At 61.5% G+C, this 54,069-nt stretch carries 63 protein-coding genes, 1 pseudogene and 1 riboswitch (1 of these 65 only partly in view); of the genes and pseudogenes, 42 read left to right on the top strand and 22 right to left on the bottom strand.

Annotated elements, in window-relative coordinates; translation table 11 throughout:
* Positions 1–455, top strand: the 3' end of a protein-coding gene (locus ASG19_RS08085; protein WP_062457809.1) for an amidase. 907 nt of this gene lie to the left of the window's left edge; the window shows 455 of its 1,362 coding nt (coding positions 908–1,362); its start codon lies beyond the left edge, outside the window; its stop codon occupies positions 453–455.
* 24 nt (positions 456–479) lie between these two features.
* On the opposite strand, the gene ASG19_RS08080 is transcribed toward ASG19_RS08085, so the two are convergent.
* Positions 480–1,493: a zinc-binding alcohol dehydrogenase family protein gene (locus tag ASG19_RS08080; RefSeq protein WP_062455121.1), complete on the bottom strand. Its 1,014-nt coding sequence runs from the start codon at positions 1,491–1,493 to the stop codon at positions 480–482.
* 106 nt (positions 1,494–1,599) lie between these two features.
* Here ASG19_RS08080 and ASG19_RS08075 point away from each other — a divergent pair, with 106 nt between their 5' ends.
* The 8 genes from ASG19_RS08075 to ASG19_RS08040 all read left to right on the top strand — a co-directional run bounded on the left by ASG19_RS08075 (position 1,600) and on the right by ASG19_RS08040 (position 7,058).
* On the top strand, positions 1,600–1,989 hold the full coding sequence (locus ASG19_RS08075) for a helix-turn-helix domain-containing protein (protein ID WP_062455119.1): 390 nt from the start codon (positions 1,600–1,602) through the stop codon (positions 1,987–1,989).
* Positions 1,990–2,102: 113 nt separating this feature from the next.
* A complete protein-coding gene (locus ASG19_RS08070) occupies positions 2,103–2,810 on the top strand; it encodes a hypothetical protein (RefSeq protein ID WP_062455117.1) in 708 nt (235 codons plus the stop codon).
* Positions 2,811–2,942: 132 nt separating this feature from the next.
* Positions 2,943–3,704, top strand: a complete 762-nt coding sequence (locus ASG19_RS08065) for a glycosyltransferase family 2 protein (RefSeq protein ID WP_062455115.1) — start codon at positions 2,943–2,945, stop codon at positions 3,702–3,704.
* Positions 3,701–4,357, top strand: a complete 657-nt coding sequence (locus ASG19_RS08060; protein WP_062455113.1) for a hypothetical protein — start codon at positions 3,701–3,703, stop codon at positions 4,355–4,357. Before ASG19_RS08065 ends, ASG19_RS08060 begins: the two co-directional genes overlap by 4 nt.
* Before the next feature lie 25 nt (positions 4,358–4,382).
* Complete coding sequence (locus ASG19_RS08055; RefSeq protein ID WP_244476121.1) at positions 4,383–5,042, top strand: HAD family phosphatase; 660 nt, start codon at positions 4,383–4,385, stop codon at positions 5,040–5,042.
* Complete coding sequence (locus tag ASG19_RS08050; RefSeq protein WP_062455111.1) at positions 5,039–5,746, top strand: glycosyltransferase family 2 protein; 708 nt, start codon at positions 5,039–5,041, stop codon at positions 5,744–5,746. Before ASG19_RS08055 ends, ASG19_RS08050 begins: the two co-directional genes overlap by 4 nt.
* A 9-nt stretch (positions 5,747–5,755) precedes the next feature.
* Positions 5,756–6,085: a hypothetical protein gene (locus ASG19_RS08045; RefSeq protein WP_062455109.1), complete on the top strand. Its 330-nt coding sequence runs from the start codon at positions 5,756–5,758 to the stop codon at positions 6,083–6,085.
* Between the two features lie 205 nt (positions 6,086–6,290).
* Positions 6,291–7,058, top strand: coding sequence for a hypothetical protein (locus ASG19_RS08040; protein ID WP_062455107.1), 768 nt, complete (start codon positions 6,291–6,293; stop codon positions 7,056–7,058).
* A 57-nt stretch (positions 7,059–7,115) separates the two neighbouring features.
* On the opposite strand, the gene ASG19_RS08035 is transcribed toward ASG19_RS08040, so the two are convergent.
* From ASG19_RS08035 to ASG19_RS08025, 3 genes are all read right to left on the bottom strand, one after another.
* Entirely contained in the window at positions 7,116–7,742 is a 627-nt protein-coding gene (locus tag ASG19_RS08035; protein WP_156466455.1) for a nuclear transport factor 2 family protein, read from the bottom strand.
* Positions 7,743–7,852: 110 nt separating this feature from the next.
* Positions 7,853–8,680, bottom strand: coding sequence for a bifunctional 5,10-methylenetetrahydrofolate dehydrogenase/5,10-methenyltetrahydrofolate cyclohydrolase (locus ASG19_RS08030; protein ID WP_062455105.1), 828 nt, complete (start codon positions 8,678–8,680; stop codon positions 7,853–7,855).
* 9 nt (positions 8,681–8,689) lie between these two features.
* On the bottom strand, positions 8,690–9,454 hold the full coding sequence (locus ASG19_RS08025) for an IclR family transcriptional regulator (protein ID WP_062455103.1): 765 nt from the start codon (positions 9,452–9,454) through the stop codon (positions 8,690–8,692).
* Between the two features lie 131 nt (positions 9,455–9,585).
* Between ASG19_RS08025 and ASG19_RS08020 the strand changes: the two genes are divergently transcribed.
* The 8 genes from ASG19_RS08020 to ASG19_RS07985 are packed head-to-tail and all read left to right on the top strand — an operon-like array spanning position 9,586 to position 17,454.
* A complete protein-coding gene (locus ASG19_RS08020) occupies positions 9,586–10,386 on the top strand; it encodes a creatininase family protein (RefSeq protein ID WP_062455102.1) in 801 nt (266 codons plus the stop codon).
* On the top strand, positions 10,383–11,678 hold the full coding sequence (locus tag ASG19_RS08015) for an amidohydrolase family protein (protein ID WP_062455100.1): 1,296 nt from the start codon (positions 10,383–10,385) through the stop codon (positions 11,676–11,678). The genes ASG19_RS08020 and ASG19_RS08015 overlap by 4 nt, the downstream gene beginning before the upstream one ends.
* Entirely contained in the window at positions 11,675–13,066 is a 1,392-nt protein-coding gene (locus ASG19_RS08010) for an FAD-binding oxidoreductase (RefSeq protein WP_062455098.1), read from the top strand. Before ASG19_RS08015 ends, ASG19_RS08010 begins: the two co-directional genes overlap by 4 nt.
* A gap of 16 nt (positions 13,067–13,082) precedes the next feature.
* Positions 13,083–13,664, top strand: a complete 582-nt coding sequence (locus ASG19_RS08005) for an NAD(P)H-dependent oxidoreductase (protein WP_062455096.1) — start codon at positions 13,083–13,085, stop codon at positions 13,662–13,664.
* 21 nt (positions 13,665–13,685) lie between these two features.
* Positions 13,686–14,486: an ABC transporter ATP-binding protein gene (locus ASG19_RS08000; protein WP_200933890.1), complete on the top strand. Its 801-nt coding sequence runs from the start codon at positions 13,686–13,688 to the stop codon at positions 14,484–14,486.
* Between the two features lie 5 nt (positions 14,487–14,491).
* Positions 14,492–15,376, top strand: coding sequence for an ABC transporter permease subunit (locus tag ASG19_RS07995; protein WP_062455094.1), 885 nt, complete (start codon positions 14,492–14,494; stop codon positions 15,374–15,376).
* 45 nt (positions 15,377–15,421) lie between these two features.
* Entirely contained in the window at positions 15,422–16,591 is a 1,170-nt protein-coding gene (locus tag ASG19_RS07990) for a hypothetical protein (RefSeq protein ID WP_200933889.1), read from the top strand.
* 2 nt (positions 16,592–16,593) lie between these two features.
* Positions 16,594–17,454, top strand: coding sequence for a bifunctional 5,10-methylenetetrahydrofolate dehydrogenase/5,10-methenyltetrahydrofolate cyclohydrolase (locus ASG19_RS07985; protein ID WP_200933888.1), 861 nt, complete (start codon positions 16,594–16,596; stop codon positions 17,452–17,454).
* Between the two features lie 6 nt (positions 17,455–17,460).
* Here the strand turns inward: ASG19_RS07985 and ASG19_RS07980 are convergent, their stop codons facing one another.
* From ASG19_RS07980 to ASG19_RS07970, 3 genes are all read right to left on the bottom strand, one after another.
* Complete coding sequence (locus tag ASG19_RS07980; protein ID WP_062455090.1) at positions 17,461–18,246, bottom strand: ABC transporter ATP-binding protein; 786 nt, start codon at positions 18,244–18,246, stop codon at positions 17,461–17,463.
* The gene (locus ASG19_RS07975; RefSeq protein ID WP_156466492.1) at positions 18,243–19,259 is read right to left on the bottom strand and encodes an iron ABC transporter permease; all 1,017 of its coding nucleotides are present in this window, start codon (positions 19,257–19,259) and stop codon (positions 18,243–18,245) included. The genes ASG19_RS07980 and ASG19_RS07975 overlap by 4 nt, the downstream gene beginning before the upstream one ends.
* Positions 19,260–19,355: 96 nt before the next feature.
* Entirely contained in the window at positions 19,356–20,363 is a 1,008-nt protein-coding gene (locus ASG19_RS07970) for an ABC transporter substrate-binding protein (RefSeq protein ID WP_062457797.1), read from the bottom strand.
* 129 nt (positions 20,364–20,492) lie between these two features.
* Positions 20,493–20,688: riboswitch (cobalamin riboswitch) on the bottom strand.
* 293 nt (positions 20,689–20,981) lie between these two features.
* Between ASG19_RS07970 and ftsZ the strand changes: the two genes are divergently transcribed.
* On the top strand, positions 20,982–21,977 hold the full coding sequence (gene ftsZ, locus ASG19_RS07965) for a cell division protein FtsZ (RefSeq protein WP_062455086.1): 996 nt from the start codon (positions 20,982–20,984) through the stop codon (positions 21,975–21,977).
* 75 nt (positions 21,978–22,052) lie between these two features.
* On the opposite strand, the gene ASG19_RS07960 is transcribed toward ftsZ, so the two are convergent.
* Positions 22,053–24,614, bottom strand: coding sequence for an FAD-dependent oxidoreductase (locus ASG19_RS07960; RefSeq protein ID WP_062455085.1), 2,562 nt, complete (start codon positions 24,612–24,614; stop codon positions 22,053–22,055).
* 174 nt (positions 24,615–24,788) lie between these two features.
* Between ASG19_RS07960 and ASG19_RS07955 the strand changes: the two genes are divergently transcribed.
* On the top strand, positions 24,789–25,193 hold the full coding sequence (locus ASG19_RS07955) for a hypothetical protein (protein WP_156466454.1): 405 nt from the start codon (positions 24,789–24,791) through the stop codon (positions 25,191–25,193).
* Positions 25,194–25,255: 62 nt separating this feature from the next.
* Positions 25,256–25,732 (top strand): DUF3597 domain-containing protein, encoded by a 477-nt coding sequence (locus tag ASG19_RS07950; protein ID WP_062455081.1) that lies wholly within the window; start codon positions 25,256–25,258, stop codon positions 25,730–25,732.
* A gap of 123 nt (positions 25,733–25,855) precedes the next feature.
* Here the strand turns inward: ASG19_RS07950 and ASG19_RS23855 are convergent, their stop codons facing one another.
* Positions 25,856–26,233, bottom strand: coding sequence for a hypothetical protein (locus ASG19_RS23855; RefSeq protein WP_156466453.1), 378 nt, complete (start codon positions 26,231–26,233; stop codon positions 25,856–25,858).
* Positions 26,234–26,287: 54 nt separating this feature from the next.
* On the opposite strand from ASG19_RS23855, the gene ASG19_RS07940 reads away from it, so the two are divergent.
* Positions 26,288–27,700 carry an FAD/NAD(P)-binding protein gene (locus ASG19_RS07940; RefSeq protein WP_062455077.1) on the top strand — a complete coding sequence of 471 codons (1,413 nt, stop codon included), beginning with the start codon at positions 26,288–26,290 and terminating at the stop codon, positions 27,698–27,700.
* A gap of 51 nt (positions 27,701–27,751) precedes the next feature.
* Here the strand turns inward: ASG19_RS07940 and ASG19_RS07935 are convergent, their stop codons facing one another.
* Positions 27,752–28,060 (bottom strand): hypothetical protein, encoded by a 309-nt coding sequence (locus ASG19_RS07935; RefSeq protein WP_062455075.1) that lies wholly within the window; start codon positions 28,058–28,060, stop codon positions 27,752–27,754.
* Positions 28,061–28,215: 155 nt separating this feature from the next.
* Here ASG19_RS07935 and dinB point away from each other — a divergent pair, with 155 nt between their 5' ends.
* The 5 genes from dinB (at position 28,216) to ASG19_RS07910 (ending at position 31,349) form a co-directional block, all read left to right on the top strand.
* Positions 28,216–29,310 (top strand): DNA polymerase IV, encoded by a 1,095-nt coding sequence (gene dinB / locus ASG19_RS07930; protein WP_062455073.1) that lies wholly within the window; start codon positions 28,216–28,218, stop codon positions 29,308–29,310.
* 39 nt (positions 29,311–29,349) lie between these two features.
* Positions 29,350–30,099 (top strand): DNA polymerase III subunit epsilon, encoded by a 750-nt coding sequence (locus ASG19_RS07925; RefSeq protein ID WP_062455071.1) that lies wholly within the window; start codon positions 29,350–29,352, stop codon positions 30,097–30,099.
* Positions 30,100–30,127: 28 nt separating this feature from the next.
* Complete coding sequence (locus ASG19_RS07920; protein ID WP_062455068.1) at positions 30,128–30,445, top strand: hypothetical protein; 318 nt, start codon at positions 30,128–30,130, stop codon at positions 30,443–30,445.
* 73 nt (positions 30,446–30,518) lie between these two features.
* Complete coding sequence (locus tag ASG19_RS07915) at positions 30,519–31,100, top strand: 2'-5' RNA ligase family protein (protein WP_082476257.1); 582 nt, start codon at positions 30,519–30,521, stop codon at positions 31,098–31,100.
* Positions 31,101–31,106: 6 nt separating this feature from the next.
* Complete coding sequence (locus ASG19_RS07910) at positions 31,107–31,349, top strand: hypothetical protein (RefSeq protein ID WP_062455066.1); 243 nt, start codon at positions 31,107–31,109, stop codon at positions 31,347–31,349.
* 63 nt (positions 31,350–31,412) lie between these two features.
* Here the strand turns inward: ASG19_RS07910 and ASG19_RS07905 are convergent, their stop codons facing one another.
* Positions 31,413–31,895, bottom strand: a complete 483-nt coding sequence (locus ASG19_RS07905; RefSeq protein ID WP_062455064.1) for a pyridoxamine 5'-phosphate oxidase family protein — start codon at positions 31,893–31,895, stop codon at positions 31,413–31,415.
* A 216-nt stretch (positions 31,896–32,111) separates the two neighbouring features.
* On the opposite strand from ASG19_RS07905, the gene ASG19_RS07900 reads away from it, so the two are divergent.
* The gene (locus ASG19_RS07900; protein WP_062455061.1) at positions 32,112–32,330 is read left to right on the top strand and encodes a hypothetical protein; all 219 of its coding nucleotides are present in this window, start codon (positions 32,112–32,114) and stop codon (positions 32,328–32,330) included.
* A gap of 82 nt (positions 32,331–32,412) precedes the next feature.
* Complete coding sequence (locus ASG19_RS07895) at positions 32,413–33,129, top strand: SDR family oxidoreductase (protein ID WP_244476120.1); 717 nt, start codon at positions 32,413–32,415, stop codon at positions 33,127–33,129.
* Positions 33,130–33,139: 10 nt separating this feature from the next.
* Here the strand turns inward: ASG19_RS07895 and ASG19_RS07890 are convergent, their stop codons facing one another.
* Entirely contained in the window at positions 33,140–33,979 is an 840-nt protein-coding gene (locus tag ASG19_RS07890) for a helix-turn-helix transcriptional regulator (protein ID WP_062455057.1), read from the bottom strand.
* Between the two features lie 98 nt (positions 33,980–34,077).
* On the opposite strand from ASG19_RS07890, the gene ASG19_RS07885 reads away from it, so the two are divergent.
* Positions 34,078–34,962: an SDR family oxidoreductase gene (locus tag ASG19_RS07885; RefSeq protein ID WP_062455055.1), complete on the top strand. Its 885-nt coding sequence runs from the start codon at positions 34,078–34,080 to the stop codon at positions 34,960–34,962.
* A 29-nt stretch (positions 34,963–34,991) separates the two neighbouring features.
* On the opposite strand, the gene ASG19_RS07880 is transcribed toward ASG19_RS07885, so the two are convergent.
* The 3 genes from ASG19_RS07880 to ASG19_RS07870 all read right to left on the bottom strand — a co-directional run bounded on the left by ASG19_RS07880 (position 34,992) and on the right by ASG19_RS07870 (position 38,264).
* Positions 34,992–36,248 carry an arsenic transporter gene (locus ASG19_RS07880; RefSeq protein WP_062457794.1) on the bottom strand — a complete coding sequence of 419 codons (1,257 nt, stop codon included), beginning with the start codon at positions 36,246–36,248 and terminating at the stop codon, positions 34,992–34,994.
* A 20-nt stretch (positions 36,249–36,268) separates the two neighbouring features.
* Complete coding sequence (locus tag ASG19_RS07875) at positions 36,269–37,528, bottom strand: MFS transporter (RefSeq protein ID WP_062455053.1); 1,260 nt, start codon at positions 37,526–37,528, stop codon at positions 36,269–36,271.
* Between the two features lie 157 nt (positions 37,529–37,685).
* On the bottom strand, positions 37,686–38,264 hold the full coding sequence (locus tag ASG19_RS07870; RefSeq protein WP_062455052.1) for a hypothetical protein: 579 nt from the start codon (positions 38,262–38,264) through the stop codon (positions 37,686–37,688).
* A 136-nt stretch (positions 38,265–38,400) separates the two neighbouring features.
* On the opposite strand from ASG19_RS07870, the gene ASG19_RS07865 reads away from it, so the two are divergent.
* Positions 38,401–39,063, top strand: a complete 663-nt coding sequence (locus ASG19_RS07865) for a response regulator transcription factor (protein ID WP_062455050.1) — start codon at positions 38,401–38,403, stop codon at positions 39,061–39,063.
* On the top strand, positions 39,060–40,442 hold the full coding sequence (locus tag ASG19_RS07860; protein ID WP_062455047.1) for a HAMP domain-containing sensor histidine kinase: 1,383 nt from the start codon (positions 39,060–39,062) through the stop codon (positions 40,440–40,442). Before ASG19_RS07865 ends, ASG19_RS07860 begins: the two co-directional genes overlap by 4 nt.
* 120 nt (positions 40,443–40,562) lie before the next feature.
* Here ASG19_RS07860 and ASG19_RS07855 read toward each other — a convergent pair whose 3' ends face one another.
* The 3 genes from ASG19_RS07855 to ASG19_RS07845 all read right to left on the bottom strand — a co-directional run bounded on the left by ASG19_RS07855 (position 40,563) and on the right by ASG19_RS07845 (position 42,848).
* Positions 40,563–41,090, bottom strand: a complete 528-nt coding sequence (locus ASG19_RS07855; protein WP_062455045.1) for a DUF4142 domain-containing protein — start codon at positions 41,088–41,090, stop codon at positions 40,563–40,565.
* Positions 41,091–41,101: 11 nt separating this feature from the next.
* On the bottom strand, positions 41,102–42,154 hold the full coding sequence (locus ASG19_RS07850; protein WP_200933887.1) for an alpha/beta hydrolase: 1,053 nt from the start codon (positions 42,152–42,154) through the stop codon (positions 41,102–41,104).
* 262 nt (positions 42,155–42,416) lie between these two features.
* Positions 42,417–42,848 carry an organic hydroperoxide resistance protein gene (locus ASG19_RS07845; RefSeq protein WP_062455043.1) on the bottom strand — a complete coding sequence of 144 codons (432 nt, stop codon included), beginning with the start codon at positions 42,846–42,848 and terminating at the stop codon, positions 42,417–42,419.
* 127 nt (positions 42,849–42,975) lie between these two features.
* On the opposite strand from ASG19_RS07845, the gene ASG19_RS07840 reads away from it, so the two are divergent.
* Together ASG19_RS07840 and ASG19_RS07835 are read left to right on the top strand one after the other, a co-directional pair.
* Entirely contained in the window at positions 42,976–43,437 is a 462-nt protein-coding gene (locus tag ASG19_RS07840; RefSeq protein ID WP_082476256.1) for a MarR family transcriptional regulator, read from the top strand.
* 113 nt (positions 43,438–43,550) lie between these two features.
* Positions 43,551–44,360: a formate/nitrite transporter family protein gene (locus ASG19_RS07835; RefSeq protein ID WP_062455038.1), complete on the top strand. Its 810-nt coding sequence runs from the start codon at positions 43,551–43,553 to the stop codon at positions 44,358–44,360.
* A 7-nt stretch (positions 44,361–44,367) separates the two neighbouring features.
* Here the strand turns inward: ASG19_RS07835 and ASG19_RS07830 are convergent, their stop codons facing one another.
* Positions 44,368–45,408, bottom strand: a complete 1,041-nt coding sequence (locus tag ASG19_RS07830; RefSeq protein ID WP_062455036.1) for a phosphatidylglycerol lysyltransferase domain-containing protein — start codon at positions 45,406–45,408, stop codon at positions 44,368–44,370.
* Positions 45,409–45,550: 142 nt separating this feature from the next.
* Between ASG19_RS07830 and ASG19_RS07825 the strand changes: the two genes are divergently transcribed.
* The 7 genes from ASG19_RS07825 to ASG19_RS07795 all read left to right on the top strand — a co-directional run bounded on the left by ASG19_RS07825 (position 45,551) and on the right by ASG19_RS07795 (position 51,212).
* The gene (locus ASG19_RS07825; RefSeq protein WP_062455034.1) at positions 45,551–46,711 is read left to right on the top strand and encodes an NAD(P)/FAD-dependent oxidoreductase; all 1,161 of its coding nucleotides are present in this window, start codon (positions 45,551–45,553) and stop codon (positions 46,709–46,711) included.
* 117 nt (positions 46,712–46,828) lie between these two features.
* Positions 46,829–47,011 (top strand): hypothetical protein, encoded by a 183-nt coding sequence (locus ASG19_RS07820; protein ID WP_062455032.1) that lies wholly within the window; start codon positions 46,829–46,831, stop codon positions 47,009–47,011.
* A 15-nt stretch (positions 47,012–47,026) separates the two neighbouring features.
* Entirely contained in the window at positions 47,027–47,551 is a 525-nt protein-coding gene (locus ASG19_RS07815; RefSeq protein ID WP_062455031.1) for a GXWXG domain-containing protein, read from the top strand.
* A gap of 111 nt (positions 47,552–47,662) precedes the next feature.
* On the top strand, positions 47,663–48,064 hold the full coding sequence (locus tag ASG19_RS07810; RefSeq protein ID WP_062455028.1) for a DUF2177 family protein: 402 nt from the start codon (positions 47,663–47,665) through the stop codon (positions 48,062–48,064).
* 270 nt (positions 48,065–48,334) lie between these two features.
* On the top strand, positions 48,335–49,708 hold the full coding sequence (locus ASG19_RS07805; RefSeq protein WP_162238002.1) for a PAS domain-containing protein: 1,374 nt from the start codon (positions 48,335–48,337) through the stop codon (positions 49,706–49,708).
* On the top strand, positions 49,708–50,079 hold the full coding sequence (locus tag ASG19_RS07800) for a response regulator (RefSeq protein WP_062455024.1): 372 nt from the start codon (positions 49,708–49,710) through the stop codon (positions 50,077–50,079). The genes ASG19_RS07805 and ASG19_RS07800 overlap by 1 nt, the downstream gene beginning before the upstream one ends.
* 41 nt (positions 50,080–50,120) lie before the next feature.
* The gene (locus ASG19_RS07795) at positions 50,121–51,212 is read left to right on the top strand and encodes a sensor histidine kinase (protein WP_244476119.1); all 1,092 of its coding nucleotides are present in this window, start codon (positions 50,121–50,123) and stop codon (positions 51,210–51,212) included.
* A gap of 50 nt (positions 51,213–51,262) precedes the next feature.
* On the opposite strand, the gene ASG19_RS07790 is transcribed toward ASG19_RS07795, so the two are convergent.
* Positions 51,263–51,679 (bottom strand): nuclear transport factor 2 family protein, encoded by a 417-nt coding sequence (locus ASG19_RS07790; protein WP_062455021.1) that lies wholly within the window; start codon positions 51,677–51,679, stop codon positions 51,263–51,265.
* Positions 51,680–51,868: 189 nt separating this feature from the next.
* On the opposite strand from ASG19_RS07790, the gene ASG19_RS07785 reads away from it, so the two are divergent.
* Positions 51,869–52,246 (top strand): GFA family protein, encoded by a 378-nt coding sequence (locus ASG19_RS07785; RefSeq protein WP_062457783.1) that lies wholly within the window; start codon positions 51,869–51,871, stop codon positions 52,244–52,246.
* A gap of 27 nt (positions 52,247–52,273) precedes the next feature.
* Here the strand turns inward: ASG19_RS07785 and ASG19_RS07780 are convergent, their stop codons facing one another.
* The gene (locus ASG19_RS07780) at positions 52,274–53,071 is read right to left on the bottom strand and encodes a dienelactone hydrolase family protein (protein ID WP_244476118.1); all 798 of its coding nucleotides are present in this window, start codon (positions 53,069–53,071) and stop codon (positions 52,274–52,276) included.
* A gap of 264 nt (positions 53,072–53,335) precedes the next feature.
* Positions 53,336–53,512, bottom strand: coding sequence for a hypothetical protein (locus ASG19_RS24195; protein ID WP_174196266.1), 177 nt, complete (start codon positions 53,510–53,512; stop codon positions 53,336–53,338).
* Between the two features lie 334 nt (positions 53,513–53,846).
* Here ASG19_RS24195 and ASG19_RS07775 point away from each other — a divergent pair.
* A pseudogene (locus ASG19_RS07775) lies at positions 53,847–54,069 on the top strand (hypothetical protein); the annotation flags it as partial.

Below are 54,069 nucleotides of genomic sequence, written 5' to 3'. Positions count from 1 at the left end.
ACGGACCGATGGTGACCGCGGAAGCCTTTGCGCTCCATCGAGAACGACTGGCGGGTGCGGATGCTGGCGGAATGGACCCGCGCGTCGTTGCCCGCACCAGGCTTGGCGAAAAGACCACGACCGCCGACTATCTCGCAATCATCGATGCTCGCGCCCGGATGACGGCAGAGACCGAGGCCCTGATCGCCGGTCGCCTCGTCGCCTTCCCCTCCGTCGCCCATGTGGCACCAGCCATTGCGCCATTGAAGGCCGACGACGAGGCGTTTTTCGCGGCCAACGGCAGGACGCTCCGCAATACCGGCTACGGCAATTTCCTCGACTGGTGCGGCGTGTCGATCCCCTGCGGAACCGGCGAAGCCGGCATGCCGGTCGGATTCCTCCTGTCGGCGGTCGCTCACGACGACGAGAAGCTTCTGACCGCTGCCATGGGCCTGGAAGAGGTGATCCGGGGCTGACCCCGGATCATTGTTTCGCAGGCCTCAGAACCCTTCGAGCACGATCTTGCCGCGGGCCTTGCCGCTTTCCAGCGTGGCATGCGCCTTCTTCAGGTTTTCCGCATTGATCGGGCTCATCACGTCGGTGACGGTGGTGCGGATCCGGCCGGCATCGATCAGTGCGGCGACTTCGTTCAGAAGCTCTCCCTGCTCGTCCATGTCGGCCGTTTCATAGATCGACCGGGTGAACATCAGCTCCCAATGCACGGAAAGAGCCTTGCGCTTGAAACCGGTGATATCGAAGGTTTCCGGATCGTCGATCAGCCCGAACCGACCCTGCGGCGCGATCAGTTCGATGATCTCCTTCGTATGACGTGGCGTTTCGGTCGTCGAGAAAACGAAACCGGGCGCGCCGATCCCGAGCGCCTTCACCTGTTCGGCGATCGGCTTGGAATGATCGATCACGTGATGGGCGCCCAGTTCCTTGACCCAGGCCTGGGTTTCCGGCCGTGACGCCGTCGCAATCACGGTGAGGTCGGTCAGCGCCCGGACAAGCTGGATGGCGATCGATCCGACACCGCCGGCACCACCGATGATGACGATCGCATTGGCTGCACCCGCAACCGGCTTTTCGATATCGAGCCGGTCGAACAGCATTTCCCAGGCGGTAATCGCCGTCAGCGGCAGGGCGGCCGCCTGAGCATTCGAGATCGACTTCGGCTTGTGGCCGACGATCCGCTCATCGACCAGATGAAACTCGCTGTTGGCGCCCTGCCGGATCAGCGAACCCGAATAGAACACTTCGTCGCCCGGCTTGAAGGCGAACACGTCATCGCCGACTTCGACCACCTCGCCCGCCACATCCCAGCCCAGCACCTTCCACTGGCCGTCTTCAGCCGAGACGTTCTTGCGGATCTTGTAATCGACCGGATTGACCGAAATCGCTTTCACCGCAACGAGAATATCCCGCCCCGTCGCCTTTGGCCGGTCCAGTTCGACATTTTCAAGCGCGTCGTCCCGATCAAGCGATCCGGCAGTTCTGTAGGCTATGGCTTTCATGGCGTTCTCCTTTGCTTGCAGAATTGATGTAGGCTTCATATGGCGCTATAATCATCCAAAGCCAATACGCACAAAAACAGCCTATAGTGTCAAAAAGGATACCGTGATGGCCAAGGCCCACCATACCAGGTTCGACTGCAGCCCCGGCTGCTCGGTGGAAGCGGCGATCGGCCTGATCGACGGCAAGTGGAAGTCCGTCATCCTGTTTCATCTGTTGGACGGCACGCTGCGCTTCAACGAAATCCGCCGCCAGATTCCCGCCGTGACCCAGCGCATGCTGACCAACCAGCTACGCGAGCTGGAGGCGGACGGGTTGATCACTCGCAAGGTCTATGCCCAGGTGCCGCCCAAGGTGGAATACAGCCTCTCGCCGCTCGGCCTCACCATCAAACCGATCCTGACCGCGTTAAAGGCCTGGGGCGACGAGAATATCGGGCTCTACGGCAAGCCGAAACAGACCGCGACCGATGTGCAGGCGGCGTCGATTCCGGCCTGAAAGAGGGCCTGACCTGCTCCGCACCAGCTACGGGGACTATCGCAGAGAGACAGGATCGGCGGGGGCAAGACGTTGATCAGCGACTGCGATAATCGTTTCCATAGGGGGCAACGTTGAGACTTTCCGTACTGATCCGGGGCAACAATTACATCGAGAAGGACCGTTTCGGCCTGCCGATGGATGCGCGCAAGAACATCGACTCGATCATCGAGAACATTGTCGCGCCGGTGCGTGAAAGCAATCCCGATGCGAAAATCTACCTCGCCACCTATGACAGCCCGGCCCTGGCCGAGCTTCAGGATAAGCTTGGACCGTGCGAGCTGATCAAGCTGGATGCGCAGGGCAGCTCGCAGATCGAGACCTACAAGGAAGGCCTCAAGCACGTGTTCGCCCAAGACGAATACGATGCGCTCGCCGTGATCCGCTTCGACCTGCAGTTCAGGAAGAAGATCACGGACTGGAATGTCGATATCAGCCGCGACAGCATCTACTTTCCTTTCAAGGAATACAAATCCTACTGGCGTGACCACTGGCGCGTCGGCGACGCCGTGCATGTGATCGGCAAGAGCGCGATTTCACATTTCTACAATGCCATGATCATGAACCAGCTTTCGGGTCGCGCTCACCTGCATCTGATGTACTATTTCCTGCGCACCATGCACGCAAATCTGCGCTTCATCGAAGACGGCTACTTCGATTCCAACACGCTGTTTGCCAATCCGGAATGCGACAACCCGCTCTACAAGATCTTCAACCGGCCGCGACTGACCACGCCGTCGCCGTCGATGGGCATGCAGCTCGGCGAAATCCAGGCCGAATAGGCGTTTCGACCTTGCCCGCGGTCGGGCGCGGACGCTGGAAATTGACCTGTTTGACAGCTTGGCACCAGCTTCAAGCCTTAAGGTTTCAGGCACTAGATCAACTGCAAACTTTTATTTTGGATACCGCCGCAGATGCTCAATATCGTCGTGCCGATGGCAGGTCATGGAAGCCGCTTTGCAAAAGCCGGCTACACGCTTCCAAAACCACTTCTGCCCGTGCATGACGTCGCGATGATCCGCCTCGTGATCGAGAACCTAAAGCCTTATGTCGAGCATCACTTCATCTTCATCTGCCAGGCATCGCATGTGAGGGACTACGGTCTCGACGCGCATCTGCGCCAGTGGGCGCCGGGTTGCGATATCTATCTGGTCGAAACCGTCACCGAGGGCGCCGCCTGCACCGTGCTTCTGGCGCGCGACGCCATCGACAACGGCAACCCGATGATGATCGCCAACTGCGATCAGTATGTCGATGTCGACATCAACGCCTACCTTGCCGCCGCAGAGGGTCTCGATGGCCTGATCATGACCATGTCCGCCGACGATCCGAAGTGGAGCTTCGTCTCCTTCGGCGACAACGGCTATATCGACAACGTCGTGGAAAAACAGGTGATCTCCAACCACGCCACCGTCGGCATCTACAATTTCCGCAAGGGATCGGACTTCGTTGCCCATGCGGACCGGATGATCGAGCGCGATTTCCGCGTCAACGGCGAGTTCTATGTGGCGCCCGTCTACAATTTCATGATCGAGGACGGCATGAAGATCGGCGCCTATTCGATCGGCTCCGTCGACAAGGGCATGTACGGCCTTGGCGTTCCCGACGACCTCGAAAGCTTCCGCAAGCTGCCGCTGTCGCTGACAGTCACCCAGTCGATCAAGGCGTCAGCATGATCCAGATCCTCAGCCATCGGGGATATTGGAAATCTCCCGAGGAAAAGAACACGGTCGAGGCCTTCGTCCGGTCGTTCTCGCTCGGCTACGGCACCGAGACCGATGTGCGCGACTGCCTCGTTGGCGGCAAGCCGCGGCTGGTCATCTCGCACGACATTCCGAACGGTACCGAAATCTCCTTCGCTTATCTTCTGAGCCTCGCCAGACAGCACGGGTCTCCGACGCTTGCACTTAATATCAAGGCCGACGGGCTGCATGATATGCTGGCCGAGGTGCTGACCGCCGAAGGCTACGACAACTATTTCCTGTTCGACAGCTCGGTTCCGGACCTGATCCAGGGCGTGAAGCGCGGCATGACCTCGTTTACCCGACTGAGCGAATACGAGCGAGTGCCTTCGCTATACAGCGAGCCCGGCATCACCGGCGTCTGGCTGGACAATTTCCTGCCCGGCCGCTGGTATGAAGCGCCGCTGGTTGAAAAGCTGCTGGATGACGGCAAGCTGGTCGCGCTGGTCGCGCCAGACCTGCATCGCCGCCACGACGAATACGAACCTTTCCTGCACTGGCTGGTCTCGTCCGGCCTGCGCGATCGCGAAGGGCTGATGATCTGCACCGATTTTCCCGAGAAAGCCAAGGAACTGCTGCGCGTATAGCGCAAAGTCCGGCGCACGAGGTTTGATGACGATGATTAAGGCTGTAATTTTCGACATGGATGGCGTGCTGATCGATGCCCGCGAATGGCATTACGAAGCGCTCAACCGCGCGCTGGAACTGTTCGGCTTCACCATTCCGCTGCACGAGCACCTGACCACGTTCGACGGCCTGCCGACCCGCACCAAGCTTCAGATGCTGACCTCCACCCGCGGCCTTCCGGAATCCCTGCACGGCTTCGTCAACGAGATGAAGCAGCGCTATACGACCGAGCTGATCCACACAAAATGCAAGCCGGTATTTCGCCAGCAATATGCGCTCGCGCGCCTGCGTGGCGAAGGCTACCGTCTCGGCGTCGCCTCGAACTCCATCCGCAGCACCGTCAACCTGATGATGGCAAAGGCCGGCCTCGAGGACTACCTGGAGTTCCAGCTCAGCAACGAAGACGTGAGCGTCGGCAAGCCCAGCCCGGAAATCTACCTGAAGGCCATCGGCATCCTTGGCCTCTCACCCGAAGAATGCCTGATCGTCGAGGACAACGACCACGGAATCCGGGCAGCGCGCGCTTCCGGTGCCCATGTCATGGTCGTCAATGATGTGTCCGAGGTGAACTATCAGTCGATCTGCAAGTCTATCGACAAGCTGCAGGCATCGTTCGAGCTTCCGGCATTGCAGGTGGTCGCATGAACATCCTGATCCTGATGGCGGGCGAGCCCCGCATCCTTTCCGCAGACAGCTTCCCGACGCCGCTGGTCGAGGTGGACGGCATGCCGCTGGTGCAGCGCCTGCTCGAACAATGCGCGCGGATCACCGGCCACCGGGTGATCATCGCGATGCAGGAAAAGGAACTGCGCCGCTACCATCTCGACGACGTCGTCCGCCTGATCGATCCGACCGCCGAGATCGTTGCCGTCAAGGACAAGACCCAGGGTGCGGCCTGCACCGCACTGCTTGCCGCCGGCAGCATCGACAATGACACCCCGCTTCTGATCCTCAACGGCGACGAATTCCTGACCGTTCCGATGGAAACCATCATCGCCGATTTCAGCCGGCGCCAGCTCGATGGCGGCACCGTCACCTTCCGGTCGGTCCACCCGCGCTATTCGTTCGTCCGGCTCGACGAGCGCCAGATGGTGGTCGAGGCGGCCGAAAAGCACCCGATCAGCGACAATGCGACGGCGGGCTTTTACTACTTCCGCAAAGGGTCCGATTTCGTCAAGGCAGCCAAGGCCGCGATCCGCAAGGACGCCCGGCACAACGACATGTTCTATGTCTGTCCGGTCTATAACGAGCTCGTTCTCGAGGACAAGAAGATCGGCGTCTACCCGATCGACGCGAAGGACTATCATCCGATCAAATCGGACCGCCAGCTGAGCGAACTGTCGATCTGAGAGGGCAAGATGAGCGAAACCTCCTATAATCTCGACGACATGATCGGCGGCTGGTTCGTCGGCGATTTCGATCCGAGCGTCGTCAAGACCGACGCGTTCGAAGTGGGCGTCAAGAGCTACAAGGCGGGCGATCGCGATGCCCGCCACTACCACAAGATCGCCCGGGAAATCACGCTCGTCGTCTCCGGCCGTGTCCGCATGCTGGACAGGGAATGGGGCGAAGGCAGCCTGATCGTCATCGAGCCCGGCACGGTCAACGCGTTCGAAGCGCTGACGGACGCGACGCTGACGGTGGTGAAGATACCGAGCGCGAAGAACGACAAGTATCTCGTCGACTGACGTAGAACCCCCACCTCTCAGCAAACGAAATCAGTGGGTTAAGGCAACCTATTGAACGGATCCATGCGCGCCGGGCCGGGATACTGCTTGCAAAGCCTTGACGGACGGCTCTGCGTTCGCGACGATCTCCATCCCGCTAAACCACAGCGAAACGCTGGCACGAGCCCTCAAAGCTCAGCCGCAAATCATTCGATCGGAGACATTCATGGCCGAACTCTCAACCCAGGCGTTCAATCCCGAGACGCTGGCCGAGAGCCTGATCACGCTGCGCAAGGAAGGCCGCAAGGCGCCGTCCGCAAGCTTTGCCCTGCCCCAGGATCTGAGCGCCGGCATGGCGGCACAGAACGCCGTGGCACAGAGGATCGGCGCCAGCGCGAAGATGATCAAAGTCGCGATGTCGACGGACAAGCAGCCGGTGATCGCGCCGCTGTTCCCTTACGTGGAGACGACCAGCGAAGCGAAGCTTCCATATTCCCCCGGCACACGATTTGAAGTCGAGATCGCCGTCAAGCTCGGCGCGGATCTGCCGGTAAGATCCGAAGCCTATACAAGGGCGGAAGTGCTGGACGCGGTGGCGGATGCCTATCTCGGCTCGGAACTGCTTGTCACCGCAGTCGAGGAAGGTGGCAGCGTCTCCTTCCCTCTCTACCTCGCCGACCGCATCGGCAATGGCGGCTTTGCGCTCGGCCCGAAGGTCCCGAAGACGCTGATCGACACGGTTGGCGGGCTTGTCCTCAAGGTCACCCACGACAGCAGCCCGGTCTATGACGGACCAGTGGCCCATCCGGTCGGAGACGTGCTCGCCTGGCTGGTCGCCTATGCCAATGACGCCACACGCCCGGCCACATCCCTCACCTCAGGCACGGCGGTCACGACAGGCGCGCTTTCGGGCGCAATGCCGCTGCCGGGCGCCGGACGCGTCGTCGTGGAACTCGAAGGCGGCTATCAGATGAGCGTCCTGCTCTCGGCCTAACCGGAAATCGGCAGCACGCGACCCCAAGGCTCGCGTGCTGCCTTCACGACGTGAGGATTACGGGCAGGTGTTGACCGGTGCTGCCTTGACGATCGGGAAGCAGCCCTTCCACTGTTCGGTGCGGGCCGGCCATGGCGTCAGCGTCTTCGGGCTTTCCTCGAGCTGAAGCACGCCGAGCGCCTGCAGATCCTTCACCCTTCCGTCGAGATATTCCTTGATCACCGAAATCTTGCCGTCCTTCACATGCGCGATCCAGACATCGTTGACGACCTGACGGTTGCCGCGCTGAAACGTGCGGAACTGCAGCTCGACCGCGATGCGGCCGGTCGTCGTATCGATAAAGAACGCGTCCTCCGGAAGGTAGATGCTCGTATCCTTGGCCGCCTTGCAGAAGGCGTCGAGGTCGGCCAGCATCTTGTCGCGACCGGTGATGCTGCTGGTCGGGTAGGAGAACGCCACGTCCTCCGTAACGGCATTCGTCATCAGTTCGCGATTGCAGGACGCCCAGGCGGAGGCGAGGTCGAAGACCAGGTTCTCCATGGCGGCACGCGCGGGATCGGTGGACGGCGTGCCCGCGAAGGTGACACCGGGACGGATGTCCGCGGCTTGAGCCGAGCCGACGGAGGCGACGAAGAGAGCGGCGGAGAGAGTTTTGAGCACGAAGCTGCGAAGATGGAAGGTCATTACGAGTTCCCCGGTTTGTTCGTTTATCGAACTTGTGTTCGGATATGAGTAGAAAAGCGCAAATTCTGGTGCAGTGCAATATCACCGTGTCGAGATCTTGCTGATTTCCATCAAGACGATCCGAGCGCCGCATCTGCGACATTGCGCATCAGGCAGGCCGTGGTGACCGGACCGACGCCATCCGGCACATGCGTCACCGTGACGTTGCGCCCAGCAACCGCGTCGAGATCGACATCGCCGACAAGTCCGCCCGGACCGCGATTGATCGAGACATCGAGAACGATCGCACCATCGCGAAGATGCTCCGACCCGATCAGCCCGGCAACGCCCGCGGCGGTGACGACGATATCGGCGCGTCGGGTATGAGCCGCCAGATCCCGTGTCGCCGCATGCGCAATCGTGACGGTCGCCTCCGCGTCAAGCAGCATATTTGCGAGAGGTCGACCGACGATCCGCGATGCTCCGACCAGCACGATCTCGCGTCCCCTGAGCGAACCGGCCAGCGCCTCCGCCATCAGGAAACAAGCCTTCGCCGTCGCCGGCGGGCGGGTCACGACGCCAAGCGCTAGATCACCGGCATTGAGGGGATGCAGCCCGTCCACGTCCTTGTCCGGCCCGATTAGAAGCGCGGCGGTGCGCGAATCCATGCCCGCCGGCAACGGATAGAGCGTAGCGACCGCGTCGATCTCGTCCCGAACAGCTAGTTCCTCCAGCCGCGCCATGAGCTTGCCGCCGTCTGATGGATAGGCTTCGAGCTGCAGCTCTATGCCGACTTCCTGCGCGCTGGCCTGCTGGCGACGCGCATAAGCGGCCATGCCAGGGTTGCCATCATCGAGCAGCACGACGCAGCGAACCGTCCGACCACTTGCCGAAATGCGCCGCCGTGTTTCGGCATTGATCCCGGCTGCAATTTCGAATCCGGTGACGATCTCAAGCATTTGACTTCCCTAGAGTGTGGAGGCTATCTGCCCGGCGCAGATTTTCAGCCTTGCCGCCATCTCCGCCAGCGCCGCCTCATCATACTGTCCATGCTCGAAGATGATCGACACGGCACCGACGACCTCGCCGATGCCGGGATGAAACACGGGGGCGGCCAGCGATGCGACGCCGCTGACATATTCGCTGTCGGTCAGCGCATAGCCGCGCTCGCGGATCTGTTTCAGGGCGTCCTCCAGACGATCCCGGTGGGTCTCGGTCTGGTCGGTATGGGCAGAGTAGGCGGCACTGTCGAGGATCGCATCCAGCCGGACGGTATCGAGGAATGCGAGGATCGCCCGCCCCGAAGCCGTCGGCAGCAACGGCACCCGCGTGCCTGTCGTGACCCGGTTGAGCGTGAATTTCGACGGTAGGAAAGCATGGGCGACATAAACGGCATCCGTCTCGTCCAGCATCGCATAAGACACGGACTCGCCGACTTCCTGCGCCGCATTGCGCAGCACCGGCTGGATGATCTGCGGAATGCCCCGGCCCTCGATAAAACCCTGGCTCAGCCGCAGCACATGGGGGGTCAGCTCATAGCGGCCGCGATCGCAGGCGAGATAGCCAAGCTGCTCCAGCGTCCGCACCAGCCGCCGTGCAACGGCGCGGTTGAGCTGGACCTTGTCGGCAATCTCGCTGATCGTGATGGCGCGATCCTTTGCGTCGAAGGCAAGCAGGACGGCCAGCCCCTTGGCGAAGGTCAGCGAGACTTCCTTATCGTTTTCATCCAGCACCGGCGCTCCTTCCAGATCAGAGCGCCAGCCCCGATCTGCCTATCTTTTCCGCACCGCAACATTTTTCACCTTGACGAACCGGCGACTTCCGTTACGATTTAGCGAACAATTGCTCGATAAGCGAACAGACCATGTCGTTTCAGTTTTGGCAAGACCTCAGGACCACCGATTTCGCAGCCATCGACAAAGGTCGCGCTGTCGCGGTCCTGCCTGTCGGCGCAACGGAGCAGCACGGCCCGCACCTGCCGCTGGCCACTGACAGCATCCTTGCCGAACGCATGGCGATCGAGGCGGCACAGCGTGTCGAGAATGCAGCCGTCTACATACTTCCGACCATCGCTTACGCCAAATCCGACGAGCACCTGTCCTTTCCCGGAACGCTGACGCTCGATGCCGCAACGCTTCTGGCAACCCTCACCCAGATCGGCCACAGCGTTGCCCGCGCCGGCTTCCGCAAGCTGGTGTTTCTGAATGCCCATGGCGGCAACGTTCCGGTTCTCCAGATCGCCGCGAGAAGCCTCCGGCTGGAAACGGAGCTGTTCGTGGTGTCGGCAGGATGGATCTCGATGGGCTTTCCGCCGGGCCTCGTCTCGGCGCTCGAACAGCGCGACGGCATCCATGGCGGACTGGTCGAAACCGCGGCCATGCTGCATTTCCGGCCGGATCTGGTCGACATGAACGAAGCCCGCAATTTCGTGCCGGCCTCGGCAGCCGTCGCCGAGAACAACGACGTCCTTCGCCTGCTCGGCCCGATCAGCGTCGGCTGGGTCGCGGAGGATCTGCACCCGGCAGGAGTCGCCGGCGATGCCGCATCCGCAACGCCTGAGATCGGCGCCGCCATCGTTGCCCATGCGGCAACCCGTTACGCTAAACTTCTGGACGAGGTCGCAGCGCATCCGGGCATGGCTGCCATCGGGACGCAACCGATATGAGCGCCGTTCTGCCGCCCTTCGGCGTCGCCCCGCTCACCATCCGCAATCTTCGCGCACCCGCAGCGCTGGTCGATGGCCTTCCCCATCACGCAGCAGACAGCCGCAGCGGCCTCGTCACCTTCGACGTCACGATCCGCGACGGTCGTTTCCATGCGCCAACCTCAAGCGAGCGCGAGTGGGATGCGCAGGGACGCCTCGCTTTGCCCGGCTTCATCGACATGCACGTCCATCTCGACAAGGCTTTCACTTCCGAGCGAACCGGCTTTTCCGACAACGGCCTTGCCTCGGCGGTCGAGCTGGCGATGGCCGACGCGCCCAACCGGACGGTGGAGGATATCGTGGCGCGCATGGACCGCGCACTCGTGAGGACCGAACAGCATGGCACGGTCGCGTTACGCACCCATCTCGATACGTTCGAGGAACCCGACACCAGCCCCGCCTGGATCGCCTTTGGCGAAATCCAGTCCGCCTGGAAGCACCGGCTGACCCTGCAGGCTGTGGCCCTGATGGCATTGTTTCGGGTGGAGCACGACGATTTCGATCGACGCTGCGCGCAAATCGCGAAGCGCGACGGCGTGCTCGGCGCCTTTATCGGACCGGGCAGCGCCACGCCGGAGCGGATCGACAGGCTGTTTCTGGCAGCCGCAAGACACGGGCTCGACCTCGATCTTCACGTGGACGAAACGACGGACGCATCCGCTGACGGCCTTTCGCTCGTCGTCGAAACGGCCCTGCGGCACAAGTTTGCCGGACGCATCGTCGCCGGACATTGTTGCGCGCTTGCCCAAAAGCACGAACCCGAAGCGCAGGCCCTGATCGCCGGCATTGCCGAAGCCGGCATCCATGTCGTCGCGCTGCCGCTCACCAACGGCTTCCTGCAGGACCGCAAAACCGGCCGCACGCCGCGTCTGCGCGGCCTTGCGCCGGTCACCGAACTGCGCGCCGCCGGCGTCAACGTCGCCTTCGCGTCGGACAATGTGCAGGACGCATTCTACCCCTACGGCGATTTCGACATGCTGGATGTGATGCGCCAGGCGCAGTTCCTCGGCCAGCTCGAGGGCAATCCCGCCGACTGGGCCACCGCCTACCATGCGGGAGCGGCAGCAGCCATGGGTCTCGAAAACGCTGGCATGATACGCGCCGGCGGACCGGCGGATGCCATCCTCTTCGAAGCGACCGGCTGGACCGACCTCTTCTCCCGCACCAACACCGCCCGCACTGTTTTGCGCAACGGCAAGCCCTTCGGTGCTGCCACTGCCGAGGCAGTCCGGATCGAACGGAGGCGCGCGTGAGTGCAGATCTGGAAGCCTGCCGGGCAGCTCTCGCCCGGTTCGACATCGACGACAATCCGCGCACGGTGCAGCAGAAAAGCCGGGACTTCTACTGGTACAGCCCGGTCCTGAAGGATCTTTTGCAAGACGTCTGCGGCGATCTGGTGGTTGCTCCCCGCAGCGAAGCCGAGGTGATCGAGATCCTTTCGATCTGCCACCGCTGCAACGTGCCGGTTACCGTGAGAGGCGCCGGCACCGGCAACTACGGCCAGTCCATGCCGCTACAGGGCGGCGTCGTCCTCCATATGAAACACATGAACGGGGTCGTTCGCATCGGCAACGATCATCTCGTTGCCCAAGCCGGCGCCGTCATCGCAGATCTTGAACAGGCGGCGCGTGAAAAGGGCCTGGAAATCCGCCTGTTTCCGTCCACCACGGCAACTGCGACGCTCGGCGGTTTCATCGCCGGCGGATCGAGCGGTGTCGGCGCCATCCGCTGGGGCGGCCTGCGCAATCCCGCCAATATCCGCCGCCTGCGTCTCGTGACGATGGAGGCAGAGCCCCGCGTCATCGACCTTGTCGGCGACGACATTGCCAAGGCGGCACACGCCTACGGCGTCAACGGCGTCATCACCGAGATCGAGATCCCGGTCGACCCGGCCGGAGACTGGGTCGACGTGCTGATCGGCGCACCCGATTTTGCCTCCGCGAACCGTCTTGCCTTTCGTCTCGGTGAGGATGACGCGATCAGCCTGCGTATGCTCTCTACCTTCGAAAGCGCCATTCCCGATCGGTATTTCACCCGGCACGCGCCTTTTTTGCAATCCGGCGAGGCCCTGATTGCGGTCATGGTTGCAAGGCAGGATCTCGATACGCTAGTGACCGCAGTCGACGATACCGCCGGCGCCGTCATCCGCTTCCGCGCCGACCGGGATGGTGCCGGCATGCGCCTGCCGCCAGCCTATGAGCTCGCCTGGAACCACACGACGCTTCGGGCGATCAAGATCGATCCGTCGATCACCTACCTGCAGATGATGCTGCCGCAGGACGATCTCTATGGCGCGATCGACCGCATCGCCGAGACATTCGGCGACGAGCTGATCCTGCATTTCGAATTCACCCGGTTTTCCGGCAAGGTCGCCGCCGTCGCCATGCCGCTGCTGCGATACGAGAGCACTGAGCGGCTCGAAGAGGTGGTCGAGATCCTGGAAACACGGCTGAGCGTCACGGTGTTCAACCCGCACCGGGTAACGCTCGAAGAAGGCGGCATGAAACGCACAGATCCGGCCCAGCTCGAATTCAAGCGCCACACGGATCCGAAGGGCCTGCTCAACCCCGGCAAGATGATCGCCTGGACGCATCCTGACTGGGTCCCCGCTCCCGGCCGCATCTTCCTTTTCAACCGATAACGAGAATTTTGGACCGATGAAGGTACATGTCATTTACGCCCACCCGCTGAAGGAAAGCCTCGCCTCGCGTCTGCACGATACGGTCGTCGCGAGCCTGCTCAAGGCCGGGCATACGGTGGACGATCTGGATCTTTACGCCGAAGGGTTCGATCCGGTTCTGTCGGCGGAGGATCGGCGCGATTATCACGACCTTTCCATCAATCGCAGCCGCGTCGCGCCCTATGTCGACCGGCTGATGTCCAGCGATGCGCTGGTTCTTTGCCATCCCGTGTGGAATTTCGGCTGGCCGGCGATCCTCAAGGGCTATTTCGACCGGGTGTTTCTGCCCGACGTGTCGTTCAAGCTGCAGGACGGGCAGCTTTCGCCGGGCCTCACCAATATCCGCAAGCTCGCGACCGTCACCACCTACGGCTCGAAACGCTGGCGTGCGATGGTTCTCGGCGATCCACCACGCCGCAACGCCACCCGCTTCCTGCGCGTCGTCTGCAATCCGCGGGTCAAGGTGAAATATCACGCGCTCTACGATATCAACAACGTCACCAATGAGCGCACGGAGGCCTTCATCGAGCAGGTCCGCACGTCCATGCTGCGGTTTTGAGATGAGAAAAGGGGATTTGTCATGACGGGATCGCCGACAGTCAACGCCGCCGATATTGGTGCACGTCCCCACCCGCCCCTGCCCGGCGGCAATGCCGTGGTGTTCGAAAAGGTCTCGATGACGTTCCCGGATGGAACGGAAGCGCTCTCCGATGTCGACCTTGCCATCGGACATGGCGAGTTCGTGTCGATCGTCGGCCCGTCCGGCTGCGGAAAATCGACGCTGCTGCGGATCGCGAGCGGCCTGTCGAGCCACAGTTCCGGCGATGTCTGGGTCGATCGGCAGCAGCTCGGCTATACGTTCCAGGATGCGACCCTGCTGCCATGGCGGCGAGTGCAGGGTAATGTCGAACTGCTGATGGAGCTGCGCGGTTACCCGGCCGCGAAGCGCCGCGAAATCGCCAAGGAAAAGATCGAGCTCGTCGGCCTTTCCGGCTTCGAGGCCCATTTTCCGCGAAGGCTTTCCGGCGGCATGCGGATGCGCGCCTCGCTGGCGCGGTCCTTGGCGCTCAATCCCAATGTCTTCATGTTCGACGAACCGTTCGGCGCGCTCGACGAGATCACCCGCGAACGGCTGAACGACGAGGTGATCGACCTTCATTGCCGCGAAGGTTTCACCGGCATCTTCGTCACCCACTCCATTCCCGAGGCCGTCTACATGTCGAGCAAGGTCGTGGTGATGTCGCGCCGGCCCGGCCGCATCATCGATACGCTCGACATCGGCTTTCCCTTCCCGCGCCAGCCGGACCTGCGTTACGAGCCGGAATTCTCGAAACTGTGCGGAGCGGTATCGCGTGCCCTTCGCCATGCCATAGAGGCCTGAGCGCCATGTCGGATCCTATTGTCGCCGCTTACAAATCGACGCCGCTGAAGGCGCAGGTCGAGCGCTACAGCCCCGTCCCGCTTGCACCGGCACCAAGCGTCGGCCGCCGCCTCGTCTTAAGCTTCGCACCGCCTCTCATCCTCGGCATCCTGATCGTCGCAGCCTACGCCCTGATCCGGGCCGACCTTCCAGCGCATCGCCAGTTCCTGATGCCGAGTGCGGAGGGCCTGTGGAGCCAGGCATTCGGCATTGCAGCCTTCCGCTCTGAGCTGCTGATGCGGGCGCTGACCACGATCTCCATCGCCATCACGGGACTTGCGGTGTCGATTCCCGTCGGCATCATGCTCGGCATCGTCATGTTCCGCGTCTATGCGCTGGAAAAAGCAGTCTTCCCCTATCTCGTGGCGCTGCAGTCGATCCCGATCATGGCGATAATTCCGCTGATCCAGAGCGCCCTCGGCTTCGGCTTTCTGCCCAAGGTGCTGATCGTCGCGCTGTTCACCTTCTTCGCCATTCCGACGACGCTGCTGCTCGGCCTCAAAAGCGTCGACCGCAACATTCTCGAACTGTTCAAGCTGCAGAATGCCTCCTGGTGGGTGATGCTGCGCAAGGCCGCGCTGCCGTCTGCCGCGCCGACGCTGTTTGCGGGCCTGCGGATTTCCGGCAGCCTCGCCGTCATCGCCGCGATCGTGTCGGAACTGTTCTTCCTGTCCGGCAAGGGAGGCCTTGGTCAGCTGCTGATGAACGCCAAGATCGATTTCAAATACGAGCAGATGTATGCCGCGCTGATCGTCGCCTCTGCCCTGTCGATCACCGTCTACTTGTCCTTCAACTGGCTCGGGAACCGGCTGTTTGCGCATTGGCACGAATCGAGCGACAGGCAACGCTGACATCGCTGTTGAACTGACCTAGAAAAAGCAATCAGGGGAACAAAAATGACAAATAAACTGACTGCCACACTGACCACCGCAGTGGTGATCGCCACGTTCGCAACGGCCTTGTCTACAAATGGCGCGACCGCCGGCGAGTTCGCCAAGAGCCGCTACAAGACGCCGCTCGCCGATGTCTGCCCCAGCCCGTTCATCATCCAGAAAGACTGGCTGGCCCAGGCCGAGCAAGGTCCGCTCTATCAGCTGATCGGCTCGGGCGGGGAGATGACGTCCGGCCAATATACCGGTCCCCTCGGCTCGACCGGCATCGAGCTGACCATCCTCGAAGGTGGCGGCGGGCTTGGCATGGGCGATGGCGAGACCGCCTATTCGGCGCTCTACATGGGCAATTCCAAGGCCGGCGTCACACCGCATCTCGGCTATCAGGAACTGGACAACGCCTTTATCTTCTCCAAGCGCTTCCCCGTGGTCGGCGTCATGGCACCGCTCGACATCGCCCCGACGGTTCTCCTGTGGGACAAGGCCACCTATCCTGACGGCTTCAAGTCGATCGCCGATCTCAAGACCTTTGCAGAGAGCGGCAAGGGCAAGATCTACGTCTCGACCACCAAGCGCACCTTCGGTCTCTACCTCGTCGAGCAGGGCATTCCCGCGGATGTGTTCGTCGAGGGCTATCGCGGCGACGGCGAGAATTTCCTCACCAACAACGGCACGTGGCTGAACCAGGGTTTTGTCACCAGCGAAGTCTACAAGTTCGAGCACGGCAACAACTGGGGCAAGCCGATCGGCTACCTCAACATGAACGACCTCGGCTATCGCAACTACACCGGCATGCTCTCCGTCGCCACAGCGAGGATGGAAGAGCTCGCACCGTGCCTGGCAAAGCTCGTTCCGCTTCTGCAGCAGGCGACCGCCGACTATGCCAAGGTTCCGGCCGAGGCGAACAAGGTGATCGCCGACTTCAACACCGCAGGCCACGCGGCCAGCTGGTGGAAAACCGCGCCCGAACTGATGGCCTATGCCGCAAGGACGATGGTCGAGACCGGCATTATCGGCAACGGCCCCAACGCGACGATCGGCGATTTCGACATGGACCGCGTCGCCGAGATGCTGAAACTGGTGAAGCCCCGTTTCGACGAGCGCGCCGATCCGGATGTGAAGCCGGATCAGGTCGTGACCAACCGCTTCATCGATCCCTCGATCGGCCTGAAATGAGCGTGACAACGCCAAGAACGCCCGCAACACTGCTGGACGGCGAAGCCCTCGCCGCTCGGCTGCGGCGCGAAATGGCAGCGCAGGTTGCCGATCTCCGCGCGCGCGGCATTGCGCCGAAGATGGTGACGGTGCTGGTGGGAGACGATCCGGCCAGCGCCACCTATATCGGCCGAAAGCATGCGGACTGTGTCGAGGTCGGTATCGAGGCCGTCGACCTGCGCCTGCCCTCGGATACGACCACCGAAGCCCTGCTCGAACGGATTGCCACTGTCAATGCCGATCCAGCCATCCACGGCCAGATGGTGCAACTGCCGCTGCCGCCTCAGATCGACGAGACACGCGTCATGACCGCCGTGTCGCCGGCCAAGGATATCGACGGCCTGCACCCGCAGAATCTCGGGCTGCTGCTGTCGGGTAAACCGGGCCTCCTGCCCTGCACCCCGGCCGCCATCCTCGCGCTTCTGCAGGACAATTCCGTTCCGCTTACGGGACGCCGGGTGGCCATCATCGGCCGCGGCCAGCTCGTCGGTCGCCCGCTTGCCATGCTTCTTTCGGCTCGGGGAATCGATGCGACGGTGACCCTGCTGCATAGCGGCTCTCGGGATATCGCCGAGGACGTCAGGCGCGCCGATATCGTCATCGCCGCCCTTGGCCAACCCGGTTTCGTCACCGCAGACATGGTCAAACCCGGTGCCGCCGTCGTCGGCGTCGGCATCAGCTACGGCGCAGAAGGTTCGATGGTCTCGGACGTGGCCGCCGATGTCGCTGAGGTCGCAGGTTGGGTAACGCCGCCGCAGGGTTCGGTCGGCGCGCTCACCCGTGCGATGCTGCTGCGCAACCTGCTACAGATCGCCGCCGCCTAGACCGGTTCACATCAGGAACTGGATATGCAGCCGGCCGTGATGCGGCGAGGTCGAAACATGGGCTTCAACGCCGAACACGTCGGCGATCGTCTTCTCGGTCAGAATATCGGTGGGCGGACCGAAGGCGACAAGGCGTCCTTCGGAAAGCACGGCGATCACATCGCAGAACCGGGCGGCGAGGTTGAGATCGTGGATCGCAACGACCGTCGTCAGCGGCAGCTCCGAGACGAGCCGCAGGATGTCGATCTGATGCTGGATGTCGAGATGGTTGGTCGGTTCGTCGAGGATCAGCACCGACGGCGACTGTGCGAGCGCCCGGGCCAACTGCACGCGCTGACGCTCGCCCCCCGACAGCGTATGCCAGAACTGCTCGCGGCGATCATCCAGCCCGACGCGGACCAGAGCCTCGGTCACGATCCGGTCGTCCTCTTGCGTCCAGGGCGACAGCGCCGACCGGTATGGCGTGCGTCCAAGCCGGACCACGTCGATGACGGTGACATTTGCTTCGGTTGCCGAATGCTGTTCGACAACGGAAACGCGCCGGGCGAGCTCGCGTCGTGCGAAACCGCTCATCGGCTTTCCGTCGAGCGTGACCTTGCCGGCGGCGGGCGCCCTCAGACCCGCCAGCAGTCGGATCAGTGACGACTTGCCGGAACCATTAGGCCCGATCAGCCCGAGCGTCCGGCCCTCATCGACCGAAACCGTGACGCCATCGAGGATGACCTTGCGTCCGGCAAGCCAGCTCACGGCAGTTGCGGCCAGGACCGGGGCGGATACGGGATCGGATGTCATGCGACCCTCCGTGCCCGATAGAGAATGACGCAAAAGAAGGGAACACCGACCAGCGCCGTCACCACCCCGATCGGCAGGATCTGCGGTGCGATGACGATGCGCGACACGATATCGGCGAGCACCATGAACAACGCACCGATCAGCGCACAGGCAGGCAGAAGCCGGATATGGCCGGGACCGACGATAAACCGGGCCGCATGCGGAATGACGAGACCGACAAAGCCGATCGCGCCGACCATGCTGACGATCGTCGCCGTCATCAGCGCCGTGACAAGCAGCAGCACCACGCGCACCCGTCGGACCGCGATGCCGAGCGACCGCGCCGCATCCTCGCCGAAGGTAAACGCATCGAGCGCCCGCGCATGCCAGATGCAGACGATGAGCCCGATGGTGACGACCGATGCGGCAAGCGTCACCTCCGGCCAGCGGACGCCGGCAAGGCTGCCGAGCAACCAGAACATCACGCTGCGTGCCTGTTCGGCATTGGCAGACGTCGAGACAATGTAGGAGGTGAGCGCATTGAACAATTGCGATGCGGCAACGCCCGCAAGAATCGTCCGGTCAGCCGTCTGGCGCCCGCTCGACAGCATCACCACGAAGACAAAGGCGATCAGCGCGCCGGCAAAGGCTCCGGCGGAAAGCGAGATCGCGCCCGCCCCGAACCCGAGCAGCATGACGCTGACCGCACCGGTCGAGGCTCCAGCCGAAATGCCGAGAACATAGGGTTCGGCCAGCGAGTTCCGCAGCAGAGACTGCAGAATCGCCCCCGATAGCGCCAGTCCGGCGCCGCAGAATGCCGCGACCAGCGACCGCGACAGGCGATAATCCCAGATCACCGCTTCCTGGATGCGCGGCAAGGCCACGGCCGTAAAGCCGAGCCGGTTCGTCACCGCCGCAATCGTCGTCTCCATGGGAATGGTCATCTCACCGATCGCCACCCCGGCAACGATGGCGACGAGGAGCGCTAAGAGCACCAGGAACACGCCTGCGGCACCTAGCGCCCAACGTCCGATACGGGATCGCGTCACTTGGGGCGCCTGGGCAGGTCGGGCAAATTCGCCTCATCGACGATGGCGGAAACAGGGAAAGATATCATCTCCCGCCGCACCCTAGTTCGCAAGGCCGAAGGACTGGATGCCCCGGGCGAGTGTCTCGATGCCCTCGATCGTGCGGATCGTCGGGTTCATCGACTGGGCGTCCATCATCACGAAACGTCTGTTTTTCACAGCGTCCAGCTGGCTGACGACGGGATCGGTTTCGAGGAACTTGATCTTCACGGCCGGATCATCCGCGGCATAGCGGCGACGGTCCATGGTGGCGACGACGATGACGGAGGGGTTGGCCTCAGCAATCGTTTCCCAGCCCACCAGCGGCCATTCTTCTTCCGTCGTCACCACATTGCGGGCGCCGATCGTTTGAAGGATGTAGGCCGGTGCGCTGTTCTTGCCGGCGATAAAGGCATCGCCCTTGGTTTCCTTGCTGGAATACCAGAAGACGATCGGCAGGTTCTTCGTCTCCGCGCCCTTGATCGATGCGACGGCTGCGGCTTCGCGCCGTTTCAGGTCTGCGATCAGGGCGGTACCCTTATCCTCGACATCGAAGATCTTCGAAAGCTCTGAAATCTCGCGGTAGATCAGGTCCATCTTGAACAGTTCGTTGCGAACGCCGTCACCGCCATCGACATTGGTCTTGGCGACGCAATCGGCGGGCGAGACATAGGTGTTGATGCCGAGATCGGAAAACTGCTCGCGCTTGCCGACGGATCCCATCGGCCCGACATGCCACTCGAACTCCGCAGCGACCAGATCCGGTTCGAGACTGACGACCGATTCAAAGCTCGGATCGTTGTCGGCAAGCCGCTTGATCTTCGCATCCACCCCGGCATAGGGCGCAAGCACCGGCCCGACCCAGACCGCGGTGCCCGCCACCTTCTCGGCCAACCCGAGCGAATAAAGTACTTCGGTCATGCCCTGACCGATCGAGACGATCTTCTCGGGCGCCTTGTCGAACGTGACGGGGCGACCGCAATTCTCGATCGTCAGCGGGTAGCTGGTCGGTGCGGCAAAGGCGAATGTGGGAAGTGCCGCAACTAAGGCGGCGATAAGCCCTGATTTCATGTCCTGTCCTTTAATGATCGGAAATAAGGGCAGGACGACCTGAAGCCGCATCGCGGCTCGACGTCGACATGGCGCACGAGCGCATTGCTTGCGTCATAATCATCTCCCTGCCGGAACCCCTCGTCCGGTGTTGGTTGTCCATGCCACGGCAGGTCTCCTGACTTGCGGCTCGAACGCCTTCCATCGCCTTCCCGATCGGATGATCAGTGGTATCGATGGCTGGCTCGCCGCTTACAGTTGCGAGGGCAGTCGCGGACTTGGCCCGAAAGCCTCACCGCATTCCCTTTTCATCTGCGATTGCAGAACCGTAGCGCCCCAACTGATAGGGAACACGCCGATGCTTGTCCAGAGCGATCCCCGCGCGATCTCTGCCGTTGGCGAGTGTAATAGTATAACATACCGCTTTACGCAACGGTCTATTTTGAATAGGTCGCGACCTTTGTGAGGCGTTCAATTCAGGGATGCTGTACATTAAATCGCGATCACATCGCCCTCACCCTACTCCTGCCTCTTTGGCCTGACAGCGCTCTGGTCTATGACCTTGCGGACAGATAGCCTGCGGGGCGATTCGCCGTCCTTCTGGTATGGGACGACCGGAAGGAGCTGAAGGAGACGAAGATGACGGATATTAAGAGCGGCTTGACCGAATTGAAACCGCAGATAACCGTGATCGGTGTCGGAGGCGGTGGCGGTAACGCGATCAACAACATGATCACGGAAAATCTCCACGGCGTGGAATTCATCGCCGCCAATACGGATGCCCAGGTTCTGGCGACATCCAAGGCGTCGCGCCGCATCCAGCTGGGTGCGCAGGTGACCGAAGGTCTCGGTGCTGGCTCGCTGCCGGATATCGGGCGCGCGGCCGCCGAAGAGTCGATCGACGAGATCATGGATCATCTCGCCGGCTCGCACATGTGCTTCGTCACCGCCGGCATGGGCGGTGGCACCGGAACGGGTGCGGCCCCCGCGATTGCACGCGCAGCACGCTCTGCCGGTATCCTGACAGTCGCGGTTGTCACAAAACCCTTCTCGTTTGAAGGGCACCGCCGCATGAAGACGGCCAACGAGGGTATCGAAGCCCTGCGTGAAGCCGCCGATACGGTCATCGTCATTCCGAACCAGAACCTGTTTCGCATTGCCGACGCCAAGACCAGCTTCGCCGACGCCTTCATGATCGCGGACCGCGTGCTTTTTTCGGGCGTCAGCTGCATCACCGACCTGATCGTCAAGGAAGGCCTGATCAACCTCGACTTCGCCGACGTGAAATCGGTGATGAAGGGCATGGGTCGTGCGATGATGGGAACCGGCGAGGCATCCGGCGATGGCCGCGCGCTGATCGCCGCCGAAGCCGCAATCGCCAATCCGCTGCTCGACGACATCTCGATGAAGGGCGCCAAGGGCGTGCTCATCTCGATCTCAGGCGGTACCGACATGACACTGTTCGAAGTCGACGAAGCTGCGAGCCGCATCCGTGACGAAGTCGAAGCCGAGGCCGACATCGTCGTCGGCGCGATCTTCGACAAGAACCTCGACGGCAAGTTCCGCGTGTCGGTCGTCGCAACCGGCCTCAACGGCAACCAGCAGGGCTCTTCGTCCCCGACTGCGCAGTACTAAGACCAGTCTCAGCCAATAAAAAAAGCGCTCCGTGGACATCCGCGGAGCGTTTTTTGTTTGTCGGATCCGAAGAAATCAGCTTCTCGGCTTGAGGTTCTCAGGATCGTAGAGCGGCTTGTAACCAACCGCTGCGACTTCCACCGGGAACGCCTCGTTGAAATAATCCACCGTCAGTTTCCGGCCGACCTGGCAATGCGACCAAGGCAGATAGGCGAGCGCGATATTCTTGCCGATGGTCGGGCCGTAGGCGATCGAGGTCGTATAGGAACGCCGTCCAAGGTCGTCGATTAGAACCTCGCCCGTGTCAGGATCCATCACCGGCAGCGAGCCGACCGGATAGCGGGCGACACCGGACGCATCGACATTGTCGGTCATCAAGAGCGTGCAGAGCATCGCCGGCTGATGGTCGCGGGCCTTGTATTCGAGATGCTTCGCCTTGCCGCAAAAATCGGCTTCCTTGACCTTCGGACGGGCAAGATCCGCTTCGATCAGGTTGTACTGGGTCAGGAGATCGCCGTTCTGCAGGCGCAGGCTCTTTTCCATGCGGCGTGAGTTGGCATAGGTCTCGACGCCGAAGGCCATCACGCCGGTAGCGCGCAGCGCGTCCCAGACGGCAACGCCGTCCTCGTATTTCATATGCAGTTCCCAGCCCTGCTCGCCCACATAGGAGATGCGGAATGCCGTGACATGCTTGCCGGCGATCTCGATAGGCTTGATCGCGGCGAAGGCGAAGTTCTCGACATTAAGACCATCGGGGTCGGCCACGACCTTCTTCAGCGTCTCGCGCGCGTTCGGGCCCCAGATGCCGATGGTGATGAACTGTTCCGAGACATCGGTGATGGTGACGTCGAGGCCACGATCCTGCGCGACACGCTTCATGTAGAGCAGGTCCCGCGGGCCGGCATCGGCGCCGTTGACGAGACGGCCGCGGTCAGCCAGACGGAAGACGGTGAAATCTGCCCGCACCATGCCCTCGTCGTCGAGGAAGTGGGTGTAGATACCCTTGCCGATATTGCCGTCGCCACCGATCTTGGCCGCACACAGCCATTCGAGCAGCTCGACATGGTCGGGCCCCTCGATATCGACCATGTGGAAATGCGACAGGTTGACGATGCCGCAATCCTCGCTCATCGCCAGATGCTCGGCATTCGACACGCGCCAGAAGTGGCGGCTGTCCCACTCGTTTTCGCGCTTCGGCACCCGGTCGCCGTATTTCTCCAGCAGATGCTCGTTGGCCGCGTAGCCGTGGGCACGCTCCCAGCCGCCGAGTTCCATGAAGTAACCGCCGAGTTCCTGTTCGCGGTCGTGGAACGGCGAACGCTTGGCGCCGCGGCCCGTCGCATAGGGTTCGCGCGGATGAACGGCCGGGAAATAGATCTTCTGGGCCGCCTCAAAGGTGCGCCCCTCGATGAACTCTTCCGTCAGCTGATGCGGATAGAAGCGCGCGTAATCAATCGAGTTGTGGTCGATCTCGGTGCGGCCGTCGGTCATCCAGTCGGCGATCAGCTTGCCATAGGCCGGGCCGTCCTTGACCCAGATGGCAACGCAGTACCAGAGCCCGCGCACCTTCTGGCTTTCGCCGCAGGAGGCACCGCCGCCGGCCGACACCTGCAAGAGGCCGTTGAACGAATGCCCTTCGTTATAGCCGAGTTCGCCGAGGATCGGCGTCAGCTCGATCGCCTTTTCCAGCGGCTCGATGATCTGTTCCATGTCGAGATCGCGCTGCGACGGCGACAGGCGCGCTTCGTGCTTTTCAAGAATGTCGCGGGGATGACAGAGGCGCGGATGGGTGGTCTCGTAGTAACCCCACTCGATCTGCCCGCCCTCGGTCGTTTTCGGATCGCCGGTGTCGCGCATATAGGCCGAATTGCCCTGGTCGCGCAAAAGCGGATAGCCGATTTCCTTGCCGGTGCCTTCGAACTCGTTATAGGGCCCGAAGAAGGTCAGCGGATGATCGACCGGCATGACCGGCAGATCCTCGCCCGCCATCTCGGCAATCAGCCGGCCCCAGATGCCGGCGCAGACGACGACATGGTCGGCCATGATCGTGCCGCGGTGGGTGACGACGCCCTTGATGCGGCCGCCCTCGATAATCAGAGACTGCGCCGCCGTATTGCCGAATACCTTGAGCTTTCCGGCTTTTTCGGCGGCGTCCACCAGCTTGCCGGCGACAGTCTGCGAGCGCGGAATGACAAGGCCTGCATCCGGATCGAACAGACCGCCCTGCACCTGATCCTCTTCGATCAGCGGGAACATCGCCTTGATCTCGGACGGCGAGACGTAATGCGCCCGGGTGCCGAAGGCCTTGGCAGAGGTCAGCTTGCGCTTGATCTCTTCCATCCAGGCATCGTCGCCGGTGCGCGCGACTTCGAGACCGCCGATGCGGGCGTAGTGCCCCATCTTCTCGTAGAAATCCACCGAATACTGGGTGGTCCAGACCGACAGGTAGTCATGGCTGGTCGTGTAGCAGAAGTCCGAGGCATGCGCGGTCGACCCGATATCGGTCGGGACCCCAGACTTGTCGATGCCGACGATATCATCCCAGCCGCGCTCGACAAGGTGGTGCGCGATCGACGCACCGACGATGCCACCGAGCCCGATGATGACGACCTTAGCCTTTTGCGGAAATTCTGCCATTGCATGCCCCAACCGAGTGAAGCCGCGATACTAGAGGGACAGACGCGACAGGTCACCTCAGATTACGACATCAAAAACTGTTGCAGCGCCACGCACGCCCGAAGAGGTATATGAGGAACTTCTTGGCCCCTTCTCCTGTTTAGCACTCGATAAAATGGTAACAGGGGCAATCACATGAAATTCAGAGCATTGAAGGCGGTGACCGCTGTCGGTCTTGCCTGCCTGATGCTGGCGGGCTGCGTCAGCGAAGGCGGCACCTACACCGAGTATCGTTCGTCCGATCGCTACGACCGGTTCAACCGTTACGACGGTCCGAACTACCGTTACCGTCATCACCGCGACCGCGATCGCCACCACGGCCGTCACGACGGCCGCCGGCCCGACCGTGACAACGATCGCCCGCATCGTGACTGGAACCGCGGCGACCCCCCGGAGCGCCCCGGCTACATCCGCAACGACCGCGACGGCCGCAATGATCGGGGTGGTCGCGATGGCCGTGACCGTTCCAGCGGTCGTGGCGGACCGGACCGTTCAGACCGCGGCTCACGCGGCGATCGCGTCGTCGTCCCGCAGAACTAAAGTGATCCGTCATCGACGCAATCTCGTACCATGTATGGCATAAACCAACGGAGGAACTATCCATGAGCATATTCAGCAAGATCAAGGACGCCATCTTCGGTCATCCTGCCGCGGCAGCACCGGCTTCGCCGACAGGCGCAGAGCCGACACCGACGTCCATGGCAACGCCAGAACCTGCTGCGACCACAGCCCCGCCGGTCGGCGGAACAGCCCAGGCTGCTCCGAAGACTGCAGGCGCACCGCCAGTCGCAACTCCAGGCTCGACCTCTGCCACGATGCAGACCGTCGATATCGCACCGGTCCTCGACGCAGCCGTCAAGAAGAGCGGCCAGAAGCTCGACTGGAAGCATTCGATCGTCGACCTGATGAAGGCGCTCGGCATGGACGCGAGCCTTTCGGAGCGCAAGGAACTGGCCGACGAACTCGGCTACACCGGCGACCAGAGCGATTCCGCCACGATGAACATGTGGCTGCACAAGGCGCTGCTGAAGAAGCTGTCCGAAAACGGCGGCAAGGTGCCTGCCGAACTTCTCGATTAATGGTTTCGGGCGCTCCACTGCGGGCGCCCGAATTTCCAACTGATGAAAATGCTTGCGATTCCCGTCATCCGGACGGTTGAGACATGACGAAGGCCCGGCTGAGACCGGCTTCCGCGTCATGTCTCAGTAGGCGAGAGACGTACTCCAAAGAAAAATGTCCTGCTGGTCGGTATCCGTCAGTCGATCGGCATCAGTCTCCTCGACCTTCTGCGTCTTGAGCCGTGGCAATGCCGCGGCTTCTTCTTTTCGGTCACCGGCCAACTGCCTTGTCGATCCGAACAGATCGATCCCAAATATCGAAAAGCCGCCACCAATCATCACGCTCTCCATTCCTTCCCGATCTTTGATGTGTAATGTCGCGTCAGAGGGAGTCGTGAACAATATTGCCTGCGAGAACCCTGGACTAAATTTTGCCGCGCGAAGGGATAAACGTGCTCCGTTTCCGATGCCTTGGAAAAAGCCCGTTTTTGCAAGCGCAGCGCCTATCGATTTTTGATTCAACGACGTGCCGTGCGAATTTAAGAGAGCGGCCGCGTCTAACCGAAGTGACTGACAGTGACAGCATCGAAGACGTCTGAACGGCCTGAACCAACACGATCTTCAATCGTCATTATCGGCGGCGGCGTGACCGGGGCAGCGGTCGCTTTCCATCTCGCGACGGGCCACAAGGCGGACGCCGTCGACATCACCATTTTCGAGCCGCGTGCCGAAATCGGCAGGGGCCTCGCGTACGATACGCGGGACCCGGTGCACCGGATCAACGTCCCGGCAACGCGAATGAGCATACTTCCTGGCGATCCCGAGCATTTTTCGAGATGGATGGAAACGACCGGCTCCGTTGCGGACGATGAGGCGGCATTTCGCGCCGATGGCAACGTGTTTCCGCGCCGGGGCATCTTCGGAAACTATGTCCTGTCCAACCTTCAACCTCTTTTGGCATCCGGAGCCGTCCGCCATATCTGCGCCGCGGTGACCGGCGTCGAAAAGCGGCACGACCAATGGCATGTCACCGATACCACCGGGCAGACGCTGGTTGCCGATATCCTGGTGATCGCTGCCACCCACCCTGCTCCGGTTGCCCCACGCTCCTTGAGACGACTGGCCGAGCATCCGCGCTATGTCGCGGACCCGACAGCGCCAAACGCATTGGCGCCGATCCGGGCCGACGATCGGGTCCTCGTCGTCGGCAACGGGCTGACCTCCGCGGATGTCATCGCCTCGTTGAAGCGTTGCGGGCATAGCGGCAGCATTACTGCCCTTTCGCGCCGTGGCCTGCGCTCGCGCGGACACGCCACCTTTGCGCAAGAGCCGTTCGGCGACTTTCTCGACCATCCCGCCACAAGCGCATCCGAGATCCTGTACCGCGTGCGGGCCGCGATCAGGGAAGCGCAGGCAGAGGGTCAGACCTGGCATGCGGTTCTCGACCAGTTGCGCTCGCAAGGCGGCGGCATCTGGAAGCATCTGCCGCTCGAGGCACGCCGCCGGATCGTGCGACACCTGCGTCCCTATTGGGACGTCCACCGCTTCCGGATTGCGCCGCAGGTGGAAGACGTGCTCGACGCGGAGGCGGCAGCCGGCAGGCTCGACATCCTCGCCGCAGGCATCGTCGACGTCAGCACCGACGGAGACATCATCGATGTCACCATCAAGCGGCGCGGGAAGAATGGTGTCGAAGTCCGCCAGTTCGATGCCGTCGCGGTCACGACCGGCCCGGCCCACGGCAACGTGCTGCAGAGCCAGCAATGGCTGCGGCAACTCGGCGATCACGGCTTTCTGCACCTCGATCCGACGGGGCTTGGTCTTTCCTGCAACGAGCAGTCCAACGCGATAGACGCGGATGGCAAGACCGAACCAAGGCTTTTCATCGCCGGACCGCTGGCACGCGGACATTTTGGCGAGTTGATGGGCTTTCCGCAGGTTGCGGAACATGCGCTGCTCGTCGCCGATTCGATTGCAGCAAACCTCTGAGTTCACCGCCATACGGAGCCGGCTGAGAGCCGGCCCCTCGGTTCACTGAAATCAGCGGCCGGTCACGCGTATCGCGCCTGCTTCGCCAAAACTCTTCTGCACCGCCGCCATCTTGCTCTCAGTGATATCGGCGGAAACCTCGATCTCGCCCTCCAGCGGGCCATCGGTGCGCTCTCCGCCATCATGCGACGCATCGCCGCCCGACGGCGCGGATCCGACCGTGTTGTCGGCACCGACGGATTGGATGAAGATATCCGGACGCGAGATTCCGTGCTGCTGAACCAGATGTTCGACCGCAAGGTCTGCGGCCGCACGGGTGTCGAAAGTCGCTCGAATGGTAGTCGTGCTGTCGTCAGCCATGAAACTGTCTCCTGTTGATGATCACCAGAAGCAAACGCCTTCAAAGCCCGCTTGTTTCCCTCATGCACAGGAAGCTGGGCAGAGAGCTTGGATATTTGTCGCAAGACTGCTATGTTCTCTTTTTGTTTCTATCTTCCAGCAAACCGCACGCCCGCATGAATGTCACGGTCCCCATATCCACCCGCAAGATCATCCATGTCGACATGGATGCCTTCTACGCCTCCGTCGAGCAGCGCGACAATCCTGACCTGCGCGGCAGGCCGCTGGCGGTCGGCGGATCTGCGGCGCGCGGCGTGGTGGCGGCCGCAAGCTACGAGGCGCGCGCCTTCGGCGTTCACTCCGCCATGCCCTCCGTCACGGCCAAGCGCAAATGTCCAGACCTGATCTTCGTGCCGCCGCGCTTCGAGGTCTACAAGTCGGTGTCCCGGCAAATCCGGGAGATCTTTGCGGAATACACGCCGCTGATCGAACCGCTGTCGCTTGATGAGGCCTATCTCGACGTTACCGAGAACCTGAAAGGCATGGAGATCGCAACCGAGATCGCGCTGGAGATCCGTGCCAAGATCAAGCAGGTCACCGGCCTCAACGCATCGGCCGGCATCTCCTACAACAAGTTCCTCGCCAAGATGGCAAGCGACCTCAACAAGCCGAACGGTCAGGCCGTGATCACGCCAAAGAACGGCCCGGGCTTCGTGGAATCGCTGCCGGTCAAGAAATTCCACGGCGTCGGGCCGGCGACTGCCGAGCGGATGAAAAAATACGGCATCGAGACGGGTGCTGACCTCAAGTCGAAGTCGCTGCAGTTTCTCGCCGAGAGCTTTGGCAAATCCGGACCCTATTTCTACGGCATCGCCCGCGGCATCGACGAGCGCCAGGTCCGCCCCGACCGGATCCGCAAATCCGTCGGCGCCGAGGATACGTTCGTCGAGGATATCGACGCCCTCGACCTTGCGACCGCCGAACTGAGGCCACTTGCCGAAAAGGTCTGGCGCCACTGCGAAGCGCATCGCATTTCGGGCAAGACGGTCACCGTGAAGATCAAATATTCCGACTTCACCCAGGCGACACGCAGCCGCACGGCGTCCCTCCCCTATGCAAGCGTCGCGGAAGTGCTGGCGGCGGCATCCGGGCTCCTGGCAACCGTCTATCCGTTCCGGCGTTCGGTAAGGCTGCTGGGTGTGTCCCTCTCGTCGCTGGTCGGCGCCGGGCCGGATGATGTGGAACAACCGCAGCTCGGTCTCGATTTATAATCGACAAGCACATCAAGAGCGCCGGGTAAGGACTTCGACATGAGCAATCCCACCATCCGCGTCATCGACCTCGAGACCGGCGGCAACGGACCGAACGACGTCTGCGAGATCGGCTGGCAGGATGTCACCCAAGGGGCAGACGGAAGATGGCAGGTCGACGAGGACCGCGGTGCACTTCTGGTCAATCCCGGCCGTCCGATGTCGCCCGACACGATCGCGATCCATCACATCCTTGACAGCCATGTCGCCGACGCGCCGTTCTGGAAAGATATCGCACCGACTGTCCTGCGTCCCCCGCACCGGATCGAAGCGCTTGCCGCCCATCGCGCCGCCTTCGAACAGCGATACTGTACACCGCGGCTAACGGGCGGCCTGCCCTGGATCTGCACCTGGAAATGCAGCCTGCGGGTCTGGCCCGAACTGCCGCGGTTCTCCAACCAGATGCTGCGCTACCTGCGCATGCCCGAAGGTCTGGTCCACGAGATCGGCCTGCCGGCGCATCGCGCCATGCCTGATGCCTATGTCACGGCGCACCACCTGCGCGACCTCCTCAACGAGGCATCACTCGGAGACCTCCTGGCCTGGAGCAGCGAGCCGGGTCTGCTGCCGCGCGTGCCATCAGGCGCGGATCGCGGCAAGCCCTGGGACCGGATCAGCGAAGATGCGCTTCGGGACCTCGCGGAAGACCGGGATATCGATATCCGCTTCAGCGCCCGCACCGAACTGACGCGCCGCGGTGAACAACCACAGCCGCCCGTCGTTGACTCGCCGCAGGGAACGCTCCTGTAATCGGTATGGCGAAAACCGGGGTTGGACGATGAGCGAGACGTATCCTGACACACCCGACGGCAAATACTTCGTCGTCCGCGGCAGGCTCTGGCGTCGAAGCAACCCGGCGCTGGACGCGGAGACGCGTCAACGCCTGGTCTCGGACCTGATGTCGGCACGCCGGGCCGTCCGCGATGCGAAAGGCAAACCCGACGCGATGGCCGAAGCGCGCCGGCGGGTCGACGATGCCAAGGTTCAGCTTGGCGAACGCGGCCCTGTCTGGTGGGATGACGGCGAGCCCGATCTCAACCGGCATATGGCCAAGAACACGCCCTATGCGGACTGGTTCGCGCAACTGAAAGATTGATATAGCAAGCCCGCATCCCAGATCTCGACTTTCAAAGACCCGTTCGAAACCTGACCCAGAAGGTTCAATCCCAGTGAAGACGCTTCAGCCGCTGATCCTGACAGCCCGTATTGCGGAAGGCGACAGAGCGCCTTTCGATCTGTTGCGGAAAACCCATTTCCCGCCGGACCGGAATTTCCTCGATGCGCATCTGACGATGTTTCATCGGCTACCCGGCGAATATACGGAGCGGATCGTCGAGCACCTCAAACGGGTCGCCGAGGCTGGGTCATCGATCAAAGCCGAGGTCAGCGGCGTCCGCCATCTCGGTGCGGGCGTCGCCTTCACGATCGACAGTGCCGCGCTTCAGGATGTGCGAGCCCAGTTGAAGGAGGCCTTCCTACCATGGCTCGGTCCGCAGGATATGCAGAAATGGCAGCCGCATATCACGATCCAGAACAAGGTATCGAAGGACCGGGCCGACCGGCTGTATCAGGAGCTTCGTGCGGAGTTTCAGCCATACACAATCGAGATTACAGGTGTTGATCTGTGGAAATACCTCGATGGACCCTGGCAGCATGAAAGCTCCGCGATATTTGCGGAAGATCGAGACGCCGTTGTTTCCGGTCGCGATCAAAGCGAGCGTGCCGGCGTCCAAAGCCATATCAAGGAATGAAAACTGATGCCCGGAGCGTTCAAATCTATCTTCGTCCTCGCCTTCGATCTCGATGAGAGAGGGCAGACCGTTCCGGCGTTCGCGGTAAGGGAAGCACAAGACGAGACGGCTGGGATCGATGAGGCCCGCGAACTCGGCGATCGACATGCCGGAGCGGTTGTCTGGAAGCGCGAGGCATCGCCAGCTGTCGGGGAGGAAGGCGAACCGGTGATTATCTTTCAAACCGGAACGATCGGCGATTTCAACTGAGACGCCAGCCCGTCTATTCGGGCCGCAGAAGAATGGCGGACGGTTGCCCGTCCGCCATGAAGGTTACATCTGAACCTTGGCATTGTCGCCCATGTCGGGCTTCGAACTGGAAACGGCGGCTGCCGCCATCTTGATGTAGCTGATGACTGTGCCAGGGCTATCCCAGTATTCCGCTGCTGACGGCGTGATCTTCAGGACGCGGATCGAAGGATCCTCGGGGCTGTCCCACCAGGCCTTTGCCGGTGTCGCCCAGAGGTCGCGGATCTTCTCGCGATCGTTCTGCACTTCTGCCGTCGCCGAAATGGACACGTATTTCTGGCCCTTGGAATCGGCAAACGCCAAGCAAACGTTCGGGTAGCGCGCGATTTCCTCGTCCTTGTGGCTTGCCACATCCGTCAGAAAGTAGAACGCATTCTCAAGACGCTCGGCATAGGCCGCCATCGGCCGAGCCCGCAGATCCGTACCCGACTGGGTCGTGAGCATGCAAAATCCGATCTTCTCCGCAAGGTCCCAGACCTTCTCGTGTTCGTCTTCGATGTGAGCCATGCGATTTCTCCTTTTGATGACGCGGGTCAACTGGCGAGCTTGGCTTCTGTTCCAGACCCGCCGATATCTTGCACCGGAAACGTGCAGCGGCAGGAACAGGATGACCGGGGCGCCGTTTATCTAACTCAAGGTCCGATCTCGTGAGCGCCTGCAACGGCGCTTGAACGAGGTTGAGGCGACTTGGCAGACACTGACGAAACGGGAAGGAACCGGTTCATGACCGATCAGGAAACCTCGACCAAGAAACTCGCGATGAAGTATCTCGAACTCGGCGGCACACGCCGCGCGAAGCTCGATGACAACATCGCCGACGTCCGCAAGTGGGATGACGAACCGGCCGAGGCAGACGAGTTCTGGAAGACGCAGATCGAGCCGCTGGAAGCCGCGCGCCTGCGCGAAGTCGAGACGCATCTTCCGACCATCAACTCCGACTAACGACGCCTACCCAATACCGTGGAGTTCGGGCATAGTGCGATGAAGAAGCGACCTACACGCGCGTATCTCGGATATGTCAGACATGGCAGGCACTGAAACCAGTCTTCTCGCATCGCTGCCGAACGGGTTCCGTGCGGCAGTGATCGGGGCAAGCGGCGGTATCGGTTCCGCGATCTGCGAGTGTCTGCAAAACGAGCCGCATCTCGGCGAACTGATCGCCTTTTCCCGCAGCCGCGACGGTCTGGACTTCGCCGACGAGACGAGCGTGGCGGACGCTGCAGGCTCGATCTCGGCAAAGCCGATCCACCTCCTCATTTGCGCCACCGGCATCCTGACGACCGATGGCCGCGGCCCGGAAAAGTCTCTGCGGCAGCTCAATCCCGAAACGATGATGGCCCAGTTCCGCACCAACGCCGTCGGCCCCGCCCTTGTCGCGAAACACTTTCTCCCACTGTTTGATCGCGAAACCCGCTCGATCGCCGCATTCCTGTCGGCCCGTGTCGGATCGATCGGCGACAACCGCCTCGGAGGCTGGGTGTCCTACAGATCCGCCAAGGCGGCGCTCAACCAGATTGTCCGCACCGTTTCAATCGAATATGGCCGCACCCATCCGGCAGCGGTCGTCACCGCCATTCATCCGGGGACGGTTCGCACGGGTCTATCAGACCCCTATTCACGCGGTCACAACACGGTCAGCCCGGAACAGGCGGCAGCGTCGATCCTCTCAACGCTGAACAGCCTCGCCCCGGAGCATTCCGGCTCCTTCGTCGCCTATGATGGAAGCAGCATTCCCTGGTGAGATAGAGCGGTCAGGGTTTAGCTGACGCCGCGCGCTCCGCGACGCGCCGCCGGATTCTTGCGGCCATCGCCGGATCGACCGGGTTGTAGACCATCATGCCGAGATCCGGCCGACCGTCGACGGAGAACGCGGAATATTCGAGCTCGACCGTGCCAAGGTCGGGATGTTCGATCCGCTTCAGGCCATCGCTTTGAAGCCTCACGTCGTTTTCACCCCAGAATGCCGCAAATTCCGGACTGGACTTCGAGAGCTCGTCGACGAGATCCGAAACCTCCGACATTGCGCCGGCCCGCGCGGCATCGGCGCGAAAGGCGCCGACGACAAACCGGGCGAGCCCTTCCCAGTCATGTTGCTTGGCGCGGAGCGACGGGCTCGAGAAAATCTGTCGCAGGAGGTTTCGCTGGCCTTCGGGCAGTTTCCCGTAGTCGGTCAGAACCACGGCCGCTGCCGCATTCCACGCCACCACGTCCCATGTCGCGGTCTTGACGAAAGCGGGGCTCGCATCGAGCGTATCCAGCAAACGCTGGAGCCTGGGCGTAATTCCCTCCGTGGACTTGTAGCGAACCTCCGGCGGCCGTCCGAGACCGAGCATGAAAAGGTGTTCGCGTTCCGGCTCCGTCAACATCAACCCGGACGCGATCCGGTTCAGCACGTCCGCCGAGGGCGCGCCGCCGCGGCCCTGCTCCAGCCACGTGTACCAAGTCGGGCTGATATTGGCGCGTTGAGCAACCTCCTCCCTGCGCAGCCCAGGCGTCCGTCGTCGTCCCGAAAACCCGAAGGCAGCAGGGTCGAGCCTCGTGCGGCGATCTTTCAGAAACGCTGCCAATGAATTCGGCGTGATGTCCGGCATCGATACCCTGTTAGCAATTATACCCTGATACGGTCACTACTTTAACGGAATAACAAGAGCGCAGATAGTCCCGGTGTGAAAGCAACTGGAGAATGACAATGCGTGTGTTTCTCACCGGAGCCACGGGCTTCATCGGCTCGGCACTGGTTCCTGAACTTCTCGACGCGGGCCACGAAGTCATCGGCATGACCCGCTCGCAGGCAGGCGCCGAAAAGCTGATCGCATCAGGGGTCGAGCCACATCTGGCGACGCTCGAAGACCTCGAAAGCATCGAACGCGGCGCCCGGAATGCGGATGCCGTCATCCATACGGCGTTCGACCACAACTTCGAACGCTTCGCCGAGAACTGCGAAAAGGACCGGCGGGTCATCGAAGCGCTGGGATCAGCCCTTACCGGCTCCGACCGCCCGCTGCTGATCACCTCGAGCATCGCGATGGGCGCGCGCGGCAAAGGCGAGCTCGCTGTCGAAGACGTCTTCGATACGGATCACCCAAACCCGCGCATTGCTTCTGAGCGCGCTGGAAACCGGCTTCTGGACGGAGGGATCAACGTCTCCGTGCTCCGTCTGCCGCAGGTCCACAACACGTTCAAGCAGGGCCTCATCTCGCCGCTCCTCGACATTGCCAGAGCAAAAGGCGTTTCAGCTCACGTGGGGGACGGAACGAACCGCTGGTCGGCCGGTCACCTTGGCGATGTTGCGCGCCTCTACCGCCTTGCCATCGAGAAAGCGGAACCAGGTGCGCGCTATCACGCGGTCGGAGATGAAGGCGTGGAGATGCGCCTCATCGCCGAAGCGCTGGGTCGCGGCTTGAATGCCCCTGTTGTTTCCATCTCAGCCGACGAGGCTTCGGAGCATTTTGGCGCGATGGCACGGTTCGTCGGTCTGGACATGAGGGCGTCGAGCGCGAAGACACAAGCAAAGCTCGACTGGCACCCGACCGGCCCGACGCTGATCTCCGACCTCGATGCGATGGTCTATTGATGGGCTAGCGAGCAATGCGCGCCGGCGCCTCACTGGATGAGGAGGACCGCAAGCGACAGGGCGAGCGCCGGAAGCATGACGACGGCGCCCAGCTTGAGAAAGCTCAGGGCGCCGATGTGCAACCCTTCGCGCTTCAACGCCGTCAGCCACAGAATGGTCGCGAGCGACCCGGTGACCGAGAGGTTGGGGCCGAGATCGACGCCGATCAGCACCGCGCCGGCGATCTTGTCGGACACATGCGCCAGTTCCACGGCGCTTCCGGCAACAAGGCCGGCCGGCAGATTGTTGACGAGGTTGGAGCCGAGCGCCACGACCGTGCCGGCGATCGCCGCCGTCTGGGCGGGATAGAGCGAGGCATTCTGGGTCAGCTGATGCGCCAAGGCATCGATCAGGCCCGTCCGGTTCAGGGCTTCGACCACGACGAACAGGCCGGCGACGAGCGGCAGCACGCTCCAGGACACGCCCTTCAGCGTTTCGACAGGGCTCTGCCGGGTGATCGCGAGAACAGCCGCCGTCGCGATGCAGCCGGCCACAAAGGTGGGCAACCCGAGATCGAAATGCAGCGCCGACGCGCCGAGCAGCAGGACCGCCGTCGCGCACAAGGCAATCCCTGTCAGCCTTGCGCTATGCGACAGCGGCACGCTTTCAACCACGGGGGGCACGCTGTCGGCCGCGATGGTCGAGCGCTGCGTCCAATAAAGCGCGATAAACGTCACGACGATTGAGACAATCGAGGGAAGACCGAACGTGGCGAGCCAGCGCGACAGAGGCGGCATCGTTCCGCCGCCGAAGATCACCAGATTGGCCGGGTTGGAGATGGGCAGCACGAAGCTTGCGGCATTGGCGATGAAGGCGCAGATGAGGAGGTACGGCATCGGATCCTTCACCTTTGCCGTGCGGCACGCCGCATAAACGGCAGGCGTCAGCACGACCGCGGTCGCATCATTCGACAGGAACGCGGTGACGACGATGCCGACCCCATAGATCAGGACGAACAATCGCTTCGGCGAGCCTTTTGCATAGGCGGTCGCAATCGATGCCAGCCAGTCGAACAGCCCTTCCCGTCTGGCAAGTTCCGATAAGAGCATCATGCCGATCAGGAACAAGTAGACGTCGAGACCCTTGGCGACGCCGGCCCAGGCATCCCAGGGGGCGATCAGGCCGAACGCCAGAAGCAGCGATGCGCCAAGCACGGCCCATATCGCTTCCGGCCAGGCAAACGGCCGGGTAATGACGCCGAGCGCTGTCAGGCCGGCGATGCTCCAGGTCAGGGTCAATGCGTTCATGGATGGTCCAACCGAAACGATCATGGTGCGACAGGGATCTCGCGATCGTCTCCTGCCTTGTTCGCACCTTTTTGGGAAGGGGCAATGCTCTTGCGCCCGGCGAGAAAGGCAGCAACTGCCAGCGCTGCGACACCGCCATGCACCCAGTAGGCAAGGCCATAGCCGCCGACATCCGTCAGCCAGCCGGCCACGACATTGCTGAGTGACGCACCGATGCCCTGAACGGTCATGACCGCAGCCAGTCCGACATTGAAACGACCGGTTCCCGCAAGGATCCGTTCCGCAGCAATCGGGGTGGCGATACCGATCAGGCCTGCGCCAACTCCATCGAGGATCTGCACCGGATAGATCACAGCGAAATTGCTAAAGGAGCCCGCAATCGCACCGCGGATCGGCAATGCAAGCAGCGCGATGAGGAAGACCGTCGCCAGCCCGAACCGCCGGATCAGGAAAGGCGCCGCTAAAGCCATGACGATCATCGACAGCTGCGACACGCCGGTCGTCACCGCCGTCGTCTGAAACGGCGTCCCGAGATGGATCGAGAAGTCCTGGGCAATGAGGCGGCTGATCGGCGCGTTGCCGAAGTGGAAGATCATCAGCGTCACGGCAAGCAGGATCAGCCCCTTGCTGCCCACGAGGACGGAATAGCCGGAGGGACCCGGCGCTCCATCGTCATGCGCCAGACCGCGCGCCGCGTTGTGATTGATCCGCTCCGGGTCGATCGCAAGCGCTGCCAGAATGGCGGCGACCGCCGTGACGATCATCAATCCGATGACACCGCTGACGCCGAAGTAGACCGTCGCTAAATAGATGCCGGCGAGCGAGACGACGTTGCCGAGATGGTTCCAGAATTCGTTTCGCGACACCTGACGGGAAAACGCCTTTTCGCCGACGAGGCCAAGCGTCAGCCCCATCAGCGCCGGACCGACGACGGCCCCAACGATGGCGGTTGCCGACTGACCGCCGAACACCGATGCATTTCCGGGGCTGGCAAGCGTCCACAAGGCTGCCGCCGTCACCAGGATCACCGGGATGATGATGAGCGTGCGTTTACGCTTGGAGGCATCCACCCACGCCCCAAACAGCGGCGTGGCGATCATTCCGAGTACACCGCCAAGCGTGGCGATGAAGCCGAGCGTCATCGGCGACCACCCGTGGGTAGCGAGAAACCCGTCGAGAAACGGTCCAAGCCCGTCGCGGGCGTCGGCGAGAAAGAAGTTGAGGACGGCAAGTGCCACCAGGGATCGATCAGTCAGGCCTGTCTGTAGGGTGGATCGCATGCCAGCCTCGCTTCATCATGCTACATGCTTGAAAATTGTGGCGTCCAACGCCGGTGGCGGACGCGGGGTTCCAGCGTGCCCGAAAGAAGATCGGGCAACGCTTTCCCGTTACAACCCTGCCGTCAGGGCTCCGCCACCAGGTTTTGCAACCAGGGCTTTACCCTTTTGGCGCAGGGGGTGTCGGCATATCACCGCGCGGACCGTCATACGGAGGGCCGCCGGCCGGGCCATGAGGCGGAGGGCCACCGGCAGGTCCGTGACGCGGAGGGCCGCCGGCCGGGCCGAGCGCTTCCATGCTACCGTCCTGACGAACGATGTAGGTCGCATGCAGGAAGCCGTTGTCGAAGCGACCCTGGACGCTGACGGCTTCGTTGAGATCGACAAGCTTGCCGTCGTCACCCGATGGCCCGGTTTCAACCAGTGCCCGTCCGCTGTCGTCCTGAACGACGAACTTGTTGCCGAATACCTCGGCTACCGTCCCCTTAACCGTCACCAGGCTGTCCTCCTTGACGGCGGAGATGGCGACCGGGTTCATGGGCGCAAGCTCGACGCTCGGCCCGGTCAGCTTCATTGCGCCGGCTCCGGCCGCGGCCCCGATGGCAAGGATCGCCAAGGCCGTGACGCCGAAGCTTGCCATACGCCGGTTGCCGGTCTTGTGCGGGGGCTTGGGTGCACGCGGCTTGTCGGCCGAACCATCCTTCTGGTCGACGGTCGTGTTGTTGTCCGAAATTGACATGGTCTTCTCCTGTTTTTGTATGCCAGGAGAGATTTATCAGCCGACGACCGATAACAGCCTGAACCTTGTGGTTCAGTTTGAGTTAAGCCTTGCCGCCATAGGACAGCGTCTCTCCACCACGGCAAACGGGTTGCACATGCGCGTACTTCTGGTCGAAGACGATACCGATCTTTCCAAACGCATCGCAGCCAGCCTGCGGGCCGAAAGTTTTGTCGTGGACATTGCAAAGAACGGCGAGGATGCCGAGCACGCAGGACTGACCGAACTCTACGACGTGGCCATTCTCGATCTGGGCCTACCGAAGATCGATGGCGTGTCGGTTCTGAAATCGTGGCGGGCTGCAGGGCGCACCCTCCCCGTCCTGATCCTGACCGCGCGCGACGGATGGCCGGACAAGGTCGAGAGCTTCAAGGCGGGCGCCGACGATTTCCTCACCAAGCCGTTCAAGATCGAGGAACTGGTGCTGCGCATGCGCGCCCTCGTCCGCCGCGCCACGGGCCATGCGTCCTCCAAAATCCTCTGCGGTCCCCTGGAGTTCGACGCCCAGCTCGGCACCTTCCAGTTCAATGGCCTGTCGCTGAAGCTGACCGCGCTGGAATGGCGCGTGCTCTCTTGCCTGATCCTGCGCAAGGACGTCATCGTCGATCGGCGCGAGCTGATCGAGCGCGTCTACGAAGGCGATGCCGAGGTCGATTCCAATTCGATAGAGGTGATCGTCGCGCGCCTGCGCCGCAAGATCGGCGCGGAACTGATCGAAACCGTTCGCGGCCGCGGCTACATGCTGACGGCAGCGCCATGAGCGGGCTCAACCTATCCGGCCAGGCGTCGATCGCCCGGCGGCTGGCCGGCTTTTCCATCATCTTCGTGACGGCGACGGTGATCGTCGCATCCGTCATTCTCTACCTGATCGTGGCGGGCGTGGTGAGGGAGCAGATCGATCAGCGGCTCGACACCCAGATCGAGGGATTGCGAAATGCACTGACCACCGACAGTGCCGGCGACGTCGTCCTCTCTGCAGACCTCGACGGCCCGCCATTCGATCGTCCGCGCTCCGGTTGGTACTGGCAGGTGTCCGACGATCGGACCCGCATAACCTCCCGGTCGCTGGCCGAGGAAACCCTGGAAAGCCCGCCCCGCCCCTTCGACTGGCGCCACGCGGCGGAGCCCAAGCCACATCCGGCCGATCGTGTCGCCTTCCGCGACGAGACACTGTATCTGCGCACGCTGGAAACGATGGTCGGAGATCGGACGGTCGAGATCATTGCATCGGCGCCGCAATCTTCCCTGAGCGCACCCGCCCGGCGGGCATTGCTGTGGCTGGTTCCTGCGATGCTTCTTTTGGGTGGCGTTCTCGTCGGCGGCATCCTGCTGCAGGTCCGCTACGGGCTTCGACCGCTGAGACAACTGACGTCAGACATCGCATCCATTTCCGCAGGCGCGCTGCCGCGGTTGCCGGATCAGGACGTCGAGGAGTTGCAGCCCGCCTCCCGCGAGATCAACCGCCTCGTGGACAAGAATGCCGAGAGGCTTGCCGAAACGCGCCTGCATTTCGCAAACCTCGCGCACGGCCTGAAGACTCCAGTCGCAAGCCTGCAACTGGCCCTCGATGACGCCAACGATCCCACCAACGAGATGCGCGATCTGGTCGACAGGATCGACCAGCGCATCCGCCACCATCTCGCCCGTGCCCGCAAGACTGCCTCCAGCGGCACCGTTTCGGCAACACAAGTGAACCCCCGCATAGACGATCTTGTGCTTGTCATGTCGCGCATCCACGCTGACCGGGGCATCTCGGTGCAATGCACGATCGAGCCGCAAATTTCGGTTGCCTGTGCGGCCGAGGATTTCGACGAGATCGTCGGCAATCTCCTCGACAACGCGTTCAAATGGGCTGGCAGCCTTGTCGCGATTGATGCCCGCACGGACGGACGCTCGATCGTCATCACGCTCGAAGACGATGGCCCCGGCATCTCCGACGATACGATCGAGAAGGCATTTCTGCCGGGTGTGCGGATGGATGAGACGGTCGCTGGAGATGGGTTCGGCCTGACGATCGCCAATGAACTCGCACAGCTCTATGGCGGAAAGATTGCGCTTCGCAATCAAGACGATAAGGGACTGCGCCAAACCATCACATTGCCGAAAACGGCCGCAGGATCGTCACCCGTTCCAGCTTGAACCGTCCTCTCCACAACCCCTGGAACAACAATGGCCGCCCCGTTTCCGGAGCGGCCATTGTTTTAAACGTCTCGACATTCACCCGGCCTGCTGGGACGCAGGCTCCAGATGCTGCCCGCCTCAGTGAGCCGCGACGAGCTTCGTCACGTGCATCTTGTGCATTTCAAGTTTCGGCAGAGTCTTGGCCGCGAACTCCTTGACCGCCGCATCGTCACCGCCCTTGGCATAGGTCGCAAACAAGCTGACCGCTTCCATATGCGCTGTTGCCTGCATGTCGATATAGAGCGGCTCGAAGTCCTGGTCAGATGCACCCTTCAGCATTTCAAGCATGGCCGCGTGCTTTGGCGACATAACCGGTGCCTCGTCTCCGAGCTTGGCCGCCTTTTTGAGTTCTTCGCCCGCCATCGTATGATCCTTGATCATCTCTGACGCGAACTTCTTCACGTCGGCATCCTTGGCCTTTTGTTCGGCGAGCTTGCTCGACTCGATCTCGAAGGCGTTGGAACTGGTGACGGCTTTGACGAAGGAAGCCTTGTCGACGTTGAACGCGGCAGCGGCTTTGTCGGCGCTGGCGGGCTGTGCCGCAAAGCTTGCCGAGGACATCAAAAGCGAGAGCGATACGAGCGAGGCTGAAATCATCTTGTTCATAGGGGCTCTCCTTACTTGGCTTTGTCGAAGGCTGCGATGAGATCGGCGACGGCGAGATCCAGTGCCTGCTTGGCTTCCGGAACGACCTTGCCCATGCCGAAGAACTCGTGTGTCACGCCGTTATAGGTCTTGGTATTTACCGCAACGCCGGCGTCCTTGAGCTTGGACGCATAGGTTTCACCGTCGGACCGCAGCGGATCGATCTGCGCGAGGATCACGGTTGCCGGAGCAACGCCTGCAAGGTCGGAGCGACCGTTGAGGTTGATGCGCGGGTCCTTGGTCTCATCCATGGACGTGACCGTGTTCTTCACGAACCATTCCATATCGGCCTTGCCGAGCGGCTTGGCATTGGCGTTTTCCTTGTAGGACGCCGTTTCCATGTCGTTGCCGGCGACCGGGTAGACGAGAAGCTGGTGAACCGGCTGCTTCGCCTTCATCTCCTTGGCCATCAGGGCGACGTTGGCCGCGAGGTTGCCGCCGGCGCTTTCGCCCGCAACCGCGATCTTGTCGGAGTTGCCGTTCATGTCGTGAATGTTCTCGACAACCCACTTATACGCCGTCCAGGCATCGTTATGAGCAGCCGGGAACTTGTGCTCGGGCGCATGACGATACTCAACCGATACGACGATGGCTTTAGCGCCGAGCGAAAGGGCGCGCGGTGCGCCGTCATAGACGTTGATGTCGGCAACCACCCAGCCACCGCCGTGATAGTAGACGACGACGGGGAACGGACCCTTGCCGGCCGGCATGTAGACGCGCGCGGCGATACCGCCTTCAGCCGTCGGAATGGTGATGTCCTTGGTGGTCACCTGCGCTTCGGGATTGGACGACAGGCGCTTTTCCCACTGGACAGCCTTCGCAGCATCGGCAGGGCTTGCCTGTGTGCGGGCTTCCGGAACGCTCAAGCTCGAGAACGGCTTGGCGTCTAGCGCACCAAGCTTGTCGAGCACGGCCTGCATATCTGTGGTGGTTTTTGCAATCTCCTGCGCAAACGACGGGGCGGCAAGCGGGGCGGCCATTACCAGTGCGAGAGGAAGTGCTTTCGCAAACATTGAGGACTTCATGTTGGGTCTCCGGTTTAGATGGCTAGCTAACCGGGACGAGGGCCTTATGTTCCAGATAATGCTGTTTTTTCAGATGCTAATCTACAGATGCTGATTTTCGGCGGACACCGCTTGCCGGGTGCAGCGACGGCGAGTAGCGGCCAAAACCGACAGGCGACCGTTGCCGGCCGCCTGCGATAGTTGTCAGATAGAATTACTGGTGGGCGGCGTTATTCCAGAGCCATCCATCGGATGTTCCCAATCGAACGACTTCCGTTTTCGATCAGGTGCGGATCGTAAAATCGACTTCGACGCTTGCCTTGATCGCGTTGGAATACGGGCAGATGTCGTGGGTGACTTCGACGAGCTTCTGTGCGTCGGCTTCCGACATACCCGGCAGATAAACATCCAGGGCAGCGGTGATGCCAAAGCCGCCTTCCGAGCGCGGGCCAATGCCGACGGTTGCATCAACGGTCGAACCATCCGGAACCTTGGTCTTCAGCTGCGTAGCGCCGACGCGCAGGGCGCCGAGGAAGCAGGCCGAATATCCAAGTGCAAACAGCTTCTCCGGATTGGCGCCATCACCACCGGGGCCACCGAGTTCCTTCGGCACGACCAGCTGCAGTTCCAGCGTCCCGTCGGAAAGCGCCGTCTTGCCGTCACGGCCACCGCCGGATGCAGTTGCGCTGGTCTTGTACTTCGCGTCGACAGACATAGTCTTCTCCTGGGTTGGGGCGGATCAATTTTCTTAATTCGCAACTCAATTGCACGCCATTGATATCGCGCTCGGCAGTGCATGTCAATTGCTTGCAATTACCTTGCGCACAATATAGATTGCGCGAATGACAGATATCCCTGAAAAACCGGCATCGGTTGAACTCGACCAAATGCTGTGCTTCGCCGTCTATAGAGCCGAACAGGCCTTCAACCGGGTCTACCGGACTGCGCTGGCGCCGACGGGGCTGACCTATCCGCAGTTTCTCACGATGAAGCTTTTGTGGAGCGAGGGCAGCCTTTCCGTGGGCGAGATCTCGCAAAGGCTCGGCGTCGATTCCGGCACGACCACGCCATTGATCAAGCGGCTTTCGCTGATGGGTCTCGTGACAAAGATGCGCAGGGACGACGACGAGCGCCGCGTCGATATCTACCTGACGGAAAAAGGCCGCGCCCTGCAGGAGAAGTCGGACGCCGTGACGCAGTGCATCGTTGATGCCGTCGGCATGGATCAGCCTCAAGTCAACGCGACCTTGGCGACCATAAACGCTCTCAGCGCGAAACTGAGTGGAACCACGTCGGACCTTTAAGGACGCAGTCCCACGACACCCTCCTCAAAACAGGCTCACGGGATCGTGCCCTTCCCGGATCCGTCAACTGTCTCATCTACGTCCTCGCCGGATACGATCGACAGGAGGATGTCATGTCGGACACCAATGCACTGCCGCCACCGCCCGACCTTTGCGAGACGGTCTTTTCTGCCTGCGAGGACAAAGCCGGCCTTCCCCTCAGTAAGATGATCATTCTCGGCATGCTTGCCGGCATTTACATCGGCTTCGGTGGACTGTTTGCGACAGTGGCACTGGCTGGCGCCGACAGCCTTCCCTTCGGCGTCGCGCAGATCCTCGCCGGCACGGTGTTTTCGCTTGGTCTCGCACTGGTGATGGTCGCCGGCGCAGAATTGTTCACCGGCAACACACTGATGATCGGTCCGGTGGTTGCCGGACGGATCCCCGCTGGCCGGGCGGCGGGGGCGTTGACGACTGTCTATCTGGCCAACTTCGCCGGTTCGATTGCGCTTGCTGTCGTCGCGGTTTTCGCCGGCTTGCATGAGGCCGGCGACGGAGCGGTCGGTCGCGCGGCATTCGAGCTTGCTGAAACGAAGACTGCCAAGGGGTTCGCAACAACGCTTGCAAGCGGCATCCTTGCCAACACGCTTGTCTGTCTCGGTGTCTGGCTGGCCTATGCGGGCCATACGGTCACGCAGAAGATTTTCGGTCTGCTTCTGCCGGTCGCAGCGTTCGTCGCGGCAGGCTTCGAGCACTCCATCGCCAACATGTATCTGCTGACCTATGCCACTCTCGTCCAGGGCATGCTTGAACCCTCGACGGCGCTGTTGGGCACCAGCGACATCTTCGGCAACTTGCTGCCGGCAACGATCGGGAATGTGATCGGCGGAGCCTTCGTGGCCCTCGCCTATTCTGCGGCTTACGGAAAGCCGGCTAAGAAGTGACCTCGGCTCAGAGGGTCTTGAGCAGTCTCAAAAGAGCAAGCATCTCCAGCGGGCTGCGACGCTTGAAGGCGATGTAGGTCGGCTCTTCGGCGCCATGGAACCGGCGCTTGAATGCCGCCTGTCCCTGCAGGTTGAAGATCCTCTTGTTGATGGCCGGCGACTTGTAGGCATATTCGAACCTGCCGCGCCAGAACGCGCTTTCCGCAAACCCGCTTGTCGTGATCGCCGCAAGGGGCGAAAGCCCAAGCGTCACCAGCGACCTGCCCTCTTCCCTGAAGCGGTCCGTCGCAAACTTCGTCAGACCGATCTCGGCATGCGGGGTCGTCCCTGTCTTCTTCCGCTTGAACGTGGACGTGTATCCCGTCACCTGCCCCGCATCGAAAATCGGATCGAAATCGAGCACGGCGATGGTTTCGCCTTGCGGATCGAGGATCAGGAACCGGCGCATATGCGCCGACAGCTCGGCTTTGAACGGCCTGTTCAGGAAACACATTTCCCGCCGACGGACGATGCGGCCAGCGCGCCATTCTTCGGAAACGGCCTTGATCTGGTCGGGCCTGGCCAGACTGCCGTCACACTCGACAATCCGGTAACCGTTCTTCAGCAGCCACCGCTCCGAATAGCGGACCGTCTCGTTCTTCTTTCCGGCAAACGAATGCTCGTTGAGCACGAGATGGGTATCGACGCCCATCTGATTGATCCGGTAGCCGAGCCGAGACAGTGTCTCTGCCGTCTGCCGGCCGATCTGCACGAAACAGGGACGTTCGGCCGCTGCGACGAAATCAGACACGTACCGGGCACGATCGGCCTTGTCGGCGACAGGATCGCCCAAGGCAAACATGTGCCCCATCTTCGTCGCGTAGGCGATATATCCCTTGTCGTCGCCGAAGTGGCTGAGGTTCTTCTGAACCGCCGTCGAATACGCCAGCGAGAAGTCGCCGTGTTGCCGGCAAAGCTCCATCCTGCGTTCATCTGACAACTGAGCGGACGCGAGATTCGGAAGGCCACGGTCAAGAACCGAGTCGATATACCCGCGGAGGCCTGCCATACGATTTTCCTCAAAGTCGATGTCCGTACTTTTGGCATGCGCGTCTTACGGTACATAGAGATATTCTAAACTGGGAGGGCATCTCCCCGCTGTTTCAGGATTGGGTGTTGCAGCAGCGCATGTTTTTCAGCATTGTCTGGCCATGAATCTGCCCGCTGAGCCTCTCCAAATCGAAGATGTCGTGGTCATTGGTGCCGGGCTTTCTGGAATGACCGCCGCCTATGAGCTGGGAAGGCGCGGCATCCGCGCCCGAATCATTGCCCGTGAAGAGCAGGTCGGATCGACCTGGCGCAAGCGCCATCCGCAGCTCTCTCTCAACACGCATCGCGACATTTCCCACATGCCGGGGCTGCAATACCCGAGCGGAACCTCGGCTTTTCCCAAACGGGACGTTGTTGCCGCTCATCTGGCACAGTTTGCCCGTGACAACGCCCTTGATATTGAACACGGCGTTTCGGTTGAGGCGTTGAGCAGACGCGACGGCGTCTTCCATCTTGCAACATCCGCCGGTCCGGTTTTGTGCCGCAACGTCGTGGTCGCCACAGGACGCGATGGCGATCCGTGGCAACCTCTGTTCAAGGGTGCGGAAAACTTCGGCGGACAAAGCATACACGCTTGCGACTTCGGGGATGCGAAGCAGTACCGGGGAAAGCGGGTGCTGATCGTCGGCGCCGGCAATTCGGGGTTCGACATTGCCAATCACCTGGCGAAGGTCGATCTGGCCGACTGCTGGTTTTCCGTTCGCTCCGGTTCATCGGTTCTTCCCAAGCGGTTGTTCGGCGTGGCCGTCCATAAATTCTCGCCATGGCTGGCACGTCTTCCCACGCCTGTGGTCGATATCGCGATCTCGCTGACGGAACGCTTGGCCTTCGGGGATCTGACCAAGCTCGGGTTTCCCAGATCATCGCACAAGGCCGCAACGCGGCTTGCCCGCGATCATGTGGCGATCCCGGTGGATGACGGCGCTATCAAGGCCGTACGTGAAGGCCGCATCAAGGTTGTCGGCGAAGTTGTCGAATTCACGCAAGCCGGCACCGTTCTGCACAAGAACGGCGTGGTGACAGCCCCGGATGTGATCATCTACGCGACCGGTTACGGCGCGCAGCATCAATCGCTTCTTGGCGAACTGGCCATCGAGAACAGTCACGTCCCATCCCCGAGCGGCCCTGATATTCCAGGCCTCTGGTTCATCGGCATGACGCCGGGCCTTATCAGCTATTTTCACAATGCCAGAGAAGAAGCCGTAGAGATGGCCGCCGCGATTCGATCGCGCCTGGACACGGACGCGCGCTCAGGCCGTTGACACAGAGTTTTGCCAACCGGTGATGCGGCGGACAACGGCCCCCATGGAACATTTTGCCGTGCCCACCCATTCCTGACTGAGCCTCTACAGTCTAGTAGCAGCCGAATGGGAGATATCATGGACGATAACAAGAACGCTCAGGAAGCCGTCGAAGAAACTGGCAAGAAAGCGCCGGCGACATCGGATAGCCCTGTCGCCGGTCCGCACGCCAAGCCTGAATTGATGGATGAGAGCAAGACGCCTGGTACGGGCTCGTTGCCGGATACGGATGACGAGAGCGTTTCGCCGGGCGGCGGCTGAGGACCCGCGAAGACAATGACAAAAAGCCCAGCGCAGGCATTGCAGGATGAAAGCGCCGAGTGGTTCGCGTCCCTTGAGCCGGTCAGGCCTCAGGACATGGTCGGCCTGTGGAGAGGCCGCGGCCACCCGTCCGACCATCCGCTCGATGGCGTCCTTGAAAACCTGCGCTGGTTCGGAAAGCGCTTCCATCCGGACGGGCGGGCTGATGCGCTGCTGTTTGAGGGCGCACCGGGCAGGCTGGTTGCAGTCGACCCGAAAGTGTTTCCCATCCGGTGGGCGATCCGGCTTGCAAGGTTCGGCCGCACCTCGAGCGCGGTGAACCTGTTTTCCCACATACGCCCGCGCGTGCGCGCAAAATCCACCACCGCATCCCTGGAAAACAGGATGGATCGCGACGTGTTGACTGCTGCGATGGTCTACGACCAGCAACCGATTACCGACATGTTCCGGCGGATCTCCGATACAGAGATCGCGGGCAAGATGGTCGTCGAAGGCGACCCACGCCGGTATTATTTCCGTCTCGAGAAAGTCGTCGATTGACCGCTGCGCAAACGGTCCTCGCCGCCTGCGATCACAACCACATTGGTCGGGCGGAACAAGGTGAACAACACAGGGTTATCTCTGCACTTCAACCCTGATGTGGAACGCCTCATGAAATCTCTCGCCATTGCCTATGTGGCCACTCTCGTTTCCTTTCTCGCAATCGACGCTGTGTGGCTCGGCCTTGTTGCCGGCAAGATGTACCGGGAAAAACTCGGCGACCTCATGCTTCCCTCTCCCAATCTCGGGATCGCTGCGATCTTCTACCTCTTCTTCGCGGTTGCGATCGTCATCCTGGCGGTAAAGCCGGGTCTCGATGGAGGTTCCTTGTGGGTTGCGATCGGATGTGGCGCATTGCTCGGTCTGGCCGCCTACGGCACCTATGACATCACCAATCTCTCGACACTGAAAAACTGGCCGGCTTCGCTTGTCATCATCGACATGATCTGGGGAACAGTCCTGACGGGCATCGCCAGCGCCTGCGGTTACATCGCCGCCCGCTCCATGAGCTGAGCTCGATCCGCTCAGTCCGCCACCGTACGAAGCAGCTCCGTCGTTGCTCCCTGCTTCCCAGCCATTGGAAGCAGGGGAAAGTTATGATTTATGGGCGGCGGTAGAACACTCTTCTAGCACCTGGAACAAACGACCGGTAACCGCGTTCCTGTGCGCGCGCTGATGAAGGACGGTAAGGAATTGACGCTGGAAACCAATCCAGAGTGTCGAAATCTATTCGACGTATATGACTGGGAATCCTCAGATATAGGCCCGAAGGATCGCTGGGCCGTGGAGTTGCGGACTCTGGTGAACGTCATGCTCGGGTCGCTGCAACCGATGCTGATCGTGTGGGGCCCTTCACAGACGACGCTCTACAACGACGGCTACGCCGAAATGTGCGGCAAGCGGCATCCGGCCGCATTCGGAAAACCCTTCGGCGAACTGTGGCACGACATCTGGGATCAGGTGGAGCCGATCATTTCTGCAGCCTATGCCGGACAGGGTACGTCGATGGACGATATCGAGTTCGTCATGCATCGCAACGGCGTTCCTGAAGAAACACATTTCGCCTTTTCCTACACGCCGGTCCGAGACCCCTGGGGAACGGTGCTGGGAATGTTCTGTGCCTGCACCGAGCAGACATCGACCGTGGCGGCACGGAACGCCGAACGGACCCTGCGGGAGCGCTTCGAGCAGGTCTTCGAGCTCAGCCCCGGCGGTATCGCCATGCTGACCGGACCCAATCACGTCTTTGAATACGCCAACGAAGTCTACTACTCGATGATCGGCAGCGGCCGCGACATCATCGGCAAGACGGTCGCCGAGGCCGTGTCGGAAGTGGTCCGTCAGGGTTACATCGACATCCTCGACAGAGTTTACCAGACGGGCGAACCCTTCGTTGCGAAAAACCTTCGGATCGAATTGAACAGAGGAACCGCCGGCGAAAAGCAGGACCGGGTCATCGATCTCGCCTATCAGCCCATGGTGGAGGACGACGGCAAGGTCATCGGCATTCTCGTTCAGGCAATCGATGTCACGGAGCTTCGAGCGGAGGAGGAAAAACAGGCACAGCTGTCGCATGAACTGGGGCACCGCCTGAAAAACCAGCTTGCAATGGTGCAGGCGATCGCATCGCAGACGCTTAGAAATTCGACAGACCTCGCCAGCGCCAGGGTCCGCCTATCGGACCGGATCGCCGTCCTCAGCGCCGCCCACGATACCATTCTGCTGGGCGGTATGGGCGCCTCGACTGTCACGCAGCTCGTCGACAAGATGACGTCCCTTCACGACGACCCTGCAAATCCCCGCATCACCGTTACAGGCACGAATATCAAGGTCGGCTCGCGCCCTTCCCTCTCTCTCTCGTTGATCCTGCACGAACTGGCGACGAATGCAGTCAAATACGGAGCCCTTTCGCTTCCGGACGGGCGGGTCAATATCCAGTGGAAGATCGCCGGTCCGAAATCGGATCGTTTTGAACTCATCTGGACCGAGACAGGCGGGCCGCCGGTGCAACAGCCTGAAGGCCCCGGTTCCGGTTTGCGTCTGATCAATGCCGGGCTTAACGGGACCGCAGACAGTACCGTCGCCTTCACATTCCAGCCTTCAGGTCTCACCTTCCGAATTGACGCAGACCTCCAGGGTTTCCAGCAGGAACATTGATGAAACATCATCCCATCCTCGTGGTCGAAGACGACGGCCTGATCCGCATGGATCTGGCGGACGTCCTCAGCGACAGCGGCTTCGATGTCGTCGAAGCCGCCAATGCCGATCAGGCGCTTGCGCTTCTGGAGGCCGGCATTCCGGTCAAGGCGATGCTGACGGATATCGACATGCCGGGATCGATGAACGGCATCAAACTCGCAAACCTCACGGCTTCGCGGTGGCCGGAATGCAGAATCATCGTCATCTCTGGACGTTTCTCGCCCGATCAGGGTAGTTTGCCGCAGGGAGCACGCTTCCTGTCAAAACCGATTTCGGAACGCCAGCTCAGCGTCGCGCTCTTCGAATTGGGATTATCTTCAACGATCTGAATGAGGTACATCGAGATCGCCCACCGCGAAAGAACCATGACATGACAAGACCTCTGTCCAAAATTGGCAACGGCCGCATGGCGAGGCTGACGGCCGAATACGACTGGTCGCCAACATCGCTGGGACCGATTTCGTCATGGTCCGAAGCGCTGACCTCTGTCATCGAAATGATGCTGGGCCAAAAGCATGCGATCTGCGTGTTCTGGGGTGAGCAACTCAACATCCTCTATAACGATGCCTACGCACCGCTTCTGGGCGCAAAGGAAGCCGGCGCCCTCGGTCAGCCTGCCAAACAGGTCTGGTCGGAAATCTGGCCGGATATCGAGCCTATCGTCAACCAGGCGCTGTCGGGCGACGGAACCTGGGCCGAGGAACTTCCTCTGACGATGCGGCGCAACGGATACGACGAAGAGACCTTCTGGACCTTTTCCTACAGCCCGCTCTACGAGAAGGGCGAGATCAAGGGCATGATCAACATCGCCCTCGACGCAACGCCGGGAGTGCTCGCCCGCAGGAACCAGCGCGAATTGCAGCGCGAGCTCGTTCACCGCGTCAAGAATACGCTTGCGGTAACAGCCGCGGTCGTTTCCTCGACGCTGCGTCAGGCAAGCAGCCTCGACCAGGCAAGGGCCACCGTCTCGGACCGGATCGCCGCGCTTGGGAGCGCGCAGGAACTTCTGCACGATTCTGCCGACAACACCCCCGTCCGGGGAATTGTCGAGGCAGCCCTCGCAGCGCATCTCGATCGGTCCGATCGTGCGGTGATCTCCGGGCCGGACCTCTACGTGGCATCGCAACAGGCGATCGGACTCTCGCTCGCGGTGTACGAACTTGCGACAAACGCCGTGAAATACGGGGCCTTATCCACAGAGACCGGGCGGATCGGAATTTCGTGGGAAGTCACAGCGGACGGGACGTTCCATTTGGTCTGGCAGGAAACCGGGGGCCCACCCGTAATGGCTCCGGCCAGGACGGGATTTGGATCACGGCTGACCAACAAGATCGTGCCCGCGTATTTTGAAGGCGAAGGCAAGACCCTCTACAATTTCGACGGCGTGCGGTTCGAGCTTCATGGCAAGATCCAGACCGGGCGCCTGAACAGCGCCCGGGAGAACGCTGCCGCCCTGGTCTGACGGGGCTTCGGCAGACGGGACTTGGCAGCGATGACGATCTCGACATAAAGTCAGGCGGGCTCAACGTCGCTCGGCGTTGCATCCACCGCACGGGTATCGACTTTAGCGACAAGCTCGCGAGGATCGAAATAGGCCCGGAACGACTTGATCTTTTCGCCATCGCTTTCGAGAACGCTGACGCCTGAATAGGCTACGGACTGACCCTCGACAACCGCATCGCTGCGCCATTCGAGTATGGCGACGCCATCGGTTTCGACGACGTTGATGAATTCGGACTCGATCGTTGAAAACGCGGCGCGATAGGCCGTCCAGAATGCCTGTGCGGCTCCCGACTCGGCTGAATCATGGATCGACAACGGGTTGGACAGGACAGCATCGTCGCGGAACAGGCCGGCGATAGTATCGACGTCGCTGGACTTTTCCAGACGATGAAGGGCAGCGATGAAATTGTCGGTCAGTTGGGTCATATCGGTTCCTTCTTGGATCTTGCAATTGGAACCAGCACCGGACGATGATGTTCCGGACAAAGACGAAGCGCATTCCGGAGGAGGTCGTCATGACGGTCGTGCGAATGGGTGGTTGCCTCTGGCAATTGGAACCAGCACCGGACGATGATGTTCCGGACAAAGACGAAGCGCATTCCGGAGGAGGTCGTCATGACGGTCGTGCGAATGGGTGGTTGCCTCTGCGGCAAGGTGACATTCAGTGTGGCGGGCGAACCCACGCGGGTTGGGCTCTGTCACTGTACCGACTGCCGTCAGGAGAGCGGATCGGCTTTCACCTATTTCGGCATCTGGCCTGCTCATGCTTTCTTGAGTGAAGGAACGACGGCCGAACAAGGGGGACGGCGCTTCTGTCCGTCGTGCGGTTCAAGGCTTTTCGCCTGCGACGAGCACGAAGCCGAGGTCAAGCTCGGAAGCCTGCGCGACGCGCCTTCGGGTATAGTGCCGACCTACGAACTCTGGATCAAACGACGGGAGCCATGGCTTGCCGCGCTGCCGGACGCGGAGCAGTTTGACGAGGACCGACCTTAGCTCCCGGGCGGTGCCCCGCGCTTGTTGCTAGCGATCAAACCGGTCGCGCAGAAAAAGCACGGCTTGCCTCGCCTCTTCGGACGAGATCGTGTGCCCGACCTGGGGATAGAGTTTCAAAGTAACGTCGTAACCCGCGCCCCGCAGCTGGCCGGCGGCGGCAACGGATGCCACGGACGGGATCGTCTGATCCGCCTCGCCATGCATCAGAAGAACCGGTATCTTCGAGGCCGAGGCCTTGGGCGGCAGCGGCAACAGGCCGGCGATACTGATGACTGCGCCGACCTTCCAGCGCCCGGAGGACACGGCGTCCAGCGCCATGATTGCACCCTGAGACACGCCGACAAAGGCGACACTTTCCAGATCACCTTTGAAACCTTCGCGTTCGACGATGTCGGACATCAGGCTGTTGAAAGCCTTTCTGGCACCCTCAATACGGTCCGGCCGCAGCACCTGATCGTCGACCGCAAACCACTGACGACCGCCGGACCGATGCGCAAACGGCGCATCTGGCGCGACGAACCGCGTGTCCGTCAGGCTTGACTGCCAGGAATTGCCGATGGCCGCCATGACCGAACCGGAGCCTCTGATGCCGTGCAGGAAAATCACCAGACGACGCGGTTTCGTTTGAGAGGTTTTGATGGCAACGGCTCCTTTCGCCTGATCGACAAGAGGGACGCCCGCCTCGATCGGCCCTGCAACCGGTTTTGGCGCGCGCAGGTCAGCGCGCGTTCCCGAGGCATCCAGGGCATGAGCCGGGCTGGACAGAAGCATCATCAAGAAGATGGATGCAGATGTGAACGGGACGGCGAAGTTCAGGCGCGGCATGGGTATTCCTGATTGATCTCCCCCGAAACCACAGCCATCCCAAATCGTTCCGGAAACCCGCGGCAACGATTGCCCCTCGGCGATTACACTTTCGTGTGCAGTCCGGCGGCGGTTCGGCCACAGCCGGTGCGAACCGCGTCCCGCATCGCCTGAGGTGGCGTCAAAACAAGACGGGAAGCGATAGAGGGGGAGAATACCCAACGCCTAAAACGACAAAACCCGCCGTGGTGAACGACGGGTCTGATCAATGGTTTGGTAGCTCGCTTACTTCTTGGCAGGGCCGCCGCGGGGCGACGCCTTGCGGCCTTGGCTGTGCGCGCCGGTCGTCTTGGCATCATAGCCTTGGCCGTGATTTGTGCCACCGAGATGACCACCGCCGCTGGTATTTGCAATCTGTCGCTCAGCCTTCTTGAGAAGCAGCGCCGCATCGGTCTTTTTCATGATTGTCTTTCGGTATGTTTAGAATGAAAAAAGGCCGGGCAAAATTGCACCGACCTTCCTCATCGTCGCTTCATTCACCGGTGCCAGTACATCCGTGGTCAAAGGTAGGAAGCGAAAGCGGCAGTTGCGAACATCGAATAGCCCGACGCTCATCAGCAATGCCGATGCGCAGACCATGTCATGAGAATGTGTTCCTAACAAGTTGAAGGCACAGTCTTTGCCGACACAGCCAAATGAGAGCGTTTCGTCTGTGTTTCATACAACGCACAGCATCGGCCAAGTCTCAGCCAACAACGGCATTGACGCTAGTGACCCCGCGGACCATTTATCCTTGATGCCAAAACAAAAGACGAATGAGGGGCCGGAACTGTTTAAACAGTGGCCCCTGCCTCCCAAGGCAACGCTCGGCTCGGCGGTCCGCGCCAAGGGGATCCTGCTGGAGATCCGCGCGCGCCTGCCTGCCGCTTCGCGCAAGTTGCTGGATCTCGATGGAGGCAGCCTTGTGCTTGCGATGCCCGAGACGTCGAAGACCGAATTCGACGTCGAAGACCGAATTC

Source organism: Rhizobium sp. Leaf306, from assembly GCF_001423425.1.
GTDB classification, from domain to species: Bacteria; Pseudomonadota; Alphaproteobacteria; order Rhizobiales; family Rhizobiaceae; genus Neorhizobium; species Neorhizobium soli.
The sequence above is the reverse complement of the archived record's forward strand: the minus strand, read 5'-3'. Positions and strand labels throughout refer to the sequence as shown.

Excerpts from the sequence above, each read along its gene's own strand:
- ASG19_RS08080 (WP_062455121.1), bottom strand. The coding sequence starts at position 1,493 with ATGAAAGCCATAGCCTACAGAACTGCCGGATCGCTTGATCGGGACGAC.
- ASG19_RS08075 (WP_062455119.1), top strand. The coding sequence starts at position 1,600 with ATGGCCAAGGCCCACCATACCAGGTTCGACTGCAGCCCCGGCTGCTCG.
- ASG19_RS08065 (WP_062455115.1), top strand. The coding sequence starts at position 2,943 with ATGCTCAATATCGTCGTGCCGATGGCAGGTCATGGAAGCCGCTTTGCA.
- ASG19_RS08060 (WP_062455113.1), top strand. The coding sequence starts at position 3,701 with ATGATCCAGATCCTCAGCCATCGGGGATATTGGAAATCTCCCGAGGAA.
- ASG19_RS08055 (WP_244476121.1), top strand. The coding sequence starts at position 4,383 with ATGACGATGATTAAGGCTGTAATTTTCGACATGGATGGCGTGCTGATC.
- ASG19_RS08050 (WP_062455111.1), top strand. The coding sequence starts at position 5,039 with ATGAACATCCTGATCCTGATGGCGGGCGAGCCCCGCATCCTTTCCGCA.
- ASG19_RS08045 (WP_062455109.1), top strand. The coding sequence starts at position 5,756 with ATGAGCGAAACCTCCTATAATCTCGACGACATGATCGGCGGCTGGTTC.
- ASG19_RS08040 (WP_062455107.1), top strand. The coding sequence starts at position 6,291 with ATGGCCGAACTCTCAACCCAGGCGTTCAATCCCGAGACGCTGGCCGAG.
- ASG19_RS08035 (WP_156466455.1), bottom strand. The coding sequence starts at position 7,742 with ATGACCTTCCATCTTCGCAGCTTCGTGCTCAAAACTCTCTCCGCCGCT.
- ASG19_RS08030 (WP_062455105.1), bottom strand. The coding sequence starts at position 8,680 with ATGCTTGAGATCGTCACCGGATTCGAAATTGCAGCCGGGATCAATGCC.
- ASG19_RS08020 (WP_062455102.1), top strand. The coding sequence starts at position 9,586 with ATGTCGTTTCAGTTTTGGCAAGACCTCAGGACCACCGATTTCGCAGCC.
- ASG19_RS08015 (WP_062455100.1), top strand. The coding sequence starts at position 10,383 with ATGAGCGCCGTTCTGCCGCCCTTCGGCGTCGCCCCGCTCACCATCCGC.
- ASG19_RS08005 (WP_062455096.1), top strand. The coding sequence starts at position 13,083 with ATGAAGGTACATGTCATTTACGCCCACCCGCTGAAGGAAAGCCTCGCC.
- ASG19_RS08000 (WP_200933890.1), top strand. The coding sequence starts at position 13,686 with ATGACGGGATCGCCGACAGTCAACGCCGCCGATATTGGTGCACGTCCC.
- ASG19_RS07995 (WP_062455094.1), top strand. The coding sequence starts at position 14,492 with ATGTCGGATCCTATTGTCGCCGCTTACAAATCGACGCCGCTGAAGGCG.
- ASG19_RS07990 (WP_200933889.1), top strand. The coding sequence starts at position 15,422 with ATGACAAATAAACTGACTGCCACACTGACCACCGCAGTGGTGATCGCC.
- ASG19_RS07980 (WP_062455090.1), bottom strand. The coding sequence starts at position 18,246 with ATGACATCCGATCCCGTATCCGCCCCGGTCCTGGCCGCAACTGCCGTG.
- ASG19_RS07970 (WP_062457797.1), bottom strand. The coding sequence starts at position 20,363 with ATGAAATCAGGGCTTATCGCCGCCTTAGTTGCGGCACTTCCCACATTC.
- ftsZ (WP_062455086.1), top strand. The coding sequence starts at position 20,982 with ATGACGGATATTAAGAGCGGCTTGACCGAATTGAAACCGCAGATAACC.
- ASG19_RS07960 (WP_062455085.1), bottom strand. The coding sequence starts at position 24,614 with ATGGCAGAATTTCCGCAAAAGGCTAAGGTCGTCATCATCGGGCTCGGT.
- ASG19_RS07955 (WP_156466454.1), top strand. The coding sequence starts at position 24,789 with ATGAAATTCAGAGCATTGAAGGCGGTGACCGCTGTCGGTCTTGCCTGC.
- ASG19_RS07950 (WP_062455081.1), top strand. The coding sequence starts at position 25,256 with ATGAGCATATTCAGCAAGATCAAGGACGCCATCTTCGGTCATCCTGCC.
- ASG19_RS07935 (WP_062455075.1), bottom strand. The coding sequence starts at position 28,060 with ATGGCTGACGACAGCACGACTACCATTCGAGCGACTTTCGACACCCGT.
- dinB (WP_062455073.1), top strand. The coding sequence starts at position 28,216 with ATGAATGTCACGGTCCCCATATCCACCCGCAAGATCATCCATGTCGAC.
- ASG19_RS07925 (WP_062455071.1), top strand. The coding sequence starts at position 29,350 with ATGAGCAATCCCACCATCCGCGTCATCGACCTCGAGACCGGCGGCAAC.
- ASG19_RS07920 (WP_062455068.1), top strand. The coding sequence starts at position 30,128 with ATGAGCGAGACGTATCCTGACACACCCGACGGCAAATACTTCGTCGTC.
- ASG19_RS07910 (WP_062455066.1), top strand. The coding sequence starts at position 31,107 with ATGCCCGGAGCGTTCAAATCTATCTTCGTCCTCGCCTTCGATCTCGAT.
- ASG19_RS07905 (WP_062455064.1), bottom strand. The coding sequence starts at position 31,895 with ATGGCTCACATCGAAGACGAACACGAGAAGGTCTGGGACCTTGCGGAG.
- ASG19_RS07900 (WP_062455061.1), top strand. The coding sequence starts at position 32,112 with ATGACCGATCAGGAAACCTCGACCAAGAAACTCGCGATGAAGTATCTC.
- ASG19_RS07895 (WP_244476120.1), top strand. The coding sequence starts at position 32,413 with ATGGCAGGCACTGAAACCAGTCTTCTCGCATCGCTGCCGAACGGGTTC.
- ASG19_RS07890 (WP_062455057.1), bottom strand. The coding sequence starts at position 33,979 with ATGCCGGACATCACGCCGAATTCATTGGCAGCGTTTCTGAAAGATCGC.
- ASG19_RS07885 (WP_062455055.1), top strand. The coding sequence starts at position 34,078 with ATGCGTGTGTTTCTCACCGGAGCCACGGGCTTCATCGGCTCGGCACTG.
- ASG19_RS07880 (WP_062457794.1), bottom strand. The coding sequence starts at position 36,248 with ATGAACGCATTGACCCTGACCTGGAGCATCGCCGGCCTGACAGCGCTC.
- ASG19_RS07875 (WP_062455053.1), bottom strand. The coding sequence starts at position 37,528 with ATGCGATCCACCCTACAGACAGGCCTGACTGATCGATCCCTGGTGGCA.
- ASG19_RS07870 (WP_062455052.1), bottom strand. The coding sequence starts at position 38,264 with ATGTCAATTTCGGACAACAACACGACCGTCGACCAGAAGGATGGTTCG.
- ASG19_RS07865 (WP_062455050.1), top strand. The coding sequence starts at position 38,401 with ATGCGCGTACTTCTGGTCGAAGACGATACCGATCTTTCCAAACGCATC.
- ASG19_RS07860 (WP_062455047.1), top strand. The coding sequence starts at position 39,060 with ATGAGCGGGCTCAACCTATCCGGCCAGGCGTCGATCGCCCGGCGGCTG.
- ASG19_RS07855 (WP_062455045.1), bottom strand. The coding sequence starts at position 41,090 with ATGAACAAGATGATTTCAGCCTCGCTCGTATCGCTCTCGCTTTTGATG.
- ASG19_RS07850 (WP_200933887.1), bottom strand. The coding sequence starts at position 42,154 with ATGAAGTCCTCAATGTTTGCGAAAGCACTTCCTCTCGCACTGGTAATG.
- ASG19_RS07845 (WP_062455043.1), bottom strand. The coding sequence starts at position 42,848 with ATGTCTGTCGACGCGAAGTACAAGACCAGCGCAACTGCATCCGGCGGT.
- ASG19_RS07840 (WP_082476256.1), top strand. The coding sequence starts at position 42,976 with ATGACAGATATCCCTGAAAAACCGGCATCGGTTGAACTCGACCAAATG.
- ASG19_RS07835 (WP_062455038.1), top strand. The coding sequence starts at position 43,551 with ATGTCGGACACCAATGCACTGCCGCCACCGCCCGACCTTTGCGAGACG.
- ASG19_RS07830 (WP_062455036.1), bottom strand. The coding sequence starts at position 45,408 with ATGGCAGGCCTCCGCGGGTATATCGACTCGGTTCTTGACCGTGGCCTT.
- ASG19_RS07825 (WP_062455034.1), top strand. The coding sequence starts at position 45,551 with ATGAATCTGCCCGCTGAGCCTCTCCAAATCGAAGATGTCGTGGTCATT.
- ASG19_RS07820 (WP_062455032.1), top strand. The coding sequence starts at position 46,829 with ATGGACGATAACAAGAACGCTCAGGAAGCCGTCGAAGAAACTGGCAAG.
- ASG19_RS07815 (WP_062455031.1), top strand. The coding sequence starts at position 47,027 with ATGACAAAAAGCCCAGCGCAGGCATTGCAGGATGAAAGCGCCGAGTGG.
- ASG19_RS07810 (WP_062455028.1), top strand. The coding sequence starts at position 47,663 with ATGAAATCTCTCGCCATTGCCTATGTGGCCACTCTCGTTTCCTTTCTC.
- ASG19_RS07800 (WP_062455024.1), top strand. The coding sequence starts at position 49,708 with ATGAAACATCATCCCATCCTCGTGGTCGAAGACGACGGCCTGATCCGC.
- ASG19_RS07795 (WP_244476119.1), top strand. The coding sequence starts at position 50,121 with ATGACAAGACCTCTGTCCAAAATTGGCAACGGCCGCATGGCGAGGCTG.
- ASG19_RS07790 (WP_062455021.1), bottom strand. The coding sequence starts at position 51,679 with ATGACCCAACTGACCGACAATTTCATCGCTGCCCTTCATCGTCTGGAA.
- ASG19_RS07785 (WP_062457783.1), top strand. The coding sequence starts at position 51,869 with ATGACGGTCGTGCGAATGGGTGGTTGCCTCTGCGGCAAGGTGACATTC.
- ASG19_RS07780 (WP_244476118.1), bottom strand. The coding sequence starts at position 53,071 with ATGCCGCGCCTGAACTTCGCCGTCCCGTTCACATCTGCATCCATCTTC.
- ASG19_RS24195 (WP_174196266.1), bottom strand. The coding sequence starts at position 53,512 with ATGAAAAAGACCGATGCGGCGCTGCTTCTCAAGAAGGCTGAGCGACAG.